This is a genomic window from Providencia sp. PROV252 (assembly GCF_033676005.1).
GTDB lineage: Bacteria > Pseudomonadota > Gammaproteobacteria > Enterobacterales > Enterobacteriaceae > Providencia > Providencia vermicola.
Map to the genome: position 1 here is coordinate 634385 of NZ_CP096294.1, position 57671 is coordinate 692055.

A 57671-nucleotide genomic window follows, 5' to 3' on the forward strand; every position below is an offset into this window, starting at 1 on the left:
AAGCTGCTAAATAAAGGTGTTTGCCTTGTAACTCATTTGGTTAAACGCCAAAAGACGTATGTTAAAGATGCCCTGATTGAAGAGTGGAAAATGGCGCCAAGCCAACTTGAACTCGTGCATTTTAGTGATGAGGTTGAGCAAATTGAGAGCTCAATGAGTACGCTGGAACAACGGCTAAGCCAACTGGAGGAGAAGAATGACACCCGGTGAATTAAAACGACTTTACTTCATTATTCGGGTTTTTCTCTCTTACGGATTAGATGAGTTAATCCCCAAAATTAAACTTACGTTGCCACTTCGTATTGGTCGCTTGGGTTTTTTTTGGATTAGGAATCAGCACAAAGATAAAGAACTTGGTGAAAGATTACGTCTTGCATTACAAGAATTAGGCCCCGTTTGGATTAAATTTGGCCAGATGTTATCGACTCGCCGAGATCTCTTTCCACCTGCAATCGCAGACCAACTCTCTTTACTACAAGACAAAGTTGCCAGCTTCGATGGTAAATTAGCACGTGGTTATATTGAGGCTTCTTTAGGTGGGCCTCTGGAGCAATGGTTTGATCATTTTGATGAGCAAGCACTCGCATCCGCGTCCATCGCTCAAGTTCATACGGCTATTTTAAAAGAAAACGGCAAAGATGTTGTTATCAAGGTTATTCGCCCAGATATTTTACCTATTATCAAAGCGGATATTAAGCTCATGTACCGTATCGCAAATTGGGTGCCGTTATTACCTGATGGGCGCCGTTTGCGTCCAAAAGAAGTGGTCCGTGAATATGAAAAAACATTAATTGATGAGCTGAACCTTTTACGCGAGTCGGCGAATGCTATTCAACTGCGACGTAACTTTGAAAACAGCTCTATGCTGTATATCCCTGAAGTTTATCCAGACTATTGCCGTGAAAATGTCATGGTAATGGAACGTATCTATGGGATCCCTGTATCAGATATTGCGACACTCAAAGCGCAGGGAACCAATATGAAGCTGTTGGCTGAGCGCGGTGTAAAGGTCTTTTTCACTCAAGTGTTTCGCGATAGCTTTTTCCATGCGGATATGCATCCTGGGAATATTTTTGTCAGTTATGAGCACCCAGAAGACCCTCTGTATATTGGTATTGACTGTGGTATCGTCGGCTCATTAAATAAAGAAGATAAGCGCTATTTAGCTGAAAACTTTATTGCATTTTTTAATCGTGATTACCGTAAAGTTGCGGAGCTTCACGTCGATTCTGGTTGGGTTCCCCAAGATACTAATGTGGAGGATTTTGAATTCGCCATTCGTACAGTATGCGAACCTATCTTTGAAAAGCCATTAGCCGAAATCTCTTTCGGGCATGTACTACTGAATTTATTTAATACGGCGCGCCGTTTTAATATGGAAGTGCAACCTCAGTTAGTACTATTGCAAAAAACATTATTGTATGTGGAAGGTCTTGGTCGGCAGCTATACCCTCAGTTGGATTTATGGAAAACAGCAAAACCATTTTTAGAGGATTGGGTGCATAGCCAAGTTGGCTTACCTGCAATTACACAAGCATTGAAAGAAAAAGCACCTTATTGGGCTGAAAAAATGCCTGAGCTACCAGATTTAATTTATGGTGCCCTGAAACAACACAAGTACTTGCAGTCAAACATTGAACAACTTGCACAGCAGTTGAAAGGTCAGCGAAATAAACAGCGAAAATCGCAATACCTATTAGGAATAGGGGCTACATTTATCCTCTGTGGCAGTTTATTCTTTATTTCCGATTTAACGCGTCTTTCCGCAGTGTTTATGGCTGCTGGTGCTTTATCGTGGTTGTTTGGCTGGTGTAAAACAGGCGAAAATTAAGTAAACTTTGTTTTGCGACAAGTTTATAAGGCTGTGAACATTTCCGTATTTTGTGTTGGTTGTATATAATAGACCTAATAACAATTGATCCCAAAACTATAGAGGTATTAACAATGGAATCAACTATTGCAATGGCTGCTTTTGGTAGTCCTTGGCAACTCATTATTATTGCTTTGCTTATTATTTTAATTTTCGGCACCAAAAAATTACGTTCTTTAGGTTCTGATTTAGGTGAATCACTCAAAGGCTTTAAAAAAGCGATGAGTGATGATGAAAAAGCGAAAGTAGAACAAGAAAAGCAAGATGCTGATTTTGCGACTAAAAATATTACGGAACAACAGGCTGCAGAGAAAAAAGAAAGCCCAGTTGAGAGCAAAAACAAAGAGCAGGGTTAAACCGTGTTTGACATAGGTTTTAGTGAACTGTTGCTTGTTGCTGTCATCGGTCTTGTTGTATTAGGGCCTGAGCGCTTACCTGTGGCGGTGAGAACCGTTGCTGGGTGGATTCGTACCATGCGCTCAATGGCTGCTAATGTACAAAATGAGTTATCGCAAGAGCTGAAATTACAGGAATTGCAAGAAACGCTGAAAAAAGTTGAGGAGAAAGCTAATCTAGAAGCGCTGTCTCCTGAACTGAAGCAGTCTATGGAAGAACTGCGGACAGCAGCTCAGTCACTGAAAAGTGGCTATCAAGCAACAACTAATGATATTGAAACAGAGTTAAATAAAGCTAAAGAAATCACTGATAGCTATGATACAGCTGTCAAAGATGCGAAAAACAGCGCTGAACAGACGCAAGAATCGGATCCAGATCCTGAGTATGCGGCTAAAATGGCTGCTGTTGTTGAGGAAGTTGAAACTGAGGAACCAGCAAAAACTGATGAGCCAGTCGCTTTAGCAACAACAGACTCGCAAGATACTAAAGCTAAAAACTCGAATCAAACCGAAAGTGAAAAATAACACATGGCTGTAAATGATACACAACCACTTATTAGCCACCTCATTGAACTTCGCAAACGGCTATTAAACTGTTTAATAACAGTTTTAATTGTCTTCGCTGCACTTGCTTATTTTTCAAATGATATCTACCGTCTCGTTGCGGCCCCTTTGATTGATAAGCTGCCAGTGGGTTCGCAAATGAGTGCGACTGATGTGGCATCAACATTTTTTACCCCGATTAAATTGACAATGATGGTCTCGGTTTTTGTATCGATACCTGTTATTCTTTATCAAATCTGGGCATTTATTGCACCAGCACTCTATAAGCATGAGCGTAAATTGATGTTACCTCTGCTGGTTTCAAGTAGCTTTTTATTTTATCTTGGAATGGCATTTGCTTATTTTGTTGTCTTCCCACTAGCATTTGGCTTCTTTGTTAAAACAACGCCAGATAGCGTTAACTTCATTCCTGATATCAGTAAGTACCTTAGTTTCGTTATGACTTTGTTTATGGCGTTTGGTGCGGCTTTTGAGGTGCCTATTGCCATTATCTTACTGTGTTGGACTGGGGTCACTACCCCTGAGGCACTTAAGCGTAAACGTCCATACATTCTTGTAGGGGCATTTATCGTCGGGATGTTCTTAACGCCTCCAGATGTATTATCTCAAACGCTACTTGCAGTGCCCATGTACTTGCTCTTTGAGCTTGGTGTTTTACTTTCTAATTTCTACGTAGGTAAAGGAAGGAAGCGTCAAGAAGAAGAGGAAGATGAAAAAGAAGAATCTTAACCTTAATAGATGCATCGAGCTCCTGATTTTACTGACAATAAAACGCCCATTAATGATGGGCTTTTTATTGTCTTGAATTACAGCTCAGGTGATTTTTTGAATTGCGTATTTTCGAGCACTTTTGGGACATTTTTGTTTAAAATATTCAATAGAAGAATTGAACGATACTCTCCATTAGGCTCATCAAAGATAGCTTGAATTCCTGCAAAAATACCCTCTGTAATTGTCACTTTATCGCCTGATTTTGGAAGGTCTGGTGCAACCATATGGGTAATTGGAGTCAGCTGTAATAACTCAATCACTTCTTCTGGTACTTCAGTCGGTAATTGGCCAAAACGAATAAAATGGCTAACACCCCGAGTGGATTGAATCGTCGTAGTATGAATTTCGTTATGATCAAACTTTACAAATAAGTAATTCGGAAATAATGCTTCTTGCACCGTTGTCCTTTTACCCCTAACAATTTTTTCCATCTCAGTCATGGGAGTCATACAGAGCACGTTCTGTCTATTTAGATGCTCAATAGCACGTTCAATTTGGCCTCGTTTGCAATAAAGCAGGTACCATTTTTCCATTTTTTGAATCTCGTATGACAATAATATGTTTATGATAACAAATTACGACAGAACAATGTGACTAATGAACCTCTGCACAATATTATTCATATCCGTAAGTTAAAATCATCAAGCTGCGGCTTATGAACACTGTAATATAGAACCTAAGTTTGTAGGAGACACAATGGATATCTTTTTGTTGAGTAATGGTAAATTACCAGGAAACTCAGTTTGGTTAAGCTATGCTTTACCTCGAATTAAAGAAACACTTACCCGTAAAAATATCAAATCAGCTGTTCTCGTTCCATATGCTGTTCTCCGTGGATCTCATGATGAGCGTGCAGAACAACTTTCAGAAGCACTAGGCATTAAAGTAACGACTATAGAGCATTTTTCTAGCCCAGTTGAAGCCATTGAACAAGCAGAGTGTATTCTGGTTAGCGGTGGTAATACTTGGTGGTTAAACAAGTGCCTACATGAAAATGGTTTGATTGTGGCGATTCAACGTGCGGTCAGAGAGCGTGGTGTTCCATACATTGGTTGGAGTGCAGGTTGTAATGTAGCAACACCAAGTATTCGCACAACCAATGATATGCCTGTGAGTAATGCAGCTATTATGCCATCTTTGGGGCTCTTCCCATTACAAATTAACCCACATTACATTGATGCACATATTTCTGGGCATATGGGGGAAACACGTGATGAAAGACTACAAGAGTTTTGCGTAATTAACCCACATGAAGTGGTTGTTGCGCTTCGAGAAGGTAGCGGTTTGCAAATTAAAGGGAATGAACTCCATTATTTTAGTGGTAAGAATGAAGGTTTTAAATTATTTCAGCACAACAAAACATTCCCAGAGCAGTTCGATACATTATTATTAGAAAAATTAGTCCCTTTTGATTGCCAGTAAAATGGTATACTTAACCAGAAAAATATTGATTTTTAAATGATTTAGACAGTAACTTGTAACCTTGGCCGGACGTCTTATAATGAGACTCCCTCTGTAATAGTAAAAGAAGATAATGAAATATCGTGACCTTAGAGATTTTATCGCGCAGCTGGAAAAGCAAGGCGAGTTAAAACGCATTACAATGGAAGTCGATCCCTATTTGGAGATGACTGAAATTGCAGATCGCACCCTAAGAGCAGGGGGACCGGCCTTATTATTTGAAAATCCAAAAGGTTACAATATGCCTGTTCTATGTAATTTGTTTGGGACAACCAAGCGGGTTGCAATGGGAATGGGGCAAGAAGACATTAAAGCCTTGCATGATGTTGGCAAGCTACTCGCATTCTTAAAAGAGCCTGATCCTCCGAAGGGTTTCCGTGACTTATTCGATAAGTTACCTAAATTCAAACAAGTTTTGAATATGCCTGCTAAGCGCTTAAGCTCAGCTCCGTGTCAGGAACAAATTTGGGCGGGTGAAGATGTTGATCTAACTAAAATTCCAGTTATGCATTGTTGGCCAGAAGATGCCGCACCACTTATTACGTGGGGGTTGACTGTCACTAAAGGGCCACACAAAGAGCGTCAAAACCTCGGTATTTATCGTCAGCAAGTCCTTGGTAAAAATAAAGTGATCATGCGCTGGTTGTCTCATCGTGGTGGTGCATTAGACTTCCAAGAATGGTGCCAAGCACATCCAGGGGAAAAGTTTCCTGTAGCTGTTGCATTGGGTGCTGATCCAGCAACGATTTTAGGCGCAGTTACTCCTGTGCCAGACACGCTATCTGAATACGCTTTTGCGGGTTTATTACGCGGTAATAAAACGGAAGTGGTTAAGTGTATTTCCAATGATCTTGAAGTACCTGCTGGTGCTGAAATTATCCTTGAAGGCTATATTGAACCTGGTGAGATGGCGCCAGAAGGACCTTATGGCGATCATACGGGTTATTACAATGAAATAGATAACTTCCCTGTGTTCACAGTCACCCATGTTACTCAACGCCGTGATGCTATCTATCACTCAACATATACTGGCCGCCCACCTGATGAGCCAGCGGTACTTGGTGAAGCACTAAACGAGGTTTTAGTGCCAATTTTGCAAAAACAATTTCCTGAAATTGTCGACTTTTATCTCCCCCCCGAAGGGTGTTCATACCGTTTAGCGGTTGTAACAATGAAAAAGCAATATGCAGGGCATGCAAAAAGAGTCATGATGGGGGTCTGGTCATACCTGCGTCAGTTCATGTACACTAAATTTGTTATTGTTTGCGATGATGATATCAATGCACGTGACTGGAAGGATGTTATTTGGGCTATTACAACGCGTATGGACCCTGCTAGAGATACGGTTATGATGGAAAATACCCCAATAGATTATCTTGATTTTGCTTCCCCTGTGTCTGGTTTAGGTTCAAAAATGGGGCTTGATGCGACAAACAAATGGCCAGGTGAAACAGACCGTGAATGGGGCCGCCCAATTGTCATGACGGAAAGCGTTAAATCTCGCATTGATGATATCTGGGAACAATTGAAAATTTTTGAAAAATAAGAGGGAAAGCATGGCAACTTTAAGCTGTAAAGTCACATCTGTCGAATCAATCACGGATACGGTTTATCGGGTTATTTTGTTGCCAGATGGTCCCTTTCATTTTAAAGCTGGTCAATATTTGATGGTTGTGATGGATGAGCGAGATAAACGACCATTTTCAATGGCATCCACACTCTGCACCAAAGGCACAATCGAGCTGCATATTGGTGCCTCTGAAATTAATTTATATGCCATGGCGGTGATGGATAGGATTTTAGATCAACAACGCATCGATATCGATATTCCCCATGGCAAAGCCTGGTTTCGTGAAGACAGTCAAAGCCCAATGATTTTAATTGCGGGGGGAACGGGGTTCTCTTATACCCATTCAATATTACTTGCCGCTTTAGCTGAAAACCCTCAACGGGATATCACCTTCTATTGGGGTGGGCGTCAATTAGAGCATTTGTATGATCTTGGTGAACTTCAGGCGCTGAGTGAAAAATACACTAGTCTAAAAGTCGTTCCTGTTGTTGAACAACCCGATGAATTATGGCGAGGCCGTACAGGGACAGTTCTTAGCGCAGTATTAGAGGATTTTGGCGACCTTTCAGAACATGACATTTATATTGCAGGTCGTTTTGAGATGGCGAAAAGCGCGAGGGATCGTTTTTGTAATGAGCGTGGAGCTAAAGTTGAACGCTTGTTTGGTGATGCCTACGAATTTATTTAACCAGCCATATTTCAAATTGTAGGGGGGCTTCACTTAGCTTCCCTAGTCATGTAGTTATCTACGCTCCTAGGAATATCTTTGCTTGCTATCTATCTATAATCTGAACTATGAGGGGTAAACCTGCATTGGTATATTATTTAATATGGCAGTGTTGCAGATTGCAGGGGGACTTCACTTAGTTCTTACAGTCATTTCAAGGTTAAAACGCTTTGAAATAATTTTTTGTCGCCAACTACTAGTCGAAATTATGGCAGACGACTCACGGGTATTTGGCAAAAAAGGCAAAAAAAAACCCGCCCCTGACTAGGCGGGAACATCGACAAAATGCAATGTTTGACGAAAGGGGTATTAAACTCGTTCAATAATTGTGGCGATACCCTGACCAAAACCAATACACATTGTGGCTAAACCAAATTGCTTATCTTTTTGCTCTAACTGATTCAGTAATGCTGTAGTGATCCTTGCTCCAGAGCAACCTAATGGGTGACCCAGCGCAATAGCCCCTCCGCTTAGGTTTACCTTCTCATCAATGAGGCTTTCAGCAATATTCAGTCCTTTTAAACATGCGATGGATTGAGCCGCGAATGCTTCATTTAACTCAATAATATCAATATCATTTAAAGATAAGCCTGCTCGTTTTAGCGCCATTTCAGTCGCAGGAACAGGACCAAATCCCATAATAGATGGATCACAGCCAACAACGGCCATTGCCCTGACTCTAGCTCTCGGTTTTATGCCATGTTGCTTCGCATAGCTTTCGCTACTAAGTAACATGGCGGATGCGCCATCTGATAAAGCAGATGAGTTCCCCGCAGTTACTGTACCATTTACAGGATCAAAGGCAGGGCGAAGGGCGGCTAACCCTTGAAGACTCGCGTCTAAGCGGATGACTTCGTCATAATTTACGGAAATAAGATTCCCATCAGCATCATGCCCTTCAATAGCTACGATTTCATTGGCGAACTTTCCATTTTTTGTGGCAGCAGCGGCAAGTTGGTGAGACCTAAGTGCAAAGGCGTCTTGTTCTTCTCGACTAATCTTGTACATTTTGGCTAGCATTTCTGCGGTTAACCCCATTGCTCCTGCGGCTTTTGCTACTCGCAATGTGAGTCTAGGGTTAAAGTCGATGCCATGTGTCATAGGCACATGCCCCATATGTTCCACACCACCAATTAAGACTGAATTTGCATCACCCGTCATAATTAACCGGCTCGCATCATGTACCGCCTGCATTGATGAACCGCAAAGGCGGTTAACCGTGACAGCAGGCACTGTATGGGGAATATCCGTTAATAAAGCGGCATTTTTTGCAATATTAAAACCTTGTTCTAAAGTTTGTTGTACACATCCCCAGATAATGTCATTTAATTCTTTTTTACTTGCATTAGGATTGCGTTCAAAAATTGCGTTCATAAGGTGCGCAGAAAGGTCTTCAGCTCTAACATGGCGAAATACTCCACCCTTTGAACGGCCCATTGGTGTGCGTATTCCATCAATAATGACGACGTTTTCCATAAAATTAACCCCTCGCAACTTTTTTGAGATCAATAGCCACAACAGGCGGTTGTGGGTAATAGGTAGCATTAGTCATCGCTTTTGCTTTTAGGCCCTCAGGAGCCTGATAAAGCGGGCTTAATGATGCTAATACTTCCGTAGTTTTTAAGTATGATTGGCTACCGATTGTGTCTAAATAACAGAACACGCCACCTCTAAATGGAGGGAAGCCTAAGCCATAAACTAGCGCAATATCTGCATCTGCAGGGCTTTGGATTATGCCTTCTTCTAAGCAACGAACGACTTCGTTTATCATTGGTGCCATCATTCGAGCGATAATTTCTTCTTTCGTAAATGAACGCTTAACTTTGCAGATAGAATTCAGTAGTTCATCAGTTTGTGGGTCATTGACTTTTTTAGGTTTCCCTTTTTTATCTTTTTCGTATTGATAAAAGCCTTTCCCGTTCTTTTGGCCAAAGCGCTGTTGTTCATACATCACATCAATTGCATTTTTACCCGTTTTACTCATTCGCTCAGGGAAACCTTGCGCCATCACTTGTTCAGCGTGGAAGGCGGTGTCGATACCAACGACATCAAGTAAATAAGCAGGGCCCATCGGCCAGCCAAATTCTTTTTCCATGATTTTGTCGATCTCTTTGAAATCCGCGCCATCTTGGAGTAATAAGTTGAAACCTGCAAAATAAGGGAATAGAACACGATTCACAAAGAAACCTGGGCAATCGTTCACCACAATTGGTGTTTTGCCCATTTTATTCGCATAGGCAACGACTTTTGCGACAGTATCGTCAGACGTTTGTGTACCGCGTATAACTTCCACTAAAGGCATTCGGTGTACAGGGTTGAAGAAGTGCATTCCACAAAAGTTTTCAGGGCGTTTTAAGGATTGAGCCAATGTGGAAATTGGAATTGTTGAAGTATTAGATGCCAGTATCGTTTCTGGTGAAACAAGTGATTCCACTTCAGATAGCACGGCAGCTTTTACTTTGGGATTTTCAACCACAGCTTCGACAATAATTTGGCTATTTTCAATACCATTATAAGATAATGAAGGGTGGATTGCGGCTAAAGTTGTTGCCATTTTAGCTGCACTAATGCGCCCCCGCTCAAACTGGTTATTTAACAGTTTTTGGGCTTCTTCAATACCAAGATCTAAAGACTTCTCATTGATGTCTTTCATTAGAACTGGCACACCTTTACTGGCGGATTGGTAAGCTATCCCTCCACCCATAATACCTGCACCCAAAACAGCGGCTTGAGTTGGCGCTTTAACATTTTGAGCCAGTTTTTTACTATTGGATTTAATTTGTTGATCATTAAGAAAAATACTGACCAATGAACGGGCAACATCACTGTGAGCGAGAGGGACAAAAGCTGCTGTTTCATGTTTTAGCGCTTCATCGCGAGTGCAATTCGCTGCTTTCTCGATGGTATTGACTGCCGCCATTGGTGCTGGGTAGTGTTTTCCTGCAACTTGATACACCATGCCTTTCGCAACATTAAAGCTCATGGTCTGCTCAAGTGGGCTTAATTGAAGAGGGGCCAGTTTAGGTTGACGCTTCTTCTGCCAATTCATGTTACCCGCAATGGCTGATTCAATAATGGCTAAAGCAGATTGTGGCAATTTTTCGGTTTCAACTACGGCATCAACTAACCCTAATTTGAGTGCTTGAGGCCCGCTGACATCCTTGCCTGCAGTAATAATTTCTAGCGCGCTATCTAAACCAATTAACCTTGGCAAACGAACAGAGCCACCAAACCCTGGCATGATACCAAGTTTCGTTTCAGGTAAACCAATACGAGCATCAGGGGATGCGATACGAAAATCTGTTGATAAAACACACTCACAGCCGCCACCAAGTGCATAACCATTGATTGCACAAATTGTAGGAACAGGGAGATCTTCAATGCGATTAAAGATGCTATTAGCGTATTTCAGCCATTCACTGAGGGTTTCTTTCGGTGCTTCAAATAATGAGAGAAATTCTTTGATATCAGCTCCGACAATAAAAGCAGATTTGTCAGAGCGGAAAATAACACCTTGCAGATCAGGTTGACGCTCAAGAACAGACACGGCTTCATCCAGTGAAGCAACGGTGTGGGTATCCAACTTATTGATTGGCCCTGGTGAATTAAAAACCAGTTCTGCAATACCTTTTTTCAACCATTGAATATAGATTGTTTCACTTTGATAAAGCATTCTGTTCTCCTTTACATGAAAAAGTTATCTGGTACGACCAGATGATTTTAGTGTGACTAGAATGTTAATTAATTGCAAACGGTTAATAACAAATTTGGAATCTTGGTCACAGCAATTAAGTGAAATACTGTTGTTTTAAAATGATATTTTTATTATTTATCAATTAATTAGTTTGGATTTGCAACGGAGTGCATATCCGTTAAGAACAGAACGTGATAAGCTTGAATTTTCTAATTAATGCTGAAAGGTTGAAGGAAATGGAAAAACTGACTGCACTCTACGCTGATCATATTAAAACGTTACAAAACAGAACTCAGCAAGTCTTACAGCGCAGCAAATTAGATGCCATATTGATTCATTCGGGTGAACCACTTCGCATCTTTCTTGATGATAGTGACTACCCATTTAAGGTTAATCCGCACTTTAAGGCTTGGGTTCCTGTTACGGATGTCCCCCACTCTTGGTTATTAGTTGACGGCGTTAATAAACCTAAATTATGGTTTTACTCACCCGTTGATTATTGGCACAGTGTTGAGCCACTTCCAAATGGCTTTTGGACGAAAGATGTCGAACTGATTCATCTAAAAAATGCAGATGATATCAAAGGGTTCCTGGCCAGTTTACCAAAAGAGAATGTTGCTTATATTGGTTCAGCGGCAGCAAGAGCCGAATCTTTAGGCATCTCTTTAGATAATATTAATCCGAAGCCAGTCTTAGATTATTACCATTTTCATCGTGCCTATAAAACAGACTACGAACTGTATTGCATGCGTGAAGCGCAAAAAATGGCGGTAAATGGCCATCTTGCTGCATTGGAAGCCTTCCGTGCTGGAATGAGTGAGTTTGATATTAATGTCAGCTACTTACAATCAACAGGCCACCGTGATACTAACGTGCCGTATGGCAATATTGTTGCATTGAATGAAAATGCAGCAGTGCTCCATTACACTAAATTACAGCAATCCGTTCCTGCTGAATTACGGAGTTTCTTGATTGATGCAGGCGCCGAATATAACGGTTATGCGGCTGATATCACGAGAACGTATGCAGCAAAAGGCAAGGATGAATTTGCTGAATTAGTCGCGGACGTTAATAAAGAGCAGCTTTCTCTTATCGACACAATTAAAGCGGGCGTTCGTTACACTGATTACCATGTGGATATGCATCACCGTATAGCAAAAATCCTTGTGAAACATGATATTGTTAATGGTATTAGTGAAGAATCAATGGTTGAGAATGGTTTAACTACACCATTTTTACCTCATGGTTTAGGGCATCCATTAGGTCTGCAGGTCCATGATGCAGCTGGATTTATGCAAGACGACAATGGGACACATCTTGCAGCACCAAAAATGTATCCTTTCTTGCGTTGTACTCGTGTTCTAGAACCCAAAATGGTGTTAACTATCGAACCAGGTCTTTACTTCATTGAATCTCTGCTTTTATCGTGGAGAGCGGGTGAGTTTAGTCAGCATTTTAATTGGGATAGAATTGAGTTCTTTAAGCCATACGGTGGTATTCGTATTGAAGATAATATCGTGATCCATGCTAACCGTATCGAAAATATGACTCGAGACCTGCATTTACGTTAATGAAACCTTATTTAATACCGGCAGAAACGATTTCTTTTACAGAAGAAATTAAAAAAAGCCGATTTATTACTTACTTAGCTCATACCGAGGGTATTGAAGCGGCGAAAGATTACATTCAATCGATTAAAGCACAATACCCCGATGCTCGGCACCATTGCTGGGCATTCGTTGCTGGCCGCCCTGACGATTCTCAACAATTGGGCTTTTCCGATGATGGGGAACCTACAGGGACGGCTGGTAAACCTATTATGGCGCAGCTCTTAGGTAGTCAACTAGGGGAAATCACTTGTGTGGTTGTGCGTTATTTTGGTGGGATCAAATTAGGTACTGGTGGGCTAGTTAAAGCTTATGGTAATGGCGCACAACAAGCGCTGAAAATACTATCGACACAAACCAAAGTCCCACAAAAAGTGTTTAATTTAGTGTGTGATTATTCGCTAATTAATGCAATAGAACAGCTGCTTGCTCAGGTCAATGGCGTGATCTTGCACAGTGATTATAATGAAGTTGTTGCTTTGCAAATTACAATTCCTGCTACCCTTGAGCAGGAGGTCAATGATAAATTACGCGATATAAGCCGTGGTGCCTTAGCGCTCACGCCAGAATCGGAATAGTCAATCGCTTTAGCAAGGAACCTGCCGAATGCATTTTCGTGCAATAACCCGTATTGTCGGGCTGCTTGTCATCATTTTTTCTTTTACCATGGTTATTCCTGGTATTGTCGCGTTAATTTATCGCGATGGTGCAGGGCGAGCCTTCAGCCAGACTTTCGTTACGGCATTATTAATTGGTCTATTTTTATGGTTACCTACGCGTAATAGCAAACATGAATTAAAAGCGAAAGAAGGCTTTCTTATTGTTGTCTTATTTTGGACCGTATTGGGCAGTGTGGGAGCATTACCGTTTATTTTCTCTGAAAGGCCAAATCTTTCAGTGACGGATGCCTTTTTTGAATCCTTTTCTGGCTTAACGACGACTGGAGCAACAACATTAACAGGACTTGATTCTTTACCTAAAGCAATTTTATTTTATCGACAAATGTTGCAGTGGCTTGGGGGGATGGGGATCATTGTGCTTGCAGTTGCTATTCTTCCCCTGTTAGGTGTTGGGGGAATGCAGCTCTATCGTGCAGAAATGCCAGGGCCATTGAAAGACAATAAAATGCGTCCTCGAATTGCGGAAACAGCCAAAACACTCTGGCTTATCTATGTCTTATTGACGATAGCCTGTGCAATTGCGTTATGGATAGCTGGGATGGATGTGTTTGATGCGATTTCCCATAGCTTTTCAACAATTGCTATTGGTGGGTTTTCTACCCACGATGCTAGCATCGGTTACTTTAATAGCCCCGCAATTAATACCATTATTGGTGTTTTCCTTATTATTTCGGGGTGTAACTTTGGTTTGCACTTTGCAGTTTTAACTGGGCGAAGCCTCGGTATTTATTGGCGCGATCCTGAATTTAAGATGTTTATCAGCTTCCAGTTTGTCCTCGTGGTGGTTTGTACTGCGATATTGATGTATCACTCTGTCTACGGCGGTTTTGGTCAAACACTTGATCAGGCTTTTTTCCAAGTTGTCTCGATGGCCACAACGGCGGGCTTCACGACAGATAGCTTCTCTGGTTGGCCGCTATTTTTGCCAATGCTTTTATTGTGTGCAGCATTTGTTGGTGGATGTGCAGGCTCAACGGGGGGCGGTTTAAAAGTTATCCGTATCTTATTATTGTTCTTACAAGGTTCCCGCGAACTAAAACGACTAGTACATCCAAATGCAGTCTATACCATCAAGCTTGGGCAAAGAGCACTTCCTGAACGTATAATAGAGGCTGTTTGGGGCTTTTTTTCAGCGTATGCATTGGTTTTTGTTGTCAGCCTCTTATTGCTTATCGCAACAGGTGTCGATGAATTTTCAGCGTTTTCTGCGATTGCGACTACATTGAATAACTTAGGACCAGGGTTAGGCACAGTAGCGGATAACTTCACAAGTATGAATCCAGCGGGTAAATGGATTTTGGTCGTCACTATGTTATTTGGTCGTTTAGAAGTGTTTACCTTATTAGTGTTACTGACTCCAACGTTTTGGCGTGAGTAATTCAGTACAATATTGCTATATAGAAATGATAAAAATCTAGGAACGATAATGAGTTATTTACTTCTACATTCCAGTACGGATGGGCAGACAAAAAAAATTGTTTTAAAAATAGCAGAGCAATTACGTAGCTTAGGCCGAGAATGTGATATTCGCGATTTGAATACAGAGCAAAATTTTAATTTATCTGCTTATGATAAGGTGCTGGTAGGGGCTTCTATCCGTTATGGGCATTTCAATAAAAAACTTCAGCGTTTCGCGACTTCTCATCAAAGCCAGCTGAATTCAATGAAGACCGCTTTCTTTGCAGTGAACCTAACAGCAAGGAAAGAAGGTAAGAACACAGTAGAGACAAATGCTTATACGCGTAAGTTTCTGGAGGTTTGCCCTTGGAAGCCAGCATTGAAGTCTGTTTTTGCGGGGGCGTTGTTTTACCCGCGCTATAAATGGTTCGATAAAGTAATGATCCGTCTCATTATGAAAATGACAGATGGGCCAACAGACCCTAATACTGAAATTGAGTACACCAATTGGGAGAAGGTTTCATACTTTGCGATTGAGTTTGATAATCTATAGTGTGATTTATCAACAAATCATATTTTTTTTATACGGATTGTTTAATTATTAAGCTGTCAGTGGAAAATATCAAAAAAACACTTGCGAGATTTTTTCGTCTCCCTATAATGCGCATCCGTTGTCACGGCAAACCGCTTCGGTGGTGAGGTTAGAAAATAAAAGCCTTAAGCCAAACTTGAGAAAGTAAGTGATAACACGGTGTGAAGAAAGAAAAAGTTGAAAATAAACACTTGACTTTCTAAAAGAAAAACGTAATATACGTCACCTCGCAGCAACGACCCAGAAGGTCAAATTTCACGACGAAATGCTGCAACGCTCTTTAACAATTTATCAGACAATCTGTGTGGGCACTCACAGGACACTATCAAAAAAATATTTGATTTTAAGTCTTGAAGAGTGACTAACACGTTAATTCATATATATGAACTAATAGGTAATATGTTTTCGTAAGAAGACATACGACAGTAAACATTCTTTGAGCATCAAGCTTTTTAATTGAAGAGTTTGATCATGGCTCAGATTGAACGCTGGCGGCAGGCCTAACACATGCAAGTCGAGCGGTAACAGGGGAAGCTTGCTTCCCGCTGACGAGCGGCGGACGGGTGAGTAATGTATGGGGATCTGCCCGATAGAGGGGGATAACTACTGGAAACGGTAGCTAATACCGCATAATCTCTAAGGAGCAAAGCAGGGGAACTTCGGTCCTTGCGCTATCGGATGAACCCATATGGGATTAGCTAGTAGGTGAGGTAATGGCTCACCTAGGCGACGATCCCTAGCTGGTCTGAGAGGATGATCAGCCACACTGGGACTGAGACACGGCCCAGACTCCTACGGGAGGCAGCAGTGGGGAATATTGCACAATGGGCGCAAGCCTGATGCAGCCATGCCGCGTGTATGAAGAAGGCCCTAGGGTTGTAAAGTACTTTCAGTCGGGAGGAAGGCGTTGATGCTAATATCATCAACGATTGACGTTACCGACAGAAGAAGCACCGGCTAACTCCGTGCCAGCAGCCGCGGTAATACGGAGGGTGCAAGCGTTAATCGGAATTACTGGGCGTAAAGCGCACGCAGGCGGTTGATTAAGTTAGATGTGAAATCCCCGGGCTTAACCTGGGAATGGCATCTAAGACTGGTCAGCTAGAGTCTTGTAGAGGGGGGTAGAATTCCATGTGTAGCGGTGAAATGCGTAGAGATGTGGAGGAATACCGGTGGCGAAGGCGGCCCCCTGGACAAAGACTGACGCTCAGGTGCGAAAGCGTGGGGAGCAAACAGGATTAGATACCCTGGTAGTCCACGCTGTAAACGATGTCGATTTGAAGGTTGTTCCCTTGAGGAGTGGCTTTCGGAGCTAACGCGTTAAATCGACCGCCTGGGGAGTACGGCCGCAAGGTTAAAACTCAAATGAATTGACGGGGGCCCGCACAAGCGGTGGAGCATGTGGTTTAATTCGATGCAACGCGAAGAACCTTACCTACTCTTGACATCCAGAGAACTTAGCAGAGATGCTTTGGTGCCTTCGGGAACTCTGAGACAGGTGCTGCATGGCTGTCGTCAGCTCGTGTTGTGAAATGTTGGGTTAAGTCCCGCAACGAGCGCAACCCTTATCCTTTGTTGCCAGCGATTCGGTCGGGAACTCAAAGGAGACTGCCGGTGATAAACCGGAGGAAGGTGGGGATGACGTCAAGTCATCATGGCCCTTACGAGTAGGGCTACACACGTGCTACAATGGCGTATACAAAGAGAAGCGACCTCGCGAGAGCAAGCGGAACTCATAAAGTACGTCGTAGTCCGGATTGGAGTCTGCAACTCGACTCCATGAAGTCGGAATCGCTAGTAATCGTAGATCAGAATGCTACGGTGAATACGTTCCCGGGCCTTGTACACACCGCCCGTCACACCATGGGAGTGGGTTGCAAAAGAAGTAGGTAGCTTAACCTTCGGGAGGGCGCTTACCACTTTGTGATTCATGACTGGGGTGAAGTCGTAACAAGGTAACCGTAGGGGAACCTGCGGTTGGATCACCTCCTTACCATTGAAGTGTTTTTGTGAAGTGCTCACACAGATTGTCTGATAGAAAGTAGAGCAATAGGCTATACGTGGGAGACTTATTCGCAAGAATAGGGCTTACATGAAAAGCGCAAAAAGTTTTTGTGATTTTCGTGTCCCCTTCGTCTAGAGGCCTAGGACACCGCCCTTTCACGGCGGTAACAGGGGTTCGAATCCCCTAGGGGACGCCAATTGCGCCGATATCGAGTGAAAGACGATGTCCCCAATAATGATTAAGCCAATTATGTAGATAGTTGGTTTAACAATTATGCTCTTTAACAATCTGGAACAAGCTGAAAATTGAAAACAACACACATTGTTTATCGCTTAAACAATGTGAGAGTCTCTCAAAAATCTCAACTTGAATAGTGTATTTTGACCTATCGAGTCGACGAGCGAAATGAGTTCAAGGCAGCCCGCGCACAGCAAGCGCAGCGTACTTAAGGTACGTGAGCATTGCGCGCACGGACTAACGCCGAAATCATGAAGCACAGTCACTCGTTATCAGAAGACACCTTCGGGTTGTGAGGTTAAGCGACTAAGCGTACACGGTGGATGCCTAGGCAATCAGAGGCGATGAAGGACGTGCTAATCTGCGAAAAGCGTCGGTAAGGTGATATGAACCGTTATAACCGACGATATCCGAATGGGGAAACCCAGTGCAATTCGTTGCACTATCGTTTGATGAATACATAGTCAAACGAGGCGAACCGAGGGAACTGAAACATCTCAGTACCTCGAGGAAAAGAAATCAACCGAGATTCCCCTAGTAGCGGCGAGCGAACGGGGAGCAGCCCAGAGTCTTAATCAGCATTAGCATCAGGAGAACAGTCTGGAAAGGCTGGCAGTAAAGGGTGATAGCCCCGTATCCGAAGGTGTTAGTGTTGTGAACTCGACGAGTAGGGCGGGACACGTGTTATCCTGTCTGAATATGGGGGGACCATCCTCCAAGGCTAAATACTCCTGATTGACCGATAGTGAACCAGTACCGTGAGGGAAAGGCGAAAAGAACCCCGGCGAGGGGAGTGAAATAGAACCTGAAACCGTGTACGTACAAGCAGTGGGAGCACCCTTCGGGGTGTGACTGCGTACCTTTTGTATAATGGGTCAGCGACTTATATTCTGTAGCAAGGTTAACCGTATAGGGGAGCCGTAGGGAAACCGAGTCTTAACTGGGCGAATGAGTTGCAGGGTATAGACCCGAAACCCGGTGATCTAGCCATGGGCAGGTTGAAGGTTGGGTAACACTAACTGGAGGACCGAACCGACTAATGTTGAAAAATTAGCGGATGACTTGTGGCTGGGGGTGAAAGGCCAATCAAACCGGGAGATAGCTGGTTCTCCCCGAAAGCTATTTAGGTAGCGCCTCGTGAACTCATCTTCGGGGGTAGAGCACTGTTTCGACTAGGGGGTCATCCCGACTTACCAACTCGATGCAAACTACGAATACCGAAGAATGTTATCACGGGAGACACACGGCGGGTGCTAACGTTCGTCGTGAAGAGGGAAACAACCCAGACCGCCAGCTAAGGTCCCAAAGTCATAGTTAAGTGGGAAACGAAGTGGGAAGGCTCAGACAGCCAGGATGTTGGCTTAGAAGCAGCCATCATTTAAAGAAAGCGTAATAGCTCACTGGTCGAGTCGGCCTGCGCGGAAGATGTAACGGGGCTAAACTATGCACCGAAGCTGCGGCAGCGATATTTAGATATTGTTGGGTAGGGGAGCGTTCTGTAAGCCTGTGAAGGTGTACTGTGAGGTATGCTGGAGGTATCAGAAGTGCGAATGCTGACATAAGTAACGATAATGCGGGTGAAAAACCCGCACGCCGGAAGACCAAGGGTTCCTGTCCAACGTTAATCGGGGCAGGGTGAGTCGACCCCTAAGGCGAGGCAGAAATGCGTAGTCGATGGGAAACGGGTTAATATTCCCGTACTGGTGATAATTGCGATGGGGGGACGGAGAAGGTTAGGCTGGCCGGGCGACGGTTGTCCCGGTTTAAGGATGTAGGCAGGTGAATTAGGCAAATCCGGTTCACTATATGCTGAGGTCTGATGACGAGTCACTACGGTGGCGAAGTAGCTCATACCCCGCTTCCAGGAAAAGCCTCTAAGCTCTAGATTATCATTAATCGTACCCCAAACCGACACAGGTGGTCAGGTAGAGAATACTCAGGCGCTTGAGAGAACTCGGGTGAAGGAACTAGGCAAAATGGTGCCGTAACTTCGGGAGAAGGCACGCTGGCATTAGGTGAAGTGGTTTACCCATGGAGCTGAAGCCAGTCGCAGATACCAGCTGGCTGCAACTGTTTATTAAAAACACAGCACTGTGCAAACACGAAAGTGGACGTATACGGTGTGACGCCTGCCCGGTGCTGGAAGGTTAATTGATGGGGTTATCCGTAAGGAGAAGCTCTTGATCGAAGCCCCAGTAAACGGCGGCCGTAACTATAACGGTCCTAAGGTAGCGAAATTCCTTGTCGGGTAAGTTCCGACCTGCACGAATGGCGTAATGATGGCCAGGCTGTCTCCACCCGAGACTCAGTGAAATTGAACTCGCTGTGAAGATGCAGTGTACCCGCGGCAAGACGGAAAGACCCCGTGAACCTTTACTATAGCTTGACACTGAACATTGAGCCTTAATGTGTAGGATAGGTGGGAGGCTTTGAAGCGTGGACGCCAGTCTGCGTGGAGCCAACCTTGAAATACCACCCTTTAATGTTTGATGTTCTAACGTTGCCCCATTATCTGGGGTGCGGACAGTGTCTGGTGGGTAGTTTGACTGGGGCGGTCTCCTCCCAAAGAGTAACGGAGGAGCACGAAGGTTGGCTAAGCATGGTCGGACATCATGCGGTTAGTGCAAAGGCATAAGCCAGCTTGACTGCGAGAGTGACGGCTCGAGCAGGTACGAAAGTAGGTCTTAGTGATCCGGTGGTTCTGAATGGAAGGGCCATCGCTCAACGGATAAAAGGTACTCCGGGGATAACAGGCTGATACCGCCCAAGAGTTCATATCGACGGCGGTGTTTGGCACCTCGATGTCGGCTCATCACATCCTGGGGCTGAAGTAGGTCCCAAGGGTACGGCTGTTCGCCGTTTAAAGTGGTACGCGAGCTGGGTTTAGAACGTCGTGAGACAGTTCGGTCCCTATCTGCCGTGGGCGTTGGAAGATTGAAAGGGGCTGCTCCTAGTACGAGAGGACCGGAGTGGACGCACCACTGGTGTTCGGGTTGTCATGCCAATGGCATTGCCCGGTAGCTAAGTGCGGAAAAGATAACCGCTGAAAGCATCTAAGCGGGAAACTTGCCTTGAGATGAGTCTTCCCTGACTCTTTAAGGGTCCTAAAGGAACGTTTAAGACTAAGACGTTGATAGGTTGGGTGTGTAAGCGTAGCGATACGTTGAGCTAACCAATACTAATGAACCGTGAGGCTTAACCTGACAACACCGAAGGTGTTTTAGAGAGACGAGATAGTTTTCAAATGTGCGTGAGAAGCCGAAAGGTGACGGACACAGCAGCTTGTTCAAGATTGATGTTCTGGTTTAGCGAAGAAAAGCGCTGAACGGGAACGAACCGAATTTGTCTGGCGGCAATAGCGCGGTGGTCCCACCTGACCCCATGCCGAACTCAGCAGTGAAACGCCGTAGCGCCGATGGTAGTGTGGGGTCTCCCCATGTGAGAGTAGGGAACTGCCAGACATTAAATTAGTGAGAAAGCCACCCAATGGGTGGCTTTTTTGCGTTTGGGGAATGGGGCCAAGAAAAGGCCGAGATGACGAGATAAATAACGCAAGCTAAGCGAATCAATAATCCCCTCAGCAACCAATCGTTGTGTTACCCGTGTTCTGTGTTCACGTCATTATGACTTGTGATTAAAGCGGAGAAATTCTTCTAAGCTTATCAATAATCTACTTAGCAACTCATCGTTGTGTGATCCGTATTCTGTGTTCACGTCGTTATGACTTGTGATTAAAGCGGACAAATCCTTGTAAGCTTATTAATAATCCCCTCAGCAACTCATCGTTGTGTGATCCGTGTTCTGTGTTCACGTCATTATGACTTGTGATTAAAGCGGAGAAATCCTTGTAAGCTTATCAAAAATCCTCTTAGTAACTCACTGTTGTTACTTCATTTTTCATCCGAACATCCCCCTTGTTTTACTGTCCTAAATCGCCGCCCTCTGTGTTTATGGCACTTATTGTCATGGGTTTGCTTAGTCATTAACTGTTTTTTCATCGCTCTGGCTTATGATGATGAGACCTTCTAGGCTAATTGGTTGTTCATGTCGTCATTAACTAACTGAGGATTATTATTTTTCTTATCCTGTGCGATTCTTACCTTCTTATTATTTGTGATCATGCATAAGCCCCCATCGCTGACTCTGATAAAGCGACGTTTATACAGGAAAAGAGGATGAAAGGTCGATATTGATAGAGGTGAGAAGCCAACCAGTCGTTAACTTGGTACTTAACTTATATGGTTATGATACTGTTTGTCGTTTAGATGAACTTAATTGTGGGTTATTAAATTCTTTTTTACTTTGCAACCTACTGTTTATGAAGAATAATTCACTTAGCAACTCATCATTGTGTCATCAGCATGTTATGTTTTTTATGTTCACATTGTTATGGCTTGTGATTAAAACGGAGAAATCTTTGTAAGCTTATCAATAATCCACTTAGCAACTAATCATTGTGTCATCAGCATGTTATGTTTTTTATGTTTACATTGTTATGACTTGTAATTAAAGGATAGGAATCCTTGCAAGCTTATCAATAATCTCCTTGGTAAGTATTTTTATGCTTAACAATATTGTTATTTAAAATAATAGCATTACTTAATGATTATTATTAATTTATCTCTAATGAATAATGACTGATATTTGACGTTTAAAAATAAAAAATTAGTATTTAATATAAGTAAGTGAAAAGGATAGTTGATAATTATCTTATTTTTTATTCTATTTTTAGGGGGAATATGATTTTATTAAATGGAAAAAATTTGAAACTTCATGATGTAAAATTAATTATGAACGGCGAATGTATTGCTGTGGAGGGGGCAGCAATGGAACAATTAGATAAAAGCCATAAAGTATTAATATCAGAAGCAGAAAAAGGTGCAAAAATATACGGTCTAACAGTGGGAGTTGGTTTAAATAAAGATACAGAATATATAAAGTTAAATGGAAAATTTACTGAAGAGCTAATTGAGAAATCGACTGTTTTTAATAAAAAATTGATACGTGCACATTCTGTGGGGATAGGTAAGCTTGTAGATAGTTGTTTAGTTAGGGCTGTAATGGGGATTCATATAAACATGTTGCTCAATGGTTATAGTGGAATTCAGCCTAGAATAATTAGTAGTTATGTTGAATTGCTTAACAAAAATATTATTCCTTGTATACCCAGTATTGGCTCGATTGGTGAGGGGGATATAACTATATTGAGTCATGTAGGACTGACAATGCTAGGTGAAGGAGAGGTAATTTACCAAGGTAAAACAATGCCTTCTTCAAAGGCACTTCAACTTGTTGGAATCACACCCATAGAGCCCTGGGCAAAAGATTCACTATCTTTATTATGTTCAAATGCTTATTCTGTTGCTATTACAGCAGTTGCGTTATTAAAAATAGCGCATTATATAAATATAAGTGAGTTGCTGTATTGTTTAAATTTACAAGCCTTAAATGGTAATCTCTCACCTTTAAATCAACGGGTTTTGGATGCTTGTGCTTACCCTGAAGTTATTGTAATGGGCGCTAAACTTAGAAATTTATTAATTGGTTCTTCGCTAGAGTCTCATGATGATGAACGACATTTACAAGATCCATTAAGCTATCGCTGCGGGGTATATCGACTAGCAGAATTGCGTTTAAGTTATGAGCAAGCGAAAAAGCAACTTCTTATTCAGGTTAATGGTTCAAATGATAATCCATGTGTGCTCACTAAAAATGTAAATAATAGTTTGACTGGGAATTATGATCATCAGGCTGTGCTTCCAAGTGGAAACTTTGAAACATTACCTTGGGTCTTAGCCGTTGAAAAATTAAGTTTAGCGATAGCTCATAATGCATTAGCAAATGTGCAGCAGATAGTAAAACTCAATGATCCTTATTTTACACAATTAACCCGATTTTTGGGTAATAAAACAGCATTTCATGCACTTGGTGCTATTGAAAAACCTGCAGTTGCTTTGGGGATGAGAATTAAAAATCTAGCAATGCCTGTTTCATTAGATTACTTTTCTGTCGCAGGTAGTGTCGAAGATACAGCGACAAATGCGCAATTAGTTGCTGAAAAATTACAAAATCAATTAACATATGGATATGAGTTAATTTCAATTGTTTTTTTATGTGTGGTGCAAGCGATTAGTCTAAGAAAAGCGAAAGATTCCTCTTATTTATTATCTCCAAAAACAGAGGGTATTTACCGTGCGATAAGTGAATTCATAGAGTTAAATGGTGAGGATAAATCACTTTCGAAAGAAATAAGACTAATTAATGATTATATTTTTAATTGTAAAATATAATCTTCAAAACATTATTTAATCTCTACTAAAATGTAAGGATGGGTATTTAGTCAGTATTTTTTTAAACCAAGGTGTGAAGATATCTGGTTGTTGGTTAACTTCAGAAATAAGTTTAGAAATACTAATCCAACGGATGGATGAGACTTCTTCTACATTGGGATAAACCATTTTACTATAGTGGCCAACATATAGGTGGTCATATTCATGTTCAATTAACCCGCCATTTACATCGGCTCGATATATAAGAGAGCCTACATGGGTTAGTGGTGTAGTAAAACCTAATTCTTCTTGAAGTCTACGCTCAGCTGCACTTTGCGTTTCTTCATTGGGTTTTGGATGGCTACAACATGTGTTAGCCCACTGACCAGAAGAGTGGTATTTATGTGGTGCTCTTTGTTGAATTAAGAGCTCATTTTGTTCATTAAAAACGAAGATAGAAAAAGCACGATGTAAGCGGCCGAGTTGATGCGCGAGTAATTTGGGCATAGTGCCGATAGCAACATCATTTTCGTTAACTAAAATTAATTCATCTTCCATCGACCTGATTCCTATCATTAAAATTATTGCTGTAGTTTATTATAACTAAAAAAATAAAATTGTAGAATTGAGCTATTTATTCATAATACTTAATTTATGTTCATAGTGTATTTATTTTAAAATGGCAGCTATATTATTATTTGTACTGCCACTTTTAATATTTATTTTTGTTGTAAAACCCAAACAGCAGCTTCTACACGAGATTTTAAGTTTAATTTTTTAAGTAAGTGTTTCACATGTACTTTTACAGTACTTTCTGCGATATCGAGTTTACGAGCGATCATTTTATTAGAAAGTCCCTGTGAGATTAACTCTAAAATATCAGCTTCTCTTGGTGTTAGGGTCGCGATATTATTTTCATTATTGTTAGGATTATCACGTAAAGATTCAGCAAGAACAGATGTGAGTGTTGGGCTAACAACCAGTTTCCCACTTGCGGCTTCTTTAAGTGCGACAATAAGTTCTTCTGGCTCCATATCTTTTAATAAATAGCCATCAGCACCACGTTTTAAAGCATTCACTAAGTCATCGCTATAATTTGAGACGGTGAAGAGAATGATCCGGCCTGACAGCTCTCTTTTTCTTAACTCATCGAGTGTTTCAAACCCATTCATGCCTGGCATATTGAGATCTAGAAGAATGAGGTCAGGATCTTGTTCTTCTGCGATTTGAATTCCTGTTTTCCCATCACCAGCTTCACCTATAACGTATAATGAAGGTTCTAGACTAATCAGTTGTTTCACGCCATTTCGTAGCATCGGGTGATCATCAATCAGCAGGATGGTTGATTTATCATTCGTTGTATTTGTATTTTCCATAGATGATTCTCTCTGGTGTATTAAGCGTCAGATAAAGGGAAAGTTACCTTAACCTCTGTTCCGCCTTGAGGTCTGGGTATAACAAAACATTCGCCATTAAGGCTAAGGGCTCTTTCTCTCATAATAATTAAACCATAGTGATTGAGTTTGTCGACATTTGCAGTGATTCCAGCTCCATCATCGATAACTTTGATACAAATAATACCTGAATTTTGTGTTAATGAGACTTCTGCCCAACTTGCATTAGCATGCTTTAAAATATTACTTAGGGCTTCTCGGATTATTTGTATAATATGAATTGATTGATGTGGTGAGATACTCTTCGCTGGAATATCATAGTGTAACTTAATCGTATAACCCATCCGCTCACTAAATTCACTAATCGTACTCTCTAAAGAGGGTAGTAGCCCTGGTTCAGTTAATTTTAATCGAAAAGTAGTTAAAAGCTCCCTTAGCTGACTATAAGCGGTGTTAATTTCGCTGCGCATTTCAGTTAATAATTGCTGAGGTTTTTCGGGTAATGGCTCAGGTTGCAATTGTAGATAGCTAATTTGCATTTTTAAACAAGATAGTGATTGTGCAATTGAATCATGTAGTTCACGTGCAATGGCCGAGCGCTCATCCATAATTAATAATTGTTGCTGTTGTTCAATTTGGTGTTCCATTGCGAGCATGCCAGATATTTGTTTAACTAACATTGAGACTAAATTGTTTTGTTCATCAGATAGAGTTTGGCCAGCCATTATTTCACCGATAATGACACCATAACGGTGCATGTTATCTGACAACTCCCACTGTAAAATTGTGATTTTTTCATTTGCTAATAAACTATCTTGCTGCTCATTTAAATGGGGAGATTCGCCATCTAATCCTATCGACTGACAGTTGATTTTGTGAAAATAAGCTTCATTGCTATCTTCATATAACCGTAAACTCAGATTATTTAATATTGTAATATTTTTCAGTTCAATCAGGACTTTTTGCAGTCTTAAATAAAGTGGTTCAGATGAGTGAAGAATTTGATTCGACTGGTATAAATAGGACAATACACGATTTTTTTTCGTAAGGTCGGCCGTTTTTTCTGCCACCCTTTCTTCTAATTGGTGATAGCTTTGTGCGAGTTCTTCTGACATTTGGTTCAATGTTTCACCCAATGCATTTAACTCGTCTTGTCGGTTATTTTTTGGATAGCGCTGACTGAAATCTTTTTGTCCAATAGCGGTCACCATTGATAGCAATTTCATCCATGGGTAGTAAATTTTTCGCCGCAAATGCCATATAGTTCCCATGAGTAGTAAGAATACTAAACTAATGAAAATGAGCTGTGTCATGGCGACATAGGCTATTTTTCTTTCAGTTTTCTCATCAATGCTGTGGACTAACTCATCAAGCTTATTAACAAACGAAATAACTTCATATCTTGCATCATTTGGTGTATTTGCATTTATTAATGTAGGGCGTAATGTAAGCAGCCAAAAGTTGTGAAGTTCATTAAATTGTGGCGTTAAATCTTCAACTTTGACGACCTGGGTGAGTTCAGGGCTTAGTAAATCACTTTCTAGAGAATCTAAGTAATGTTGATTTTGCTGATTAAGAGGAACTAATGAGAGCAGCCGGTAGCTCTGCATGCGTAATGAACCAGACTTGTTGATTGCGTGAGCGTTACCTTGAACGCTGATAATCATTCTATTTGAAATCGTCATTCCTATAATTCCAAGGATAGCAATTAGCAACATTAGGCCAATAACTTGGTTAATAATAGAGAATCGACGATACAGAGTCGGCATTTATAGTTCCTCAAAAATCCGTGGTACAACTAGTTTTAAGATTAGGTTGGCGATATTGTTCATAAAGGTAACCTAATTAAATATACTACCTTAGTATTAACTTAAAGGACTTAATTTGCGTATAACGCGCTGAAAATAGAAGATTGAAATCTGCGATTATCCTTACTTGTTGATATTAATAGATAAAAATAGGCTGCTTTGTGTTTTTTCTGATAATGGTTACGTATTATAACGTAAATTAAAGGTGAGTTTCTTTTGATTTAGATCAGACTAGATGTTTTATGATTTCTAAAAGGTAGGTTTAATAATCCCTAAAATACACAAAATTTGAACCTATCAATATGTATTTTATTATACATCGATAATGTGAGAGAAAGTAAATTAATAGGAATCTAAGTAGAAAAGTTTTTATTTCATCAAGCGAAAAAATAGAATAATGCGGATAAAAAGCCGTATTCTATTTTTGGTATTAGGCTTTTTGAATTTTCTTGATTAAAGATAAAACCATAACAAGGCACATACCAACAATGAAGCCAAAAAATAAGTTAATTATTGTCGGTAGGATAAACTGCATAGTACTCCCAATAATAGGTGTTAATAAGGCAGTGAAGGATATTTCTTCAATCCATTCAGACATATAGCGAATGCCATGAGTGAGTATACCACCTCCAACCATAAACATTGCGGCTGTGCCGACAACGGAAAGTGTTTTCATCAGATATGGTGTGGTATAAATAAGCCCATTGCCTATTTTTTGTAGTAATGCTGATGTTTTCTTTTGCAGATAAAACCCTAAATCATCAAGTTTAACAATTCCAGCAACGAGCCCGTAAACACCTATAGTCATAATAACAGCAATAAGAGATAGTACTGCGAGTTGATTAATAATCGTTGTGGTAGATACAATGCCTAATGTAATTGCAATAATTTCAGCGGATAAAATAAAATCAGTGCGAATAGCGCCTTTGATTTTTTCTTTTTCGAATTCAGCCAGTTTTTCTTCAGGCACCGAGTGTGTTTTCGCTGCTAATTTTGCATTAGAATGAAAAATTTTATGGGCAATTTTTTCTGCACCCTCAAAACATAAGTAAGCGCCACCTAACATTAATAAAGGCGTGATAGCCCAGGGAATAAACGCGCTGATCAATAGAGCGAGAGGAACCAAAATTAATTTATTGAGAAATGAGCCTTTAGCAACGGACCAGACAACAGGAATTTCTCGTTCAGCACGAACGCCTGATACTTGCTGAGCATTTAAAGCAAGGTCATCTCCTAGAACACCAGATGTTTTTTTCGCGGCCATTTTTGTCATCATTGCGACGTCATCAAGCACGGCTGCTATATCGTCAAGTAAGGTCAGTAAACTACTTCCAGCCACAAGAGATCCTCAATTAAGTTTGTTTAAGATGTCGTTAATGTTTATTAGGCTGATCAAGTGATAATTAGTTCATTAGAGTTTATAACATATTCGAATTTTTAATTATTCCTTTAAGAAGAATGCCTAGAGTTATTGGATTATGAAATTTTTATGACAATGGAACCAATATGGTTTCTTCTTTTCTAATTTAGGGTATTTCTAAAAACTCACCAGGTGAGTTTGTTTATGTTATTGAGCAATGTTGCATTGGGTTAGTACTTTTAAATCGATTGGTATAGGGTTAATACATGTCTTCTCAACCAGTTTTGAGTATTGTTGTTGCGGTTTATAATGGTGAAAAGTTTTTACCTCAGTTCTTTGATAGTCTATTAGCGCAAAATTTAGAAAATTGGGAGCTCATTGTTGTTAATGATGGCTCTAAGGATAACAGCGAAGGAATTATCAAAGAGTATGAAGATAAATTCAGTCATCTGAAGATTTTGTCTCAAGAAAACCAAGGCGTGTCAGTTGCTCGTAATACTGGAATGGTTGAAGCGACAGGGAAATATATTACATTTCCTGATATCGATGATGAAATTAGCCCGAAAATGTATGGCAGATTGTTAGAAATTGCATTAGCGGGTGACTTAGATGTTGCAACTTGTAATGGTACCTATGTTTATACTAATGGCGATGTACCGAAAGCGATATTTCCGCCAAATAAGGTAGCCTCTACAGGAGTGATAAGTGGCCCTGAATGGTTAGAAAAAGGGCTAAGCTCACGTAAATTTTTGCACGTAACTTGGCTGAATCTATACCGTTTAGATATGCTGCGCCAATATAACTTTTTCTTTGAGCCGAAGCTGCATCATCAAGATATTCCCTGGACAACTGAGGTTTTATTGGTTGCGAAACGTGTGCAATTTATTAATGAGCAATATTATCGCTATTTGATCCACAACCAGTCTGTTTCTCATTCGTTGAGCGGTGACGAACGGTCAGTGCGTAAAATTAATACTTATTTGAAAATTATCGATATGTTATTAGCGATTTACCAGCGTTATCCTGAACAAGTCAAACAAGCACCAGCGTGTATTTGGCAAGTAGGTAAAGAGGGATTAGGCGTTGTTCAAGCTTTACTTGCGATTAAATCCCCTGAAATTCGTAAAGAAATGGTGCAGCAATTTTTCGACAAAGGATATTGGGAAATTGTGTGGAACCATGCGACAACGGTAAAATTAAAGTGGCGTTTAATTAGGCGCTATACGAAATTAAAAGATATTATCAAAGACTAGTATTCAAAAAAGCAGGTAGCTTATGCAGCGGAATAAGCTACCTTTTTACTATTTATCTAATCGCTTTAGCGCATCGATAAACATTTCCCATAACCGCTGGTTATTAAGCTTCGTCGCCACTTGTGTATGGCAATCCGCGGGGGCTTGAGCGCGAAAGTCGGTTACTGTCATTCCAAGCGTTAACGTTCCTTGAAGCTCAATATCAACAGGGGCTTTGCACGTTTCTATCATTGAGGAGTCAATAACATAGGCAACAGCACAAGGATCATGAACGGGCGCATGGTCACTGTAGCCGTTACGTTGGCGATACCCTGCCGTATAGTAGTTCAACGATTCAACAACAAATCGGCTAATTGGTGTATTGAGCGCGGCAATTTTAGCCATGATGGCATCTGTTGGTTTTGCTTGGTGAGTTAAATCCAATCCAACCATTGTTAATGGCCATTTTTCGTTGAAAACGATATGTGCGGCCTCTGGGTCGATGGCAATATTAAATTCGGCGACAGCTGAACGATTCCCCGTATGGTATCCACCACCCATTAGCACGATTTCTTTCACTAATTCAACAATTTCAGGGGCTTTTCTTACCGCAAGGGCGATATTTGTTAGCCCGCCAATGGGCACTAATGTAACCGTTTTTGCAGGATGAGCTTTAAGCGTATCGATGATCAGGTCAACAGCATGGCGCTTATCAAGGGGTAATGTTGGTTCAGGGAGATGTGTGCCATCTAACCCACTAATTCCATGCACTTCAGCAGCATTCTGAATGTCTCTAACTAATGGACGTGGGCAACCTGCGGCAATCGGGATATGTCTTGCGCCCGCAAATTCAAGGAGCGCGCGTGCATTGTGAGTGACTTTCTCTAGGGTTTGATTCCCCACAACGGTGGTGACAGCCAATAGTTCCACACTTGGATTACCCAGAGCCAATAAAATCGCCATGGCATCATCATGGCCAGGGTCACAATCCAGAATAATTTTGTGTGAAGACATCATATCTCCTTGTCTAAAACGCTTTTATTGATGAGGTAGACTAAGAAATTATGGTGAAATTTCCTGTGATCTGCTTCTTGTTTATCTGTCATCACTCAAGTATTTAGTAACAAAATATTAATACTTTTGGATGATACTGTGATTTGATTAACATATTAATAACAAGTGGTTTGAGCTTATACAAATAATGTGTTTTTTATATTCTTTTGGCTTAATGTATTTATGAGCCATATTTAATTTATTAATAAGTTAACAAACTTGGGGGCGGAATGGATAATTATCTCACTAAATTACCTGATGTGATTGATTCTGTTGCAACTAACCAGTTTTATCCTAATTTATTATCATGGTTATCATCCTTTATCGCTTTTGATAATGCCATCGTGTATGCCTTTGAAAAGGATACGCCTCCACGTTTTCTTTCAAAAGTTGAACGACGAAACAGTGATAGTGTGAACCGAATCTATCAGCGAGGCGCTTATTTAATGGATCCTTTTTACCAAGAGATCCAAAAAGGAGGGACGTCCAAGGTTCTTACATTGAAGGAATTGGCACCTAAAGGTTTTTATCATACAGATTATTACCTGAATTTTTATCGCAAAACGGGCTGGTGTGACGAAGCAGGACTGTTGCTGGAAATTTCTGCGGATAGGCAATTGGGAATATTTTTTGGTAATGAAGACAGACCATTTTTCTCTGAAAAATATACTCAAGCCCCCTTAAAAGAAGCGTTTGAAATTATTTGCAGCATGGCTCGATTGCATAAAGAAGTTTCTCCCAATGTGGTATCGAACCACTATCAAAATGCAGATAGGCAAACTCGTTTCGGCCTCACGCCAAGGGAATGTGAGGTAGTGGAGTTGATTCTGGAAGGCAAAGGATCACCTCAAATTGCAGAGTCACTTTTTATTAGCCTTGGTACAGTCAAAAATCATCGTAAAAATATCTACCAAAAATTGAATATTAACTCGCAAGCTGAACTATTTAATTTATTAATGAATCGAGTAATTCAGTGACTGTATAGCATGAGTATAAATGCAGTGCGAATAATGAAGAACTATAATTATATTTTAATAATCATATGATTGCGTTTTTTGTTATGTTAATTTAAATTTTTTTTGAAAAAATGTATTTAATTATTATTAATATCGAAATATTTAATTAACCAATTGAATTGAAAATAAAAAAAATAATTTAAAAATATTTTGTTTTTATTTAAATATTCTACCTGGCTCACATTTGTTAAATCTTTGTTTTAAATGTCCCTAAAGGGCTATGTAATTGTTAATGCAAGGTTAAGATAATCGAGGTATTGCAAGATACTAAACAGGGTATCCATTATGAATAACCAAGTAGAATCATTAACTTATTACGCAGCAACAAAGAAATACGATTTGCGTTTTCCAACACTGAAAGAAGATCTTGATGTGGATGTCGTGATCATCGGGGGCGGTTTTTCAGGGATCCACACAGCGCTTGAACTATGCGAAAAAGGGATCACAAACATCGCTATTTTGGAGGGTCGTTACCTCGGTTACGGGGGATCAGGGCGTAATGGCGGCCAAGTGATGGCTGGAATTGGGCATGATATCGATGCAATCAAAAAATATGTGGGTCCAGAAGGGTTAGAAACCATCTTTAAGCTTAGCAATATGGGCGCAGGGATCATGCGTGAACGTATTGCTAAATACGATATTGATGCGGATTTTTGCCGTGGATATGCTTATTTAGGCAGCAATGCTCGCCAAGAAAAAACATTACGTAGTTGGCTGAAAGATTTCAAATCTGTTGATCCTGATGAAGAAATTGAATTTTATAGTGGCTCAGAACTAAAGCAGATTATCGGCTCAGATGCTTATACCTGTGGTATCAAGCACATGGGCGGTGGGCATGTACATTCATTAAATCTCTTATTGGGTGAGGCAAAAACAGTTAGCGAGATTTATGGCGCAAAGATTTTTGAAAATAGCCAAGTTTTGAATGTTGAGTATGGTAATACCATCAAAGTTAGAACGGCGATGGGAACCGTTAAAGCACAGAAAATGTTATGGGCATGTGACTCATTCTTAAATGGTCTTGAGCCCACGCTTTACCCAAAAACCATCAATACCTACGCTTATCAATTAATGACAGAAGCGCTATCTGACGAATTAATTGAGCAAATTAGCCCGATCCGCGGTGCATATAGTGATATTCGTCCTGTGATTGATTATTACCGGGTCACTAACGAAAACCGTCTGTTATTCGGTAGTTCAACGCATTTTCTTGAGTATATTCCGTCTGATTTAAAAGCCTGGAATCGCAATTTAATGTTGAAGGTTTTCCCTTATCTAAAAGATGTCAAAATCGAATTAGCGTGGGGTGGCCCGATGGCCTGTAGTGCGAATCTTTTCCCACAAATAGGTTCTTTGCCTCAACATAAAAATGTGTTCTATGCACAGGGATATTCAGGTTTCGGCGTAACGCCAAGCCAGATCGTGTGCAAAGTGTTGGCTGAAGGCATGGTGGAAGGTTCTCATCGTTATGACTTAATGAGTTCGATTCCTCACGCCAATATTATTGGCAAAGACAGCATGCGTAATGTGATTGTTTCACTTGCGAAAATCATGCACCAAACATCGGGTTACTGGCAAGGCCGTCGCTAATTCGTATCCGTATAATTATTTTATTGAAATCGATTAAAGGTAAATATCATGATTAGTCCATTACTGCTGAATAAACCGCTTCCAGAGCTACTGAACATTGGTAGCGTAACAAACTTAGGCTCTGTAGTTGTCGAAGGTGACCCACAAGCCAGTGTGGCGATGGTTTATGGCGAGCCAACGGATAACCTAACTTGCGGTATTTTTGCGTGTACAACAGGCAAATTCAAAATGGTTTATCCGTTTGATGAAATGGCAACAGTACACGAAGGCTCAGTTAAATTGACAGATGTTAAAACGGGTGTGACGGTTGAGTACCATAAAGGCGATACATGGTTTGCTGCGAAAGGTACTGAAGTCTTATGGGAAATTGATACCCCGCGTTTCGTTAAGCACTACCTAGCTTGTGTGAATGCTTAATTAATTACTATTTAGTGGAGTGATTGCAATGAGTGAGTTAACCCTATTACCTGAAGTCAGCGAATTTCTGAAACGTCAACATGGGCATTTTATCAATGGTTTGCCGATTTCTGGCAAGGGTGAGACTTTTTTTGACGTTGTTAATCCAGCCACTGAACAGGTTATCGCTAAAGTCAAAGAAGGGACATTAGCAGAAGTGGATGCGGCAATGAGTGCGGCACATGTGGCATTCAAAGGTATTTGGGCAAATACCACACCGATGGAACGTGGAAATTGCCTAAACCGCCTTGCGGATTTACTTGAAAAGCACCTTGAAGAACTCGCGCAGCTTGAAACCCTATGTTCAGGGAAAACGATTCAACTTTCCCGTTTCCTTGAGGTAGGGTCGGCGGCGCAGTTTTTACGCTATTTCGCGGGGTGGGCGACAAAAATTAGCGGTGAAACGTTAAATGTGTCACTGCCATCATTTAATGGCGAAAAGTATTCCGCATTTACACAACGCGAGCCTGTTGGGGTTGTTGCAGGGATTATTCCATGGAATTTCTCCATTATGATTTCCATTTGGAAATTAGCGGCTGCATTAACGTGTGGCTGCACCATTGTCTTGAAGCCGAGCGAATTTACGCCACTGACGATGTTACGCGTGGCGGAATTAGCGAAAGAAGCAGGTATTCCTGATGGCGTGATTAATATCGTTAACGGTGGTGGTCGCGAAGTAGGGCCTGCACTTATTCAACACCCTCTATGTTCTAAAGTGACCTTTACGGGATCGGTACCGACTGGGCTGGCGGTAGGGCGCACAGCAATGGAAGGAAAATTAACCCGTGTGACATTAGAGCTAGGGGGGAAAAACGGTGCGGCATTCTTGGCGGATTTACCTGTTGAGAAGATCGTGAATGGCATTATCGAAGCGGGTTACCTTAATCAAGGGCAAATCTGTGCAGCGGCAGAGCGTTTTTATATCCCATCCAAATTAATGGATGAGGTACTGGCTGAACTTAAAGTCCGTTTATCTGCGATAAAAATAGGTTCTCCATTAGACGAAACAACCGAAATGGGGCCGCTTGCGAACAAAGCCCATTACGAAAAAATCCTCAGCCTATTTGAAAAAGCGCGCCAAGATGGCAGCGAAATTATTTATGGTGGCCAGCCGATTACAGGGGCGGGGTATTTTGTTCCGCCGACTATCATTCGAGCGAATAGCCCAGACGATGCATTGATGAAAGAAGAAACCTTTGGCCCTGTCGGCACCTTCTTAAGTTACGATGACGAAGAACAACTGATTGAGATGATGAATAGCACACCATTTGGTTTAGCAGCCAGTGTATGGACAAACGATCTCAGTAAGGCGATGCGGATGATCTCTCGTATTGAAGCGGGGACGGTTTGGGTGAATATGCACACTTTCCTTGATCCTGCGGTGCCATTTGGCGGTATTAAGTCTTCAGGTATTGGTCGTGAGTTTGGCAGTGCCTTTATTGAGTATTACACTGAGTTAAAATCTGTCATGGTGCGTTATTAGTGGTTAATTTTGAGTATTAATCAACTGCTTCCCGGCCATTGTGCCGGGTTTTTTTATGCTTTTATTCACGTGGTGATGAAAAATAGGGCTATGATAGTTGTATCTTATTTCTGAGCTAGGTGGTGGTATGAAGACGGTATTGATTACTGGTGGAAGCCGAGGAATTGGTCGTGCAACAGCACTTCAACTCGCACGGCTCGGTATGCGAGTGCTTATTAATTATAAAAGCGACCATCAGGCTGCGGAAGGGGTTGTTGCAGAAATTCAGGCGGCTGGAGGTGTCGCATATGCATTACCATGCGACATTAGCAGTGAAATTGAGGTTGTTAAGCTGTTCGAGACCGTTAAGCAGCAACATGGTGATTTGCACTATTTAGTGAATAACGCGGGTATTTTATTTCAGCAATGCAGAACAGAAGCGTTAACAGCACAGCGAATTAATACTGTTCTTGCGACTAATGTCACTGGGTTACTGATATGTTGCCGTGAGTTTATCCAACTGGCTCGCCATTTTAACCACTTTGATAAAAAAGCGATTGTGAATGTTTCGTCAGCGGCAGCACGTTTAGGTGCGCCTGGAGAATACATCGATTATGCTGCGTCAAAAGGTGCGGTAGACTCCATTACAAAGGGGCTGTCATTAGAGTTAGCTGAGTTAGGGATACGTGTTAATGGTGTTCGTCCTGGCTACATTTATACGCAGATGCACCAAGACGGCGGTGAAGCAGGGCGTGTTGATCGGGTTGCGGCACAGTTACCACTGAAAAGAGGCGGAGAACCTGAAGAAATTGCGGAAATAATTTCATGGTTGTTAAGTGATGCTTCATCCTATGTGACGGGTTCAATTATTGATGCGGCAGGTGGTCGCTAGTTAATTAAAACTTTTCCTGACGAATAATAAACCCTGATGACACAAGTTCAGTTCGGTTAGTGACATTGGCTTTAGTGAAGATATTACGCAGATGGGTTTTTACGGTGGATAATGACACGCCTAATAACAACGCAATACGCTTATTACTCGCGCCTTCACGCACCAAATGAATGATTTCTTGTTCTTTTGGTGTGTAAGATACTAAAGAATCAGGCAAGATATCAAACGTCATCAGCTCTGCAACAGGTAAGATCGCATTTAACCGCATGATTTCGTGTTGCGAGAACGGGCTGTCTCGCAGTACTGAAACTCCAGCAATAATTTTATTTTTCCGACGAATAAAAATCTCAGCCATATCTGTTAGATTATTAGGTTGCATAAAATCATGAAAAAAAGCCTGATTTTGCTGACGAATTTCAGGAGACATCCTGACTAATCTTAAATCATCTTCTCGAAATTTATCGGGATGGAGTGGATCGAGTTGATGAAAATAAGCCAGATAATCTCGGTGCATTTGAGCAGGGATCCCATATAACACATAGTTGTCTGGCTGCCAGTGGTCGTTGACCAGGTAATACACTGACGCAGTAATAGGGATAATGTGTGCAATGGTATTTAGGCAGCAATCAATCAATGTTTGCTGGTGGTCGCTAAACTGAGGTGGGCTCATTTTATCCCCTTCCATAGTGAGTCAGATAATTATCATGCGCTTTATTGTTATTAACATAAAGCAAACATGTTAATAACGTGAGGTCGATAACAGTATTTAAAACAAGTAAAAATTGGTTCAGTCTTGATTTGTTAGGATTTGGTATCTTTGGTTAATTGATTATTAATATATTAATAATCAAAATGATTGTTATGTATTGATATTAAAGTATATATTTTTATTTCTGTTGATTTTCTTGGTACTTTTCGAATAGTTATAAGAACTCCCCCTCTCTCTGGGTATCGTTCTTTAGGACGATGGTCGCCTCTTTGTGCTTCTTTCTATAGTGGCAATGTAGTCACGCTTTTTTTACAAAAAATTCACATCCATGACTGCGTATAGAGCGAGAGGGAAGCAAAATGAATTTATCCTCAAAATTAACGTCACATCTCGAAAAGGGAAAAGTTGGGTTCCCAACGACGCTGGCGAGTTCCGCGGGCTTGATTATGGCAAGCCCTGTTATCTTAACCGTCACCAGTGGGTTTGGTATTGGTGGCGATACGTTTGCATTAGCCGTGTTACTGAGCTTCATTATGATGCAGGCACAGCTCACCACTTTTTCAGAGGCCGCGGCGATTTTACCCACCTCTGGCTCCGTGTATGACTATATTTCTTGTGGTATGGGGCGCTTCTGGGCTATCACTGGTGCATTATCAGCGTATTTGATTGTGCATGTCTTTGCGGGAACCGCAGAAACTATTCTGTCGGGGATTATGGCGTTGGTGAACTTTGAGCACCTGAATACGGTACTGGAAACCAGTAATTCGTCTTGGATGGTTGGTGTGGGTTTAGTTGTCACTTTCGGTATCTTAAATGCTTTTGGTATTGAAGCGTTTGGTAAGGTTGAAGTGGTATTGACTTTCGCCATGTGGTCAACACTGGTGATCTTTAGTATTACAGGCTTGATGTTACCGTTTAACGTACCGATGGAGGGGTGGTTTGGTGCAGAGCTAAATATCTCTGATCCAACACTGGTTTTAAGTTTTGTGGGTATGGCGATGTTTATGTTTGTTGGTTGTGAGCTTGTCACACCAATGGCGCCAGAAATTAAAAATTCCGCCAAAGTGATCCCTCGCGCCATGACAACGGGTTTATTCTGCGTGGCCTTATGTATGGTGCTGTTTGGTGCTGCGCTGGCCAATCAAGTCGAAAACGTGGTGGTTGACCCACAAACAGGCACGCGCTTATTGGAAACACCGATGGCAATCCCTGCGTTTGCAGAGCGAGTCATGGGGGAATTTGGTAAATACTGGATTGGTGTCGCACTGTTATTAGCGGGTGGGGCAACCATTAATACACTGATGGCTGCTGTGCCGCGTATTTTATATGGCATGGCACTAGATGGTGCATTACCGCGCATCTTCACGTATTTGCACCCACGTTTTAAAACACCCGTATTCGGTATTTTAGTGGCTGTGATGATCCCATGTTTACATGCTTTTGCTATCCAAGGTGATCTTGACCGTATTATTCCTCTGGTGCTAGCGGCAGTGTGTTCTTGGGGAACTGCGTATTTATTAGTGACTATTTCCGTGGTGCTATTGCGTATTCGCCGCCCTGATTTACACCGAGCTTACCGCTCGCCGTTTTTCCCAATTCCTCAAATTATTTCGAGTGTCGGGATTATTTTAGCGATTGTGTATATCACACCGCCAGGTATGAATAAGTCTGATGTGTATATTCCGTTTGCGATAATGTTAGGTTTAACGGCCAGTTATGCACTGATTTGGACAGTATTTGTTCAGAAGGTCAATCCGTTCAAACCCGTTGATGTTGAAGTTGTTCTGTCTAATTCATTTAGAGATGAAGAAAATGAGGAGGTACAACTTGAGCCATTACGTCACCTCGCCTAAACCTTCGCTATTACAGCGATTGGGAGGCTTAACGAAAAAACGGTTACCAACAGGTTACCAAGCCGGGTTAACGTTAAATCGAATTGAGCGGGATATGGCGCCTTATCCATGTGAGTGGAGAGCACCAGGTGTGCTCCTTATCCTGCCGCAACCTTCGTTGACCATTGACGTCACTGAGCGCGTTAGAAAACTCTTCCTCGCGTTTATTGTGTACAGCCGTTTTTCAGTGTCAGGTTTTTGTGATGAAAATTTAAATGCAAAAATTGTCGTGAAAACGCGTGGTAGCGTGAGAAAAAAACACATTCATTTTGTGTCGAAGCAACCCGATGGGCAAAAAGTGATTGGTTGGCTGAATGCTTATCCAATTATTAGAGAGACACTGGAAGAGTTAGATTTTAATTCATGCCAAATAACTTTGAGCCATGGTCACTGGCGTTGTGAAATCGAGCCCTTTACCGCATCGGAACTTGTTAGCCGCGTTCCAGCAACAAGGCGTTACTTGAAAATAGCGCCAACGCAGCGATACCGGTTACTCAGTTCACTTCAGCTGATTAACCAATTGATGGAAAAACATACCGCTACCCATTGAGTTTAAAAAGGTTTTTTGATAGTAATAATTATTATCAGTTGACTCCTTGGAATTAGATGTGAAATCTTTGCCGCTTTTAGGTTGTATTTTGTTTTCCTGTGCAGCGATGGCAACGCAATCTGACTGCATTCGTTTAGGTGAGCTTTCTTCTGTGGAAGGCGTACATGATAGCGAAGGCCATAGCTGCGTTTATTTTGAGGCTTTGCAGCAAGATTTTATTAAGCAGCGCGGTGAGGGGTTCTCTCAGGTTGTTTTATTAAATGCTGACAAGCAGCCTGTTCGTGTATTACAGGCATATGGTTCCGACAAAGAACCGCATACAGCTGATTACATCGTGCCGACAAATGGTGTGTATTACCTCGATTTACAAGGCTCTCCAGGTAAATCATGGCAATTACAGTTTGATGTGAGTGACTATCAGCCTTTAGCGATTAAAAAAGATAACGAGCCCATTAGCCCTAAACTACAAAGCCTGCTCAATGAACATTATCATCATGGTGATACTAATGCGTTTTGGCAGGAGGTTGCCAAGCAAGGGACGCCGCTTATTGAAGACCTTGCAGGTCGACAAAAACGAGCGACATTTTTATGGCGCGGAGCAAAGTCCAATGCGTATATTTTAGGAGCGCCTTCGGGGAATCATGAAAGAATGGCGCAAATAGAAGGAACGGATATTTGGCACCGTTCCTTCATCATTCCAGCGGATACATTAACTCAATATAAAATTGCCCCTGATATCCCTACCGTACCTGAAGGCGGTTTTGCACAGCGCAAAGCCATTTTAGTCACCGCCCAGGCTGACCCTTACAACTCACAAAGTATCCCTTCTGGCTCAACGGATAAATATAATCGCTTTTCCTTGCTATCACTGGCACCGAATATTCGCCAGTGTCAATTTCCTGCTATTGAAAAAAAACACATTCAAGGGCAGTTAGAAACCTTTACCTTATCTAGCCAAATTTTGAATAATGAGCGGCAAATTACGGTATACCGCCCAAATATTCAGATGAAACAGCCTGCGTTATTGGTACTTTTGGATGGGCAAATCTATCTTCATACTTATCAAATGGCGAAATTTTTTGATAGCTGGATGAACGAGGGCTCTCTCCCACCAATGAATATTGTGTTTGTCGACAGTATTAGCTCTGATAGGCGTGGCGAAGAACTGCCTCCGAACACGCTTTTCCCGCAATTGCTGGTGGATGAATTAATGCCGCAATTGGCGAAAAAAGGTATTGATGCGAAAGCGGAACATACCATTATTGCTGGATCAAGTTTTGGAGGGTTAGGGGCAACGTGGAATGCACTACAACACCCTGAAATATTTGGCAATGTGCTGAGTATGTCAGGGTCTTATTGGTGGGCGCCAAAAGGGGAAGATCCTGAATGGTTAATCAGTGAAATAGAAACGATGCCACCGAAGCCTATTCGCTTTTTCCTCGAAGCAGGCTTATTTGAGCAACGAGGAAGCTGGGGCGGGATCATTCAAAATCATTATCAGTTATTAGAAGTGTTGAAACATAAAGGTTATTTAGTGGATGCCATTGAATTACCCAGCGGGCACGATTATGTTTCTTGGTGCGAAACATTATACGAAGGCACTAAACAACTGTCTTCTCAGTGGTAATAGCGCGTTAATTTCAATAAAAAAGCAGCGGATAATGCGCTGCTTTTTTCACATTTATGACAATCGTCTTCATTTCGCCATAAAAGCGTCATTCAACTGTCATCTGGTTACTTTAGCATGCCTGTCATTATTTGAAGCATACTTCCTCTTTTTTCATTATTGATTGGCAAGGAAAACAGTTATGACTGGTAATTTTATGAAATCCCTTTTAGCTGTCACAGTCAGCACATTAATGTTAGGTAGCACCCTTCCAGCTTATGCAGCGGATAAAAATGATGCAGTTTCAGAAAACCGCGCAGCGCAAGGTGATATCACCAAGTTTGGTGGTGCACGTCGCTTAGCGACCGAGCAAACGGATATCATGAAAGCCGCATTACATAATGGCAAAGCAAAAAACGTGATTTTATTTATTGGTGATGGCATGGGTGATTCAGAAATCACCGTTGCACGTAACTATGCAGAAGGGGCTTCTGGATTCTTTAAAGGTATCGATGCATTGCCAATTACAGGGCAATATACGCATTATGCGCTAGATAAAAAGACGCAAAAGCCTGATTACGTCACAGATTCAGCGGCATCCGCTACAGCATGGTCTTCTGGGGTGAAAACCTACAATGGGGCTTTAGGGGTAGACGTCTTTGGTAAAGACCACGAAACATTAATTGAAATCGCTAAACGTAACGGTAAAGCGACAGGTAACGTGACGACCTCTGAGATCCAAGATGCAACGCCAGCGGCGCAATTCTCCCACGTGACGGCACGTAAATGTTACGGCCCAGAAGAAACTTCAGAAAAATGTGGAACCAATGCCCTTGAAAATGGTGGTCGTGGTTCGATTTCTGAACAGTTATTGGTAACCCGTGCGGATGTGACGTTGGGCGGTGGTGCGAAGAGCTTTAAACAAGAAGCGAAAGCGGGTGACTATAAAGGTAAGACGCTTGAGCAACAAGCGATTGAGCGCGGTTATACTATTGTGCGTGATGCGAAGTCGCTGAACGATATAAAACTGGCAAACCAAGACAAACCTCTACTTGGACTATTCCACGATGGCAACATGACAGTCGCGTGGGAAGGGCCAAAGGCGGTGCACTATGGCAACATCAACAATGCTCCGCTGGAGTGTAAGCCGAATCCAAAATTAGATCCAAACGCACCAACGCTAGCGCAAATGACGCAAAAGGCTATTGACCTGTTAGAAGTCAATCCAAATGGTTTCTTCTTACAAGTTGAAAGTGCATCTATCGATAAACAAGATCATAAAGCCAACCCATGCGGCCAAATTGGTGAAACGGTTGCTCTTGACCAAGCGGTTCAAGTGGGCTTAGATTTCGCGAAAAAACATGGTGATACATTAGTTATTGTGACTGCTGACCATTCACATTCAAGCCAAATTATTCCAGAAGGCACGAAATCAACGGGGTTAACTCAAGCGTTGATTACCAAAGACGGCTCTGTGATGGTGGTGAATTACGGTAACTCTGAGGAAGATGATTCACAAGAGCATACTGGTGCTCAGCTGCGTGTTGCGGCTTATGGTCCACACGCTGCGAATGTGATGGGTCTGACTGACCAAACCGATTTGTTCTTTACCATGCGTGATGCAATGGGATTGAAGCAATAAACCAACCCTGTAGTGTAAATTCTCCGCAATATGGATGTTGTGGGGAATTTTTTATTTTATGTTCCCATCTCTTTTGAATATCTTGCTTTTATTTCAACCTTGCCTTAATAGCTTATTGAAATGGTTGAACTTATTTTTTTATCGGTTATCTTGGAAAACAAATTCACCTGATAACAATAAAGAGCGTTTATATTGGCGCTGATAATGAGAATAAGATCATGAGAGAAATCCGCGAATTACAACGAGATGAAATCCCTTCTGTTTGGTCAATCGATCGCACTGAATTAATTGAACACCTTTATTTACACCAAGAGGGCAAACTGGTGCTTTCGAAGCAGCGCTTTGATATGAAAGGCTGGCCAGAAGGCGAGCCCGAGGCTTATACCCCGCATTTATTAGACAGTTATGACCAAGGCGCTATTTTTCTGGGTGTCTTCGAACAAGGAAAAATCATTGCGGCTGCAAGCGTGGATAATATTTGGCGAGGGGAGCAAAAGAATTTACTGCAGTTATCCTTTTTACACGTGAGCCATGCATATCGAGGCAAGGGGATTGCGGGAATGTTATTTCAACAATGTGTAGATATTGCGACTCAAAAAGGGGCGAAAGGGCTGTATATCTCTGCAACGCCATCTGAAAATACGGTGCATTTTTACCAATACATGGGATGTGGTTTGATTGAAACACCAGACCCAGAGCTGTTTGCCCTGGAACCAGAAGATATTCATTTTGTTTATTGGTTTTCTTAAGTTATCTATTTTGTAAAAATCGTGTTAATTTAGGGGTGTTTTCGCAGAAAAACGATTGAAATTTACTAAAAATTAGATATGATTGATAATCATTATCATTTAAGATTATTGAGGTCACTATGCCAACTAGCATATCAAAAACCGCAGGTTTACGGCGTATAGGCGCTGGCCTATGGGGTGTCTTTGCCGTGGTATTGCTAAGCATTGCTTATGTCCTCAGCAATATGGGTTTTGATAACCTAAGAGTGGTGATGATCACTATGATGATCGCAACGGCGGGGATGTTATTTAATCGCGGCTCTCGCCGTTTATTGATTATTCCAGCTGTAGTTTCATTACTGTGCTTTTTGATGGCTTTTGTGTTGCAAAGGTAGTTTGATTTGCGAAAGTGTTAATTGAGCTGAATGCAATCTGGGAAGATTTCAGAAAAATGCGCGCAAGGCTGCTGGGGAAATAACATTCATTGACCAGTGGTGCGAAAGGGGGGACTTGAACCCCCACGTCCGAAGGACACTAACACCTGAAGCTAGCGCGTCTACCAATTCCGCCACCCTCGCAATACTGTTTCGTCAATGCTGAACTACTGTGTTTATCTAAAGTTAGTGGTGCGAAAGGGGGGACTTGAACCCCCACGTCCATAGGACACTAACACCTGAAGCTAGCGCGTCTACCAATTCCGCCACCCTCGCAATGCCAAATCTAACTTTTCTTACAGCGATAATACGCAGCGGATTTTAGGCTAATTTTAGCGGACGTCAATATTTTTTTAATCATCTATTTTTTTTTGATTAAAAAACGGCCAGCCTATGAGGCTGACCGCTAAATTGCACGATAATAGGGTCATTAACTAGCGTTTCGTGGCTTGGTATACCTTGAATTTACCTGTTTTTGCTAGCACTTCATGGCTACCAAAGGCTTTATCTAATAAGTCTGGGTAAGGTAAAAATGCATTGGCAACAATGCGCAAATGACCGCCTTTTTTCAGGAATTTAGGGGCTTGGTAAATCATGTTTTCAACGGCACTGTAGCTGGTGTTTAGCCCATCATGGAAAGGTGGGTTAGAGATAATCCAATCGAATTTGTCGTGAATATCTGAATAGGCATCACTTGCAATGACGGCTCCCGTGAGTTTGTTCGCTTCAAGTGTTGAGGCTGCGGAGTCTAATGCGGAGGCGCTAACATCGCTTAACGTCAGCTTAACATCAGGGTTTTGCGTTCCAATGACGGTTGCAAGAACACCATTACCACAAGCGAGGTCGAGAACATCGCCTTTCATTGGCTCTGTTAATGTTGAAAGCAGTAAATCACTGCCGATATCTAACTCATTATGACTAAACACGCCAGGTAGTGCATTAATTCTAACCGTATCAAGATCATAGTGACGCCACCAGCGTGCAATATCAAAGGTGGTTGGTTGCTCTAATTCACCATAATACAAGCCACAACGGCGGGCCGAGTCGATTTTTTGTAAGGTCGCGATACCTTCCATGATGGATTCTGCGCTTTTGACGCCACTGCGGTTTTCGCCAACAATAAAAATTTGACTACCCGCAGCAAGATGGGTGCACAGATCGTCCAGTTGGAAGCAAGCTTCTTGTTTATTTTTTTGCCAGAAGTAAATCAATGTATCGCAAGGCTGAATAAATTCAGCGGGTGTGGTTGATGAAAATAAAACCATTTCGCCCATCAAAGGCTGCAGGTTTTTCCAACGATGGTATTGATTTGTTACGACGCGAACACTTGCTGCTTCGAGAGTGGCAGCCAATTCATCCTGAATGTCACCAGCCAAAATGACATGACGATCCGTAAAATGCTCAAGATGGCGCTGGATAACTTCACTGGCCGGTGTCAGTAATGACATATTCTGTCAATCTCCTAAAATGATAAAAACTGCTAACACCATACCAGAAATGCGAGAAATCGCATTGCTCTGTTGGCGCTATTAATCCCCTTTGATAAGATGGGGTTGTAAAATAGCGACTGGAAAAATAAATGACACGACGTGACAGGCTTTTAGAACAAATGGGGATCACTCAATGGATGGTGAGAAATCCAGCTGTGTTACGTGGTGAACGTGGTGTCAGGATCCCAGCGTCGACTAAGCTTATTATTATTACTGATGAGAACCTTGATTTAAATAGCCAGCTGTTAAAAGATATTTTTCTTTCAATGCGAATTGCACAAGATGATGTGGTTTGCATTAATTCTGAGCAGCTGAATTTAATCCCAACACCAATAACAATTCCTTGTTGGGTTCTCGGGGGGGAAACCCATCCAGAAGGTTCAAAAATGACGTACTTTTCACCTGTTTTGTCTGAGCTTATGACGAGTATCAGCGCCAAACAGGCACTATGGAAACAAATTTATCAATATGATGAAAATTTCAACACTAAAGCAATCTGATCTTGCTACTGCCTTCTTAATTGAGAAGTTAAGCCATGATTTTCCATGGACTGAGCGAGTTTTTTATGGGAATCAAGGGGAAAAGTATCATAACCTAAAAATTTCTATTAATAATCAGATTGTTGGTTATGCGATAACGCAATGTGTTCTGGATGAGGCAACACTATTTAATATCGCTATTCACCCTGATTACCAAGGCAAGGGATATGGGCGTTTATTGCTAGAACAGTTGATTAGTGAGCTGATGAATAAAGGCATTATGACGCTTTGGTTAGAAGTCCGAGAATCAAATGCTTCTGCATTGCATTTGTATGAAAAACTCGGTTTTCATGAAGTCACTGTACGAAAAGACTATTACCCTGCTAAAAAAGGCCGAGAAGACGCATTAGTCTTAGCGCTCACACTGTTTGGCTCCCAATAGTTGCTCCTGAAAGCGAGTAAAAAACCCCAGCACATGCCAAATGTTCTGGGGTTTTTATTGTTGAGCGACTATAAATTCATTTTTTAACTATTTTTCGGGTAATACAGGTTCATTGGCCATTGAGAGATCTTCTTTTGTCTGTCTTTGGACTGCGACCTGTGCATTCACTTCTTCGTTCAGCCCTTTATAAGTGGAATAACACATTAACAGCATCATCATGGAAAGAGGGACTGCCATAGCAACTAGCGCTGATTGTAATCCTGATAACCCGCCCGTCATGATGAGTACAACCGCAATCGCGGCAATCACAACACCCCAAATTGTTTTGGTGATGTGGGACGGGTTAGGATTACCATTTTCACTGACCATGCCCAAAACAAACACCGCCGAGTTTGCTGAAGTAATAAAGAAGATCAACACCAATGCAATGGCAAGTACACTAATGAAAGTAGATGCAGGGAAATAATCTAAGAATTTAAATAACGCTGATGTCACATCGGTTTTCACTGCATCCGCGAGCGCTGTTTGCCCTAAGTTTTGAATTAAATGAATAGCCGAACCGCCCATTACGGCAAACCATGCAAAGGCACTTAATACTGGAATAAATACTGCACCAATCATAAATTCTTTAATGGTTCGCCCTTTCGAAATACGCGCGACAAAGCTACCGACTAATGGTGCCCAAGCAATCCACCAGCCGAAGTAAAACAGTGTCCAGTTAGCAATCCAAGTACCGTCATTATAAGGCTCAGTACGAAATGACATACTGACAAAGTTTTGTACGTAATCGCCAATACCTTGGAACAACACTTTTAAGATGGTTTGAGTTGGACCAGAGATAAAGATAAATGCCATCAATGCTAATGCGAGGATGATATTCAGGTTCGATAGGTGTTTAATCGCCCCTTGTAATCCAGAGATGGTTGATGCGATATAAACAACAGTGATAACTGCAATTAACCCAATTTGCACGTAAATGCTAATTGGAAGCCCCCATAAGTAGTTCATGCCACTGTTAACTTGCAGTGTACCAAACCCCAATGATGTGGCGATGCCAATCACAACGGAAAGCATCACTAACACATTAATTAGCTTACCGACAGAACCATAAATTCGATCGCCAATTAAGGGATAGAAAACGGAACTAATTGATGAAGGTAGCTTTTTTCTAAATTGAAAATACCCTAAAGCGACACCGACCAGTGCGTAACAGGCCCATGCGGAAACGCCCCAATGAAGGTAAACATACTGCATCGCTGATTTTGCGGATTGCTCAGTTGAGCCTTGGCCAATGGGTGGACTGATGTAGTAGGAAACAGGTTCTGCAACTCCCCAGAACATCAAGCTGATACCAATAGATGCGCTGAATAGCATGGCAATCCATGTCACCGTACTGTATTCGGGTTTATCGCTGTCATCGCCAAGACGAATATGACCGAATTTAGAAAAACCAAGGAACATGCAGAAACTAAAAAAGATAAAAACAGAGCCCAGAATGAACCAACCTAGGTTGTTATAGATAAAGCTCAGAGCAGAATGTGAAAATGCTTCCAGTTTGTCGGGGATAAATGCGCCCACACTGATGATAGCCAAGCTAATGGCTAACGACACGTAAAATACGGATTTCTTATGATTCATCATACCTCTTCTCCAGTTGCTCACTTATTTTTTGTCTTTTATGAGAGTTGGCTTGCAGGGAATGCCTGTTTATTTTTAAGGGTACAGCTAACTGTGGTTACTTTGGGTTTACAGAGAATAGCCATGCAAAGATTGTGTAGTCAACAAGTAATTAACCAATTATTAACAGTTGGTTTAATTTAATATCATTTAACCGAATGATTTAATTATTAAATAAAATATTGTTTGAATATCGCGCAATATTTTGTTTGATCATTTATGCGATCTTCGTTAACATCCATAAAAAAGATGTTAACTATAAGTTTACATAAGTGAGGGCAATTATGAGCAATGCAGCTAAAGTCATTTCGATTAATGATCACCTTGATATTGATAACGCATGGACAATCCCTGCGCGTTATTACACATCTAATGATATTTTTGAATATGAAAAAGAAAAAATCTTTGCTAACTCATGGGTTTGTGTTGCCCACGTTAGTGAAGTTAAAGAAAAAAATTCCTATATCACCCGTGAATTGATCGGTGAAAGCTTAGTGATTGTGCGTGGTCGTGATGATGTTTTACGTGGTTTTTATAATGTGTGCCCACATCGTGGTCACCAATTAATTAGCGGTGATAGCGGTAAAGTTAAAAATGTAATTACTTGCCCTTACCATGCGTGGGCTTTCAAACTCGATGGTCAGTTAGCGCATGCGACAAACTGTGAAAATGTGAATAACTTTGAGTCTGATGCGATGTCACTTAGCAGCTTTCATGTGATTGAACATGCAGGGTTTATTTATGTGAATATGACCGTGGGTGAGCCGCAACCGATCGAAGAGCAATTACCTGGCCTCGCTGAAAAAATGCAAGAAGCTTGTGCGGTGATTAGCGATTTAAAATTGGCAGCACGTTTTGTTAGTCATACGCCAGCTAACTGGAAGACCATTGTTGATAACTATATTGAATGCTATCACTGCCCTACCAACCACGTCAGTTTCGCCAGCTCTGTGGATGTGAATGTTTACGAGCACCAACTTCTGGATAATTGGACGGTACAAATTGGTAAAGCAAAACCGTCTGAATCTTCTTATCAGTTTGATGAATCCGTTTTAGACCCGCGCTTCTTTGGTTTTTGGATTTGGCCAAGCACCATGTTCAATATGCCGCCAGGAGGAGACTTCATGACGGTTATCTATGAGTTCCCTGTGAACGCTGGGGAGACCTTGCAACACTATGATATTTATTTCCTTAATGAAGAATTGACTGAGTACCAGAAAAACTTAGTGGAATGGTATCGCACCGTGTTCCGCCCAGAAGATTTGCGCTTAGTTGAAAGTGTTCAAAAAGGGCTGAGATCGCGGGGCTACCGTGGTCAAGGACGCATTATGGCCGACAGACAACGCAGTGGGATCAGTGAGCACGGTGTGGCGCATTTCCACAAAATTGTTGCTGGTGCACATACCGAAGAATAATGAAAGGAGCCGTCACATATGCAGACAGTCACTCACCCGACGCTTTTTCGTCAGTCTTGTTATATTAATGGGCAATGGGTTGATTCAGATAAAAAAATTTCTGTGACGAATCCTGCTGACCAATCTGTGCTGGGGACTATTCCCAGCCTAACGGCAGCACAAGTGGATGACGCTATTGAACAGGCTTACGGTGCAATGGAAAGTTGGAAACAATTGACCGCGAAAGCACGTTCGATCATTTTACGCCGTTGGTTTGAGTTGATCGAAGCCAATGTTGATGATCTTGGCCTGATCATGACCCTCGAACAAGGTAAACCGCTGCACGAAGCTAAAGGAGAAATTCGCTATGCAGCCTCTTTTATTGAGTGGTTTGCGGAAGAAGGTAAGCGTGTGTATGGGGAAACCATCCCCCAAACTGTTGGTAGCAACCGTATTTCAACGATAAAACAGCCGATTGGTGTCTGTAGCGCTATCACGCCGTGGAATTTCCCAGCGGCGATGATCACGCGAAAAGCCGCCCCCGCTTTGGCCGCGGGTTGTAGCATCATTATTAAGCCTGCAACAGAAACACCTTTTACTGCTCTCGCATTAGCGCAGCTGGCGGATGAAGCCGGTATTCCAGCAGGGATATTTAACGTCATCACTGGGGATTCTCGAGTTTTAGGGGAAAGGCTGACAAAACATGAGCTTATCAGCAAGTTTTCATTTACAGGTTCAACACAAGTCGGTCGTGTGCTATCAGAACAATGTGCATCAACCATCAAGAAAACGTCGTTAGAGCTTGGCGGTAATGCACCGTTTATTGTGTTCGAGGATGCGGACATTGATAAAGCGGTGAGCAGTGCAGTTCAAGCGAAATTCCGTAATGGCGGCCAAACCTGTGTTTGCGTCAACCGTTTCTACCTTCATGATGCTATTTTCGACGAATTTAAGACCAAGTTTGTTGCAGAAGTCGCCAAGTTGAAAGTTGGGAACGGGGCGGATGTTGGTACAGATATTGGACCAATGATTACCACGCGGGCTATTGAAGGCATGAATGCACTATTGCAAGACGCATTGGCAAAAGGTGCAAAACAGTTGGTATTGGGAAATGAAATCAAAGAGCAAGGTCATTTTTTCAATCCAAAAGTGCTGGTGGATGTTGATGATTCGATGGACATTGTGCACGAGGAAATCTTTGGACCTATCGCAACGTTGATCCGCTTTACTGATGAAAATGAAGTTATTACGCGAGCAAATAATACCATTTATGGACTCGCGGCTTACTTCTTCTCCCGTAATGTGAACCGTGTTTATCGCGTCGCTGAAAAACTGCAAAGTGGCATGGTGGGGATCAATACAGGGTTGATTTCTAATGAAGTGGCACCATTTGGTGGGGTTAAACAATCAGGGCTAGGTAAAGAAGGGTCTCGATATGGTATTGAAGACTACTTAAGTATCAAATACCTGTGCTTAGATGTCGGCGAATAAGAGGGACGCGGTGATGAGCCAAGAAAAAATTGCAGTGAATGTCAGCCGAATCGAACAAGTGAGTTCAACCGTTAAAATGTTTGAATTTGTTGCCCAAGAGGGAAATTTCTTGCCTTTTAGTGCAGGCAGTCATGTCACTGTATACATGGGGGAGCAAACGGGCTTACAGCGCGCTTATTCGCTGATTAGCGACCCAAAACATAGAGGCAGTTACTGTATTTCCGTTTTGCGTGATGAAAACTCGAAAGGTGGATCGGCATTTATGCATGAGCAGCTGTCTGTTGGCGATTGTATTCATCTTTCACCTGCTCAAAATTTCTTTTCCCTTGAACAGGATAACCAGTGTAAGCACTTGCTAATTGCTGGGGGGATCGGTATCACACCGTTTATGTCTTATTTGTATGAATTAGAGCAAGGCGGTATGGATTTTGAGTTACATTATTGCTTTCGCGATGTGAAAACCGCTGCGTTTGTCGAGCATTTACAAGAGCGTATTGGCTCACGCTTGCGCCTTTATGATGGCAGCCAAGGGCAGAGGATGTCTGTCGAGCAATTGATTCAGTCCCAACCTTCGTCTAGCCATGTGTACGTGTGCGGCCCTCAATCATTAATTAATGAGGTGATTGAAAAAGGTAACCAATACTTAGGGGGATCACAGGTACATTTTGAAAACTTTGGTGAAGTCGCCAGTGAAGGGGATTCTTTCGAAGTTTACTTTCAACGTTCAGGCTTTAGCTTAGAAGTTGGCAAAGATATGTCTATTTTACAGGCTATTGAAGCGGATAAGCGCATCAATGTGGAGTGTTTATGTCGTAATGGGGTTTGCGGAACCTGCGAAACCGCGATCCTTGAAGGCGAAGCTGATCATCGTGACCACTATTTAGATGACGATGAGAAAGCAGAGCAAAAAACCATGATGTTATGCGTATCTAGGGCAAGAAGTAAGCGTTTAGTACTTGATTTATAAATTCATTCCCCCACCGTTGTTTGTGGGGGGAGTATTAAATTGGTTTGAGTTCAAACATCAAAAAGGGTTGGTTTTCATCATTAAAATGTTGATATGCAGTAATTTGTTTATCTTGAAACACAATTTGTCCACGGCCTGTTTGGCACACTTCTTCTAGCCATGTTTTGTGATTAATGATGAGTTGGTACAATAAACGTTGCAGTTCGAGGTAGTCAATTTCAGTGGATTGGCTACTTAAGTTACTGGCAAGAATTTCACCAGCTTTGTCAGTGAAAGCGACTAAGTAATTGAAGTGGGAGAGTAAAACATCAAAATAGCACTTAATTTTTCGTAGGCGTAATTCGCTATTCTTGCGTTCGGTATTATCAAGGCTGATCCCAACCAATTTAGTGACTTTACCATTTGGCCCTTTAACCCCTGTGGCGCGAGAAGTGATCCAACGGTACTCGCCTTCCCAGTTAATTTTAAAATCCATCTCATGGGCACCGCCTTCACGAATGATTTTTGAGTAACCATTCACCAGCTTCTCTTTGGACTCAGGCGCCATCAATGCCCAAAAATCTTCATTAGTCGTAATTTTAATGCCATAAACGGCTTCGACATTATCTGAGTAGTTCAATTCCCCTGTGAGCAAATCCCACTCCCACGTTACGATATCGGCAGATTCTTGCAGGTGCACTTCGTTGATGTTACGCATCACCCCTGCATTGGTGACCGTGATTTGGTTGTTCGTATATTCGCCGTATTTTAACCAAATTTTATCGACATCCAGTAACGTTGCCAATTTATCAAGGTTGTCTTCGTCGATCATACCACCTTTTGTCCACTTATTGACGGCGGTTCGGGAGACGCCAAGGGCTTGTGCCGCCTTAAGTTGGCTCATTTTCTTTTGTTTGAGTAATTTTAATAAACGTTCTTTGAATGTCTCAGTTTCTGTAATCAATTGCTATCAACCTTTACTGAAGGTGTTGCCATAAATCCATTTTGCAAATGGGTCGCAAGGTATTGTTCGAGATTTTCAATGAAAACTCTAAGATTAGCACTTGTTCGAATACTTCTCGAATAAACGGCATAAACATCTGCGGTTTGGTACCATTCTGGGAGAACACGCACTAACTGTCCAGATTCTAATTCTGGCAAGACGCTCCACAATGATCGCAGTAGGATGCCTTCCCCACTTAAACACCATTGCTTTGCAACCTCACCATTATTCACGGTGAGTTGACTGTTTGGGCTAACGGTCATACTTTCTTGGTTGTGGGCTAATTTCCACACCGCGGGGGCTTGATTGCGTTCTTTAATCGCAATACAAGAATGTTTTTGTTCAAGTTCTTGTGGATATACTGGATAGCCATTTTTTTCTAAATAGCGAGGTGCGGCACAGAGTATGCGTTGATTGGCAGCGATACGCCGTGCAATAAACTGATCGGAGATAGTGCCTCCGATACAAATATCCACATCAATGTTTTCATTAATAATATCGACGGATTTATCTGTTAACGTCAGGTCGATAGCTAATAAAGGGTACTGAGCGCGTAATGATAGGATAAACGGATTGATATAAGTGCTGCCAAACCCTGTGCTACAACTGATCCGCAGTGTACCACGAATTTCTTCACGGCAAGCATTGAGCGTTTCTTGCATATGTTCAAGTTCCGCTAACATCAATTCGCTGCTGCGTAGAATAATTTGTCCTTCATGCGTGAGCTTAATTGAGCGTGCACTTCGAAAAAATAGCGTTTGCCCAAGATTTTCTTCCAACAGTTTGATTCGTTTAGAAATATAGGCAGGTGAAACCAATAGCTGTGCTGCCGCTTGAGAAAAACTCATTAAGTGGGCGACAGTGACAAAAACGCGAATGTCCTCTAACGCAGGGAGCTTGTTCATAGTTTGTAAACCTAAGGATTACAGTTCATGTCTATACTTTATCACAGCAATCCCTAAACTGGAGAAAAACACACCTAATTCATTTATCAGAGGTTTTCACCATGTCACAATTCAACATAGCGGTTATTCCTGGCGATGGTATTGGTACGGAAGTGATCCCCGAGGGGTTAAAAGTTTTACAAGCCGCAGCAAGCAAACACAATGTAAAACTCAACTTTACACAATTTGATTGGTCATGTGAAACCTATCACCGCACTGGGCGTATGATGCCAGAAGACGGTTTAGAACAACTGAAAAAGTTTGATGCGATTTTTCTTGGTGCTGTAGGTTTCCCTGGTGTACCAGACCATATTTCGTTATGGGGTTTATTGTTGCCTATTCGCCGTGCATTTAACCAGTATGTTAACCTGCGCCCAGTTCGCTTATTTGATGGGATCAAATGTCCACTGGCGGATAAAAAACCAGGGGATATTGATTTTTATGTGGTGCGTGAAAACGTAGAAGGAGAATACTCTGCTATTGGTGGTATTCAATATGAAGGCACTGAAGATGAAATGGTGCTGCAACAAAGTATTTTTACCCGCAAAGGCACTGACCGCATTTTAAAATATGCGTTTGAATTAGCGCAAACTCGTGAGAAAAAACACCTGAGTTCAGCGACTAAATCTAACGGATTATTCCACTCCATGCCGTATTGGGATAGCCGCGTGGCAGAAATGGCAAAACACTACCCAGAGATTAAAGTCGATCAATTTCACATTGATATTTTTGCGGCAAACTTAGTGCGTATGCCAGAGTTTTACGATGTGATTGTTGGGTCAAATTTATTTGGGGACATTTTGTCTGATTTAGGCCCTGCTTGTACAGGGACCATTGCGATTGCACCGTCTGCCAATATCAACCCAGAAAAAGACTTCCCATCGATGTTTGAGCCAGTCCATGGCTCAGCCCCTGACATTGCAGGGTTAAATATTGCTAATCCAATAGGGACGATTTGGGCGGCAGCGATGATGATGCAACACTTAGGTTGCCCTGAAATGCACGATAGCATTATGGTTGCGGTGGAAACGGCGATCAAAGAGCGCCGTCACTTAACCCGTGATATGGGCGGTAATGCAAGTACTCAGGCGTTAGGCGATGAAATCACTCAATTGATTTTGTCGTAATCCGTTCGTTATTTAAGTCATTTTTATGTCTCATCGGGGTATTGTTTTTGTCATACCTCGATGCTTTGATTGTTAATACCCCCAAGATCTGCGAAAATATCCGCCAATTATGTTTAACAAGACGGATTTGCACCGCTAAATGCTACATTAAGCTAAGATGCGTGCCGCTATAAATCTGTATTCAGACGAAAAGAACGGTTAAATGACAGATCAGAATTTTCTACAGGAAGTTAGCACGCGTAGAACGTTTGCTATCATCTCTCACCCCGATGCGGGTAAAACCACGATTACAGAAAAAGTATTGCTGTTCGGGCACGCTATTCAACGTGCAGGTACAGTAAAAGGCCGTGGCTCCAATCAGCATGCAAAATCCGACTGGATGGAAATGGAAAAACAGCGTGGTATTTCGATTACCACATCTGTGATGCAGTTTCCGTACAATGATTGCTTAGTTAACTTACTGGATACCCCAGGGCACGAAGACTTCTCTGAAGATACCTATCGTACGTTAACTGCTGTTGACTGCTGCTTAATGGTTATTGACTCTGGTAAAGGGGTTGAGGATCGTACTCGTAAACTGATGGAAGTTACCCGTCTGCGTGACACGCCAATTCTGACTTTCATGAATAAACTCGACCGTGATATTCGTGATCCAATGGAACTACTGGATGAAGTGGAAAATGAGCTGAAAATTGCTTGTTGTCCAATCACTTGGCCTATTGGTTGCGGTAAGTTATTCAAGGGGGTTTATCATTTACTGCGTGATGAGACGATTCTTTACCAAACAGGTCAAGGTCATACAATTCAAGAAGTTCGTATCATCAAAGGGTTAAATAACCCTGATTTAGATGCGGCGGTGGGTGATGAATTGGCTGCACAATTGCGTGATGAGTTAGAGCTAGTTCAAGGCGCTTCCCACGAATTTGACCATGATGCGTTTTTAGAAGGGGAATTGACCCCTGTTTTCTTCGGTACCGCATTAGGTAACTTTGGTGTTGACCACATGTTAGACGGCTTGGTCGAGTGGGCGCCAGCACCACAAGCCCGCCAAACTGACGTGCGTGAAGTTGAAGCCACAGAAGAAAAATTCACGGGCTTCGTCTTTAAAATCCAAGCTAATATGGACCCGAAACACCGTGACCGCGTTGCGTTTATGCGTATTGTTTCAGGCACCTACGAAAAAGGAATGAAGTTACGCCAAGTGCGAATCAAAAAAGACGTGGTAATTTCCGATGCATTAACCTTTATGGCAGGGGATCGTTCTCAGGTCGAAAATGCCTACGCTGGGGATATCATTGGTTTGCATAACCACGGGACGATTCAAATTGGTGATACGTTCACCCAAGGTGAAGAACTCAAATTCACGGGTATCCCGAACTTTGCACCAGAGCTGTTCCGTCGCATTCGTTTACGTGATCCACTGAAGCAAAAACAGCTGCTGAAAGGGCTGGTTCAGTTATCTGAAGAAGGTGCGGTGCAGGTGTTCCGTCCATTAACCAATAACGATTTAATCGTCGGTGCGGTAGGGGTACTACAGTTTGACGTGGTCGTTTCGCGCCTGAAAAGTGAATACAACGTTGAAGCGATTTACGAAGCTGTTAACGTTTCAACGGCACGTTGGGTTGAGTGCGATGATGCGAAGAAATTCGAAGAATTTAAGCGCAAAAATGAGCAAAACTTAGCCCTTGATGGCGGTGATAACTTATCGTATATCGCACCAACGATGGTGAACCTCAACCTGACCAGCGAACGTTACCCAGACGTTCGGTTCCGTAAAACACGCGAGCACTAGTCTTGTTTTTAACCCGCTATTTCATCATGAAGTAGCGGGTTATCTCTTCCTGATGCTCTTTTAGAGAGCCTTTTCCTATCTTTAAAACTATTTCATCAAGAATATTCTGTCTTTACCCTTGAACCACTTTATTTTTTCTGTTTTTTTACTTAGGCTAGTAACGTTAACTCGTTTACCACAGTGAAAGGAAGGTTCCTATGAAAAAGGCAATGCTATTAAGTAGTTTTACTGCTATTGGATTGAGCTTTGCACTCACTGCATGCAGCTCATCATCAGACGGCGCGCTGAAAAAACAAGCTTCTGAAACGTGGGACAGTGCGGCCAAAACCGTTGAAATGGCAGGTAAAGATACGGGGAATGCTATTTCTAGCGGCGCAAAAAATACGGGCGAATACATTGATGATTCGGCAATTACTGCAGATGTGAAAGGAAAATTACTGGGCACCAAGGGAATTTCCAGCAATAGTGTATCCGTCAAAACTGTTAACGGTGTAGTCTATCTCTCGGGTTTTGTGAAATCAGCTGACCAAATCGATAAAATTACGCAGGTCGCTTCCCGCGTTAATGGCGTGAAATCTGTGCAAAATGGATTAGTGCTTGCTAACTAATCTGTAAATAAATGTCTCAATAGCCCGAATTGATGAATGTTTATTGTACAATGCCGATAGAATGAGCTTTCAAAGGGAAGCTCATTCTGTTTTTGAGTCATGAACGCTATTCAATTCATTCAGGTGTATTATGGGAAAACACGTTTCAGTCACTTTAGGCACTATTGAGCCTCTCGCATTTTTAGATAATATCAACTCAGGAAAAACCGCATTGATTTGTGAAGGTGGCGGGCAGCGAGGGATTTTTACTGCAGGTGTACTGGACGAGTTTCTGATTTCTGACTTTAATCCATTTGATTTAATGATTGGTACCTCCGCAGGGGCGCAAAATTTGTCTGCTTATATTTGCGGGCAAGCAGGCTACGCTCGCCGTGTGATCACCCGTTATACCACCAATTCTGCGTTTTTTAATCCACTACGTTTTATCCGTGGGGGTCACCTCATTGACCTCGATTGGTTGATAGAAACCACAGCAAAAGAGTTCCCTTTGAGAATGGAAGCGGGGCTGGATCTCTTGGATTCAGGCCGTGAATTTTATATGGGGGCTAGCCGTAGTGATAATTTTTCTGCTGAGTTTTTACAACCCAATGCAGATACTTGGCTGGATATTATTC

The 57671-nt window shown here is 41.9% G+C and carries 47 protein-coding genes, 3 tRNA genes and 3 rRNA genes (2 of these 53 running past the window's edge); 38 read left to right on the forward strand and 15 right to left on the reverse strand.

Annotation, left to right across the window (positions count from 1 at the left end):
- The 5 genes from M1F05_RS02735 to tatC all read left to right on the forward strand — a co-directional run.
- A protein-coding gene (locus tag M1F05_RS02735; protein ID WP_206086345.1) for an SCP2 domain-containing protein crosses the window boundary here: on the forward strand, positions 1-210 show its final stretch. 444 nt of this gene lie to the left of the window's left edge; 210 of the gene's 654 nt are visible here — the last part of the coding sequence; its start codon lies beyond the left edge, outside the window; the stop codon is at positions 208-210.
- Complete coding sequence (gene ubiB / locus M1F05_RS02740) at positions 197-1831, forward strand: ubiquinone biosynthesis regulatory protein kinase UbiB (protein ID WP_206086346.1); 1635 nt, start codon at positions 197-199, stop codon at positions 1829-1831. The genes M1F05_RS02735 and ubiB overlap by 14 nt, the downstream gene beginning before the upstream one ends.
- Before the next feature lie 113 nt (positions 1832-1944).
- Entirely contained in the window at positions 1945-2226 is a 282-nt protein-coding gene (tatA, locus tag M1F05_RS02745) for a twin-arginine translocase TatA/TatE family subunit (RefSeq protein ID WP_206086347.1), read from the forward strand.
- A gap of 3 nt (positions 2227-2229) precedes the next feature.
- Positions 2230-2790 carry a Sec-independent protein translocase protein TatB gene (tatB, locus tag M1F05_RS02750; protein ID WP_206086348.1) on the forward strand — a complete coding sequence of 187 codons (561 nt, stop codon included), beginning with the start codon at positions 2230-2232 and terminating at the stop codon, positions 2788-2790.
- A gap of 3 nt (positions 2791-2793) precedes the next feature.
- Positions 2794-3558, forward strand: coding sequence for a Sec-independent protein translocase subunit TatC (gene tatC, locus M1F05_RS02755; protein WP_206086349.1), 765 nt, complete (start codon positions 2794-2796; stop codon positions 3556-3558).
- A gap of 77 nt (positions 3559-3635) precedes the next feature.
- Here tatC and rfaH read toward each other — a convergent pair whose 3' ends face one another.
- Positions 3636-4133 carry a transcription/translation regulatory transformer protein RfaH gene (rfaH, locus tag M1F05_RS02760; protein WP_206086350.1) on the reverse strand — a complete coding sequence of 166 codons (498 nt, stop codon included), beginning with the start codon at positions 4131-4133 and terminating at the stop codon, positions 3636-3638.
- Between the two features lie 163 nt (positions 4134-4296).
- On the opposite strand from rfaH, the gene pepE reads away from it, so the two are divergent.
- The 3 genes from pepE (at position 4297) to fre (ending at position 7319) form a co-directional block, all read left to right on the forward strand.
- Complete coding sequence (pepE, locus tag M1F05_RS02765; RefSeq protein ID WP_206086351.1) at positions 4297-5022, forward strand: dipeptidase PepE; 726 nt, start codon at positions 4297-4299, stop codon at positions 5020-5022.
- Between the two features lie 112 nt (positions 5023-5134).
- Positions 5135-6607 (forward strand): 4-hydroxy-3-polyprenylbenzoate decarboxylase, encoded by a 1473-nt coding sequence (gene ubiD / locus M1F05_RS02770; protein WP_206086352.1) that lies wholly within the window; start codon positions 5135-5137, stop codon positions 6605-6607.
- 10 nt (positions 6608-6617) lie between these two features.
- Positions 6618-7319 (forward strand): NAD(P)H-flavin reductase, encoded by a 702-nt coding sequence (fre, locus tag M1F05_RS02775; RefSeq protein WP_206086353.1) that lies wholly within the window; start codon positions 6618-6620, stop codon positions 7317-7319.
- Positions 7320-7667: 348 nt separating this feature from the next.
- On the opposite strand, the gene fadA is transcribed toward fre, so the two are convergent.
- Both fadA and fadB read right to left on the reverse strand, forming a co-directional pair.
- Positions 7668-8834 carry an acetyl-CoA C-acyltransferase FadA gene (gene fadA / locus M1F05_RS02780; protein ID WP_206086354.1) on the reverse strand — a complete coding sequence of 389 codons (1167 nt, stop codon included), beginning with the start codon at positions 8832-8834 and terminating at the stop codon, positions 7668-7670.
- A 4-nt stretch (positions 8835-8838) separates the two neighbouring features.
- Positions 8839-11031 (reverse strand): fatty acid oxidation complex subunit alpha FadB, encoded by a 2193-nt coding sequence (gene fadB / locus M1F05_RS02785; RefSeq protein ID WP_206086355.1) that lies wholly within the window; start codon positions 11029-11031, stop codon positions 8839-8841.
- A gap of 257 nt (positions 11032-11288) precedes the next feature.
- On the opposite strand from fadB, the gene pepQ reads away from it, so the two are divergent.
- From pepQ to M1F05_RS02830, 9 genes are all read left to right on the forward strand, one after another.
- Positions 11289-12623, forward strand: a complete 1335-nt coding sequence (gene pepQ, locus M1F05_RS02790) for a Xaa-Pro dipeptidase (protein WP_206086356.1) — start codon at positions 11289-11291, stop codon at positions 12621-12623.
- Complete coding sequence (locus M1F05_RS02795; protein ID WP_206086357.1) at positions 12623-13237, forward strand: IMPACT family protein; 615 nt, start codon at positions 12623-12625, stop codon at positions 13235-13237. Before pepQ ends, M1F05_RS02795 begins: the two co-directional genes overlap by 1 nt.
- Positions 13238-13265: 28 nt before the next feature.
- Positions 13266-14717 carry a Trk system potassium transporter TrkH gene (gene trkH, locus M1F05_RS02800; RefSeq protein ID WP_206086358.1) on the forward strand — a complete coding sequence of 484 codons (1452 nt, stop codon included), beginning with the start codon at positions 13266-13268 and terminating at the stop codon, positions 14715-14717.
- 48 nt (positions 14718-14765) lie between these two features.
- The gene (hemG, locus tag M1F05_RS02805; RefSeq protein ID WP_206086359.1) at positions 14766-15290 is read left to right on the forward strand and encodes a menaquinone-dependent protoporphyrinogen IX dehydrogenase; all 525 of its coding nucleotides are present in this window, start codon (positions 14766-14768) and stop codon (positions 15288-15290) included.
- A gap of 492 nt (positions 15291-15782) precedes the next feature.
- Positions 15783-17322 (forward strand): 16S ribosomal RNA (locus M1F05_RS02810).
- A gap of 132 nt (positions 17323-17454) precedes the next feature.
- A tRNA-Glu gene (locus tag M1F05_RS02815) sits at positions 17455-17530 on the forward strand.
- A gap of 337 nt (positions 17531-17867) precedes the next feature.
- A 23S ribosomal RNA gene (locus M1F05_RS02820) occupies positions 17868-20774 on the forward strand.
- A 142-nt stretch (positions 20775-20916) separates the two neighbouring features.
- Positions 20917-21032, forward strand: a 5S ribosomal RNA gene (rrf, locus tag M1F05_RS02825).
- The 16S, 23S and 5S rRNA genes sit together here with 1 tRNA gene alongside, the layout of an rRNA operon.
- Before the next feature lie 1278 nt (positions 21033-22310).
- Positions 22311-23861 carry an aromatic amino acid ammonia-lyase gene (locus M1F05_RS02830; protein WP_206084454.1) on the forward strand — a complete coding sequence of 517 codons (1551 nt, stop codon included), beginning with the start codon at positions 22311-22313 and terminating at the stop codon, positions 23859-23861.
- A 15-nt stretch (positions 23862-23876) separates the two neighbouring features.
- Here M1F05_RS02830 and idi read toward each other — a convergent pair whose 3' ends face one another.
- The 4 genes from idi to M1F05_RS02850 form a co-directional block, all read right to left on the reverse strand.
- On the reverse strand, positions 23877-24398 hold the full coding sequence (gene idi, locus M1F05_RS02835) for an isopentenyl-diphosphate Delta-isomerase (protein WP_206084783.1): 522 nt from the start codon (positions 24396-24398) through the stop codon (positions 23877-23879).
- A gap of 161 nt (positions 24399-24559) precedes the next feature.
- Positions 24560-25216: a two-component system response regulator NarL gene (gene narL, locus M1F05_RS02840; RefSeq protein ID WP_206084456.1), complete on the reverse strand. Its 657-nt coding sequence runs from the start codon at positions 25214-25216 to the stop codon at positions 24560-24562.
- A 20-nt stretch (positions 25217-25236) separates the two neighbouring features.
- Entirely contained in the window at positions 25237-27003 is a 1767-nt protein-coding gene (narX, locus tag M1F05_RS02845; RefSeq protein ID WP_206084458.1) for a nitrate/nitrite two-component system sensor histidine kinase NarX, read from the reverse strand.
- A 469-nt stretch (positions 27004-27472) separates the two neighbouring features.
- Positions 27473-28381: a DUF808 domain-containing protein gene (locus M1F05_RS02850; RefSeq protein WP_206084459.1), complete on the reverse strand. Its 909-nt coding sequence runs from the start codon at positions 28379-28381 to the stop codon at positions 27473-27475.
- 287 nt (positions 28382-28668) lie between these two features.
- On the opposite strand from M1F05_RS02850, the gene M1F05_RS02855 reads away from it, so the two are divergent.
- Positions 28669-29655 (forward strand): glycosyltransferase, encoded by a 987-nt coding sequence (locus M1F05_RS02855; RefSeq protein WP_206084461.1) that lies wholly within the window; start codon positions 28669-28671, stop codon positions 29653-29655.
- Between the two features lie 48 nt (positions 29656-29703).
- Here M1F05_RS02855 and M1F05_RS02860 read toward each other — a convergent pair whose 3' ends face one another.
- Positions 29704-30648, reverse strand: a complete 945-nt coding sequence (locus M1F05_RS02860; protein ID WP_206084463.1) for a nucleoside hydrolase — start codon at positions 30646-30648, stop codon at positions 29704-29706.
- Positions 30649-30917: 269 nt separating this feature from the next.
- Between M1F05_RS02860 and M1F05_RS02865 the strand changes: the two genes are divergently transcribed.
- The 5 genes from M1F05_RS02865 (at position 30918) to M1F05_RS02885 (ending at position 36103) form a co-directional block, all read left to right on the forward strand.
- A complete protein-coding gene (locus tag M1F05_RS02865) occupies positions 30918-31664 on the forward strand; it encodes a helix-turn-helix transcriptional regulator (protein WP_206084465.1) in 747 nt (248 codons plus the stop codon).
- Positions 31665-31988: 324 nt separating this feature from the next.
- Positions 31989-33293 (forward strand): NAD(P)/FAD-dependent oxidoreductase, encoded by a 1305-nt coding sequence (locus tag M1F05_RS02870; protein WP_206084466.1) that lies wholly within the window; start codon positions 31989-31991, stop codon positions 33291-33293.
- Between the two features lie 48 nt (positions 33294-33341).
- A complete protein-coding gene (locus tag M1F05_RS02875) occupies positions 33342-33710 on the forward strand; it encodes a cupin domain-containing protein (RefSeq protein WP_206084467.1) in 369 nt (122 codons plus the stop codon).
- A gap of 28 nt (positions 33711-33738) precedes the next feature.
- Positions 33739-35232, forward strand: coding sequence for an aldehyde dehydrogenase family protein (locus tag M1F05_RS02880; protein ID WP_206084468.1), 1494 nt, complete (start codon positions 33739-33741; stop codon positions 35230-35232).
- Between the two features lie 127 nt (positions 35233-35359).
- The gene (locus M1F05_RS02885; RefSeq protein WP_206084469.1) at positions 35360-36103 is read left to right on the forward strand and encodes an SDR family oxidoreductase; all 744 of its coding nucleotides are present in this window, start codon (positions 35360-35362) and stop codon (positions 36101-36103) included.
- A 4-nt stretch (positions 36104-36107) separates the two neighbouring features.
- On the opposite strand, the gene M1F05_RS02890 is transcribed toward M1F05_RS02885, so the two are convergent.
- Positions 36108-36773, reverse strand: a complete 666-nt coding sequence (locus M1F05_RS02890; protein WP_206084470.1) for a helix-turn-helix transcriptional regulator — start codon at positions 36771-36773, stop codon at positions 36108-36110.
- A 398-nt stretch (positions 36774-37171) separates the two neighbouring features.
- Between M1F05_RS02890 and M1F05_RS02895 the strand changes: the two genes are divergently transcribed.
- The 6 genes from M1F05_RS02895 (at position 37172) to M1F05_RS02920 (ending at position 43625) form a co-directional block, all read left to right on the forward strand.
- Positions 37172-38665: an APC family permease gene (locus M1F05_RS02895; protein WP_206084471.1), complete on the forward strand. Its 1494-nt coding sequence runs from the start codon at positions 37172-37174 to the stop codon at positions 38663-38665.
- On the forward strand, positions 38640-39254 hold the full coding sequence (locus tag M1F05_RS02900; protein WP_241016849.1) for a DUF3156 family protein: 615 nt from the start codon (positions 38640-38642) through the stop codon (positions 39252-39254). The genes M1F05_RS02895 and M1F05_RS02900 overlap by 26 nt, the downstream gene beginning before the upstream one ends.
- A gap of 58 nt (positions 39255-39312) precedes the next feature.
- A complete protein-coding gene (locus tag M1F05_RS02905; RefSeq protein ID WP_241016850.1) occupies positions 39313-40881 on the forward strand; it encodes an alpha/beta hydrolase-fold protein in 1569 nt (522 codons plus the stop codon).
- 181 nt (positions 40882-41062) lie between these two features.
- Positions 41063-42502: an alkaline phosphatase gene (phoA, locus tag M1F05_RS02910; protein ID WP_206084473.1), complete on the forward strand. Its 1440-nt coding sequence runs from the start codon at positions 41063-41065 to the stop codon at positions 42500-42502.
- A 218-nt stretch (positions 42503-42720) separates the two neighbouring features.
- Positions 42721-43251, forward strand: coding sequence for a GNAT family N-acetyltransferase (locus M1F05_RS02915; protein WP_206084474.1), 531 nt, complete (start codon positions 42721-42723; stop codon positions 43249-43251).
- 119 nt (positions 43252-43370) lie between these two features.
- A complete protein-coding gene (locus M1F05_RS02920; protein WP_206084475.1) occupies positions 43371-43625 on the forward strand; it encodes a DUF1435 family protein in 255 nt (84 codons plus the stop codon).
- A 97-nt stretch (positions 43626-43722) separates the two neighbouring features.
- Here M1F05_RS02920 and M1F05_RS02925 read toward each other — a convergent pair.
- The 3 genes from M1F05_RS02925 to rsmC all read right to left on the reverse strand — a co-directional run bounded on the left by M1F05_RS02925 (position 43723) and on the right by rsmC (position 45112).
- Positions 43723-43808: transfer RNA gene (locus M1F05_RS02925), tRNA-Leu, on the reverse strand.
- Positions 43809-43854: 46 nt separating this feature from the next.
- Positions 43855-43940, reverse strand: a tRNA-Leu gene (locus M1F05_RS02930).
- Positions 43941-44098: 158 nt separating this feature from the next.
- Positions 44099-45112 carry a 16S rRNA (guanine(1207)-N(2))-methyltransferase RsmC gene (rsmC, locus tag M1F05_RS02935; RefSeq protein ID WP_206084476.1) on the reverse strand — a complete coding sequence of 338 codons (1014 nt, stop codon included), beginning with the start codon at positions 45110-45112 and terminating at the stop codon, positions 44099-44101.
- 131 nt (positions 45113-45243) lie between these two features.
- Between rsmC and M1F05_RS02940 the strand changes: the two genes are divergently transcribed.
- Together M1F05_RS02940 and rimI are read left to right on the forward strand one after the other, a co-directional pair.
- Positions 45244-45654, forward strand: coding sequence for a DNA polymerase III subunit psi (locus M1F05_RS02940; protein ID WP_206084477.1), 411 nt, complete (start codon positions 45244-45246; stop codon positions 45652-45654).
- Positions 45623-46075: a ribosomal protein S18-alanine N-acetyltransferase gene (rimI, locus tag M1F05_RS02945; protein WP_206084478.1), complete on the forward strand. Its 453-nt coding sequence runs from the start codon at positions 45623-45625 to the stop codon at positions 46073-46075. Before M1F05_RS02940 ends, rimI begins: the two co-directional genes overlap by 32 nt.
- An 87-nt stretch (positions 46076-46162) precedes the next feature.
- On the opposite strand, the gene M1F05_RS02950 is transcribed toward rimI, so the two are convergent.
- Entirely contained in the window at positions 46163-47716 is a 1554-nt protein-coding gene (locus M1F05_RS02950) for a BCCT family transporter (protein ID WP_206084479.1), read from the reverse strand.
- Between the two features lie 320 nt (positions 47717-48036).
- On the opposite strand from M1F05_RS02950, the gene M1F05_RS02955 reads away from it, so the two are divergent.
- From M1F05_RS02955 to M1F05_RS02965, 3 genes are read left to right on the forward strand one after another with little or no spacing between them, the layout of a single operon-like run.
- Complete coding sequence (locus M1F05_RS02955; protein WP_206084480.1) at positions 48037-49167, forward strand: aromatic ring-hydroxylating oxygenase subunit alpha; 1131 nt, start codon at positions 48037-48039, stop codon at positions 49165-49167.
- An 18-nt stretch (positions 49168-49185) separates the two neighbouring features.
- Positions 49186-50637 (forward strand): NAD-dependent succinate-semialdehyde dehydrogenase, encoded by a 1452-nt coding sequence (locus M1F05_RS02960; RefSeq protein ID WP_206084481.1) that lies wholly within the window; start codon positions 49186-49188, stop codon positions 50635-50637.
- Between the two features lie 13 nt (positions 50638-50650).
- A complete protein-coding gene (locus M1F05_RS02965) occupies positions 50651-51604 on the forward strand; it encodes a PDR/VanB family oxidoreductase (RefSeq protein WP_206084482.1) in 954 nt (317 codons plus the stop codon).
- A 34-nt stretch (positions 51605-51638) separates the two neighbouring features.
- Here the strand turns inward: M1F05_RS02965 and M1F05_RS02970 are convergent, their stop codons facing one another.
- Positions 51639-52547, reverse strand: a complete 909-nt coding sequence (locus M1F05_RS02970) for a helix-turn-helix domain-containing protein (RefSeq protein WP_241016851.1) — start codon at positions 52545-52547, stop codon at positions 51639-51641.
- The gene (locus M1F05_RS02975; RefSeq protein ID WP_206084483.1) at positions 52544-53491 is read right to left on the reverse strand and encodes a LysR substrate-binding domain-containing protein; all 948 of its coding nucleotides are present in this window, start codon (positions 53489-53491) and stop codon (positions 52544-52546) included. Before M1F05_RS02975 ends, M1F05_RS02970 begins: the two co-directional genes overlap by 4 nt.
- Before the next feature lie 101 nt (positions 53492-53592).
- Between M1F05_RS02975 and M1F05_RS02980 the strand changes: the two genes are divergently transcribed.
- From M1F05_RS02980 to M1F05_RS02995, 4 genes are all read left to right on the forward strand, one after another.
- Positions 53593-54657, forward strand: coding sequence for a tartrate dehydrogenase (locus tag M1F05_RS02980; protein ID WP_206084484.1), 1065 nt, complete (start codon positions 53593-53595; stop codon positions 54655-54657).
- 202 nt (positions 54658-54859) lie between these two features.
- Positions 54860-56449 carry a peptide chain release factor 3 gene (gene prfC / locus M1F05_RS02985; RefSeq protein WP_206084485.1) on the forward strand — a complete coding sequence of 530 codons (1590 nt, stop codon included), beginning with the start codon at positions 54860-54862 and terminating at the stop codon, positions 56447-56449.
- A 197-nt stretch (positions 56450-56646) separates the two neighbouring features.
- Positions 56647-57057 carry a BON domain-containing protein gene (locus M1F05_RS02990; RefSeq protein WP_206084486.1) on the forward strand — a complete coding sequence of 137 codons (411 nt, stop codon included), beginning with the start codon at positions 56647-56649 and terminating at the stop codon, positions 57055-57057.
- A 130-nt stretch (positions 57058-57187) separates the two neighbouring features.
- A protein-coding gene (locus M1F05_RS02995) for a patatin family protein (protein WP_206084487.1) crosses the window boundary here: on the forward strand, positions 57188-57671 show its start. The gene runs 614 nt beyond the window's last position; only the first 484 of its 1098 coding nucleotides appear in the window; its start codon is at positions 57188-57190; its stop codon lies beyond the right edge, outside the window.

Bases quoted from the DNA above. Each gene is read 5' to 3' on its own strand.
- ubiB (WP_206086346.1), top strand. From the start codon at position 197: ATGACACCCGGTGAATTAAAACGACTTTACTTCATTATTCGGGTTTTT.
- tatA (WP_206086347.1), top strand. From the start codon at position 1,945: ATGGAATCAACTATTGCAATGGCTGCTTTTGGTAGTCCTTGGCAACTC.
- tatC (WP_206086349.1), top strand. From the start codon at position 2,794: ATGGCTGTAAATGATACACAACCACTTATTAGCCACCTCATTGAACTT.
- rfaH (WP_206086350.1), bottom strand. From the start codon at position 4,133: ATGGAAAAATGGTACCTGCTTTATTGCAAACGAGGCCAAATTGAACGT.
- pepE (WP_206086351.1), top strand. From the start codon at position 4,297: ATGGATATCTTTTTGTTGAGTAATGGTAAATTACCAGGAAACTCAGTT.
- ubiD (WP_206086352.1), top strand. From the start codon at position 5,135: ATGAAATATCGTGACCTTAGAGATTTTATCGCGCAGCTGGAAAAGCAA.
- fre (WP_206086353.1), top strand. From the start codon at position 6,618: ATGGCAACTTTAAGCTGTAAAGTCACATCTGTCGAATCAATCACGGAT.
- fadA (WP_206086354.1), bottom strand. From the start codon at position 8,834: ATGGAAAACGTCGTCATTATTGATGGAATACGCACACCAATGGGCCGT.
- fadB (WP_206086355.1), bottom strand. From the start codon at position 11,031: ATGCTTTATCAAAGTGAAACAATCTATATTCAATGGTTGAAAAAAGGT.
- pepQ (WP_206086356.1), top strand. From the start codon at position 11,289: ATGGAAAAACTGACTGCACTCTACGCTGATCATATTAAAACGTTACAA.
- M1F05_RS02795 (WP_206086357.1), top strand. From the start codon at position 12,623: ATGAAACCTTATTTAATACCGGCAGAAACGATTTCTTTTACAGAAGAA.
- trkH (WP_206086358.1), top strand. From the start codon at position 13,266: ATGCATTTTCGTGCAATAACCCGTATTGTCGGGCTGCTTGTCATCATT.
- hemG (WP_206086359.1), top strand. From the start codon at position 14,766: ATGAGTTATTTACTTCTACATTCCAGTACGGATGGGCAGACAAAAAAA.
- M1F05_RS02830 (WP_206084454.1), top strand. From the start codon at position 22,311: ATGATTTTATTAAATGGAAAAAATTTGAAACTTCATGATGTAAAATTA.
- idi (WP_206084783.1), bottom strand. From the start codon at position 24,398: ATGGAAGATGAATTAATTTTAGTTAACGAAAATGATGTTGCTATCGGC.
- narL (WP_206084456.1), bottom strand. From the start codon at position 25,216: ATGGAAAATACAAATACAACGAATGATAAATCAACCATCCTGCTGATT.
- narX (WP_206084458.1), bottom strand. From the start codon at position 27,003: ATGCCGACTCTGTATCGTCGATTCTCTATTATTAACCAAGTTATTGGC.
- M1F05_RS02855 (WP_206084461.1), top strand. From the start codon at position 28,669: ATGTCTTCTCAACCAGTTTTGAGTATTGTTGTTGCGGTTTATAATGGT.
- M1F05_RS02860 (WP_206084463.1), bottom strand. From the start codon at position 30,648: ATGTCTTCACACAAAATTATTCTGGATTGTGACCCTGGCCATGATGAT.
- M1F05_RS02865 (WP_206084465.1), top strand. From the start codon at position 30,918: ATGGATAATTATCTCACTAAATTACCTGATGTGATTGATTCTGTTGCA.
- M1F05_RS02870 (WP_206084466.1), top strand. From the start codon at position 31,989: ATGAATAACCAAGTAGAATCATTAACTTATTACGCAGCAACAAAGAAA.
- M1F05_RS02875 (WP_206084467.1), top strand. From the start codon at position 33,342: ATGATTAGTCCATTACTGCTGAATAAACCGCTTCCAGAGCTACTGAAC.
- M1F05_RS02880 (WP_206084468.1), top strand. From the start codon at position 33,739: ATGAGTGAGTTAACCCTATTACCTGAAGTCAGCGAATTTCTGAAACGT.
- M1F05_RS02885 (WP_206084469.1), top strand. From the start codon at position 35,360: ATGAAGACGGTATTGATTACTGGTGGAAGCCGAGGAATTGGTCGTGCA.
- M1F05_RS02890 (WP_206084470.1), bottom strand. From the start codon at position 36,773: ATGAGCCCACCTCAGTTTAGCGACCACCAGCAAACATTGATTGATTGC.
- M1F05_RS02895 (WP_206084471.1), top strand. From the start codon at position 37,172: ATGAATTTATCCTCAAAATTAACGTCACATCTCGAAAAGGGAAAAGTT.
- phoA (WP_206084473.1), top strand. From the start codon at position 41,063: ATGACTGGTAATTTTATGAAATCCCTTTTAGCTGTCACAGTCAGCACA.
- M1F05_RS02915 (WP_206084474.1), top strand. From the start codon at position 42,721: ATGAGAGAAATCCGCGAATTACAACGAGATGAAATCCCTTCTGTTTGG.
- M1F05_RS02920 (WP_206084475.1), top strand. From the start codon at position 43,371: ATGCCAACTAGCATATCAAAAACCGCAGGTTTACGGCGTATAGGCGCT.
- rsmC (WP_206084476.1), bottom strand. From the start codon at position 45,112: ATGTCATTACTGACACCGGCCAGTGAAGTTATCCAGCGCCATCTTGAG.
- M1F05_RS02940 (WP_206084477.1), top strand. From the start codon at position 45,244: ATGACACGACGTGACAGGCTTTTAGAACAAATGGGGATCACTCAATGG.
- rimI (WP_206084478.1), top strand. From the start codon at position 45,623: ATGATGAAAATTTCAACACTAAAGCAATCTGATCTTGCTACTGCCTTC.
- M1F05_RS02950 (WP_206084479.1), bottom strand. From the start codon at position 47,716: ATGATGAATCATAAGAAATCCGTATTTTACGTGTCGTTAGCCATTAGC.
- M1F05_RS02955 (WP_206084480.1), top strand. From the start codon at position 48,037: ATGAGCAATGCAGCTAAAGTCATTTCGATTAATGATCACCTTGATATT.
- M1F05_RS02960 (WP_206084481.1), top strand. From the start codon at position 49,186: ATGCAGACAGTCACTCACCCGACGCTTTTTCGTCAGTCTTGTTATATT.
- M1F05_RS02965 (WP_206084482.1), top strand. From the start codon at position 50,651: ATGAGCCAAGAAAAAATTGCAGTGAATGTCAGCCGAATCGAACAAGTG.
- M1F05_RS02975 (WP_206084483.1), bottom strand. From the start codon at position 53,491: ATGAACAAGCTCCCTGCGTTAGAGGACATTCGCGTTTTTGTCACTGTC.
- M1F05_RS02980 (WP_206084484.1), top strand. From the start codon at position 53,593: ATGTCACAATTCAACATAGCGGTTATTCCTGGCGATGGTATTGGTACG.
- prfC (WP_206084485.1), top strand. From the start codon at position 54,860: ATGACAGATCAGAATTTTCTACAGGAAGTTAGCACGCGTAGAACGTTT.
- M1F05_RS02990 (WP_206084486.1), top strand. From the start codon at position 56,647: ATGAAAAAGGCAATGCTATTAAGTAGTTTTACTGCTATTGGATTGAGC.